Source organism: Streptomyces sp. NRRL S-495 (assembly GCF_000966955.1).
Taxonomy (GTDB): domain Bacteria; phylum Actinomycetota; class Actinomycetes; order Streptomycetales; family Streptomycetaceae; genus Kitasatospora; species Kitasatospora purpeofusca.
This window is the reverse complement of record NZ_JZWY01000020.1, coordinates 1-55,382: the sequence shown is the minus strand read 5'-3', so window position 1 is coordinate 55,382 and position 55,382 is coordinate 1. Positions and strand designations below refer to the sequence as shown.

The 55,382-nt window shown below is 73.6% G+C and carries 54 protein-coding genes and 1 pseudogene (1 of these 55 running past the window's edge); 36 read left to right on the top strand and 19 right to left on the bottom strand.

The window, feature by feature from the left end; all coding sequences use genetic code 11:
* Both VR45_RS01955 and VR45_RS01950 read right to left on the bottom strand, forming a co-directional pair.
* Positions 1 to 721, bottom strand: the 5' portion of a protein-coding gene (locus VR45_RS01955) for an acyl-CoA carboxylase subunit beta (RefSeq protein ID WP_045937913.1). 881 nt of this gene lie to the left of the window's left edge; 721 of the gene's 1,602 nt are visible here — the first part of the coding sequence; the start codon lies at positions 719 to 721; the stop codon falls past the left edge of the window.
* Between the two features lie 440 nt (positions 722 to 1,161).
* Positions 1,162 to 1,569, bottom strand: coding sequence for a PLD nuclease N-terminal domain-containing protein (locus tag VR45_RS01950; protein WP_045937892.1), 408 nt, complete (start codon positions 1,567 to 1,569; stop codon positions 1,162 to 1,164).
* A 131-nt stretch (positions 1,570 to 1,700) separates the two neighbouring features.
* Between VR45_RS01950 and VR45_RS01945 the strand changes: the two genes are divergently transcribed.
* Positions 1,701 to 3,158: a menaquinone biosynthesis decarboxylase gene (locus VR45_RS01945; protein WP_045937891.1), complete on the top strand. Its 1,458-nt coding sequence runs from the start codon at positions 1,701 to 1,703 to the stop codon at positions 3,156 to 3,158.
* On the top strand, positions 3,155 to 4,060 hold the full coding sequence (gene mqnP / locus VR45_RS01940; protein WP_045937890.1) for a menaquinone biosynthesis prenyltransferase MqnP: 906 nt from the start codon (positions 3,155 to 3,157) through the stop codon (positions 4,058 to 4,060). Before VR45_RS01945 ends, mqnP begins: the two co-directional genes overlap by 4 nt.
* Before the next feature lie 17 nt (positions 4,061 to 4,077).
* Here the strand turns inward: mqnP and VR45_RS01935 are convergent, their stop codons facing one another.
* A complete protein-coding gene (locus VR45_RS01935; protein ID WP_045937912.1) occupies positions 4,078 to 4,284 on the bottom strand; it encodes a DUF4287 domain-containing protein in 207 nt (68 codons plus the stop codon).
* A gap of 46 nt (positions 4,285 to 4,330) precedes the next feature.
* On the bottom strand, positions 4,331 to 4,951 hold the full coding sequence (locus VR45_RS01930) for a DUF998 domain-containing protein (RefSeq protein WP_045937911.1): 621 nt from the start codon (positions 4,949 to 4,951) through the stop codon (positions 4,331 to 4,333).
* A gap of 429 nt (positions 4,952 to 5,380) precedes the next feature.
* On the opposite strand from VR45_RS01930, the gene VR45_RS01925 reads away from it, so the two are divergent.
* The 3 genes from VR45_RS01925 (at position 5,381) to VR45_RS01915 (ending at position 9,193) form a co-directional block, all read left to right on the top strand.
* Entirely contained in the window at positions 5,381 to 7,903 is a 2,523-nt protein-coding gene (locus VR45_RS01925) for a collagenase (protein ID WP_052708775.1), read from the top strand.
* A 101-nt stretch (positions 7,904 to 8,004) separates the two neighbouring features.
* Positions 8,005 to 8,484 carry a diadenosine tetraphosphate hydrolase gene (locus VR45_RS01920; RefSeq protein ID WP_045937889.1) on the top strand — a complete coding sequence of 160 codons (480 nt, stop codon included), beginning with the start codon at positions 8,005 to 8,007 and terminating at the stop codon, positions 8,482 to 8,484.
* 85 nt (positions 8,485 to 8,569) lie between these two features.
* A complete protein-coding gene (locus VR45_RS01915; protein ID WP_045937888.1) occupies positions 8,570 to 9,193 on the top strand; it encodes a DJ-1/PfpI family protein in 624 nt (207 codons plus the stop codon).
* Between the two features lie 15 nt (positions 9,194 to 9,208).
* On the opposite strand, the gene VR45_RS01910 is transcribed toward VR45_RS01915, so the two are convergent.
* Together VR45_RS01910 and VR45_RS50420 are read right to left on the bottom strand one after the other, a co-directional pair.
* Positions 9,209 to 9,964, bottom strand: coding sequence for an alpha/beta hydrolase (locus VR45_RS01910; protein WP_045937887.1), 756 nt, complete (start codon positions 9,962 to 9,964; stop codon positions 9,209 to 9,211).
* Between the two features lie 41 nt (positions 9,965 to 10,005).
* A complete protein-coding gene (locus VR45_RS50420) occupies positions 10,006 to 11,136 on the bottom strand; it encodes a GNAT family N-acetyltransferase (RefSeq protein ID WP_353612654.1) in 1,131 nt (376 codons plus the stop codon).
* A gap of 90 nt (positions 11,137 to 11,226) precedes the next feature.
* On the opposite strand from VR45_RS50420, the gene VR45_RS01895 reads away from it, so the two are divergent.
* Positions 11,227 to 11,601, top strand: a complete 375-nt coding sequence (locus VR45_RS01895; RefSeq protein ID WP_045937886.1) for a VOC family protein — start codon at positions 11,227 to 11,229, stop codon at positions 11,599 to 11,601.
* Positions 11,602 to 11,663: 62 nt separating this feature from the next.
* On the opposite strand, the gene VR45_RS01890 is transcribed toward VR45_RS01895, so the two are convergent.
* The 5 genes from VR45_RS01890 to VR45_RS01870 form a co-directional block, all read right to left on the bottom strand.
* Positions 11,664 to 12,647: an ABC transporter permease subunit gene (locus VR45_RS01890; protein WP_045937885.1), complete on the bottom strand. Its 984-nt coding sequence runs from the start codon at positions 12,645 to 12,647 to the stop codon at positions 11,664 to 11,666.
* Positions 12,644 to 13,570: an ABC transporter ATP-binding protein gene (locus tag VR45_RS01885; RefSeq protein ID WP_045937884.1), complete on the bottom strand. Its 927-nt coding sequence runs from the start codon at positions 13,568 to 13,570 to the stop codon at positions 12,644 to 12,646. Before VR45_RS01885 ends, VR45_RS01890 begins: the two co-directional genes overlap by 4 nt.
* A 22-nt stretch (positions 13,571 to 13,592) precedes the next feature.
* On the bottom strand, positions 13,593 to 14,003 hold the full coding sequence (locus VR45_RS01880) for a GntR family transcriptional regulator (RefSeq protein WP_045937883.1): 411 nt from the start codon (positions 14,001 to 14,003) through the stop codon (positions 13,593 to 13,595).
* Between the two features lie 103 nt (positions 14,004 to 14,106).
* The gene (locus VR45_RS01875) at positions 14,107 to 14,823 is read right to left on the bottom strand and encodes an MOSC N-terminal beta barrel domain-containing protein (RefSeq protein ID WP_045937882.1); all 717 of its coding nucleotides are present in this window, start codon (positions 14,821 to 14,823) and stop codon (positions 14,107 to 14,109) included.
* A gap of 66 nt (positions 14,824 to 14,889) precedes the next feature.
* On the bottom strand, positions 14,890 to 15,633 hold the full coding sequence (locus VR45_RS01870; protein WP_045937881.1) for a cyclase family protein: 744 nt from the start codon (positions 15,631 to 15,633) through the stop codon (positions 14,890 to 14,892).
* Positions 15,634 to 15,687: 54 nt separating this feature from the next.
* Here VR45_RS01870 and VR45_RS01865 point away from each other — a divergent pair, with 54 nt between their 5' ends.
* From VR45_RS01865 to VR45_RS01840, 6 genes are all read left to right on the top strand, one after another.
* Positions 15,688 to 16,353: a UbiX family flavin prenyltransferase gene (locus tag VR45_RS01865; protein ID WP_045937880.1), complete on the top strand. Its 666-nt coding sequence runs from the start codon at positions 15,688 to 15,690 to the stop codon at positions 16,351 to 16,353.
* Positions 16,354 to 16,482: 129 nt separating this feature from the next.
* Positions 16,483 to 16,944 (top strand): Lrp/AsnC family transcriptional regulator, encoded by a 462-nt coding sequence (locus VR45_RS01860; RefSeq protein WP_030393837.1) that lies wholly within the window; start codon positions 16,483 to 16,485, stop codon positions 16,942 to 16,944.
* Positions 16,945 to 17,058: 114 nt separating this feature from the next.
* Entirely contained in the window at positions 17,059 to 18,021 is a 963-nt protein-coding gene (locus VR45_RS01855) for a threonine/serine dehydratase (protein WP_045937907.1), read from the top strand.
* 91 nt (positions 18,022 to 18,112) lie between these two features.
* A complete protein-coding gene (mqnE, locus tag VR45_RS01850) occupies positions 18,113 to 19,276 on the top strand; it encodes an aminofutalosine synthase MqnE (protein ID WP_045937879.1) in 1,164 nt (387 codons plus the stop codon).
* Between the two features lie 620 nt (positions 19,277 to 19,896).
* Positions 19,897 to 20,640: a L,D-transpeptidase family protein gene (locus VR45_RS48255; RefSeq protein WP_234325799.1), complete on the top strand. Its 744-nt coding sequence runs from the start codon at positions 19,897 to 19,899 to the stop codon at positions 20,638 to 20,640.
* 162 nt (positions 20,641 to 20,802) lie between these two features.
* Positions 20,803 to 21,747: a beta-ketoacyl-ACP synthase III gene (locus VR45_RS01840; RefSeq protein WP_045937878.1), complete on the top strand. Its 945-nt coding sequence runs from the start codon at positions 20,803 to 20,805 to the stop codon at positions 21,745 to 21,747.
* A 248-nt stretch (positions 21,748 to 21,995) separates the two neighbouring features.
* Here VR45_RS01840 and VR45_RS01835 read toward each other — a convergent pair whose 3' ends face one another.
* Entirely contained in the window at positions 21,996 to 22,643 is a 648-nt protein-coding gene (locus VR45_RS01835; protein ID WP_030393842.1) for a TetR family transcriptional regulator, read from the bottom strand.
* Between the two features lie 409 nt (positions 22,644 to 23,052).
* Between VR45_RS01835 and VR45_RS48250 the strand changes: the two genes are divergently transcribed.
* Together VR45_RS48250 and VR45_RS48245 are read left to right on the top strand one after the other, a co-directional pair.
* Entirely contained in the window at positions 23,053 to 24,270 is a 1,218-nt protein-coding gene (locus tag VR45_RS48250) for a serine/threonine-protein kinase (protein WP_234325795.1), read from the top strand.
* Between the two features lie 119 nt (positions 24,271 to 24,389).
* Positions 24,390 to 25,454, top strand: a complete 1,065-nt coding sequence (locus VR45_RS48245; protein ID WP_234325798.1) for a PQQ-binding-like beta-propeller repeat protein — start codon at positions 24,390 to 24,392, stop codon at positions 25,452 to 25,454.
* A gap of 52 nt (positions 25,455 to 25,506) precedes the next feature.
* On the opposite strand, the gene galE is transcribed toward VR45_RS48245, so the two are convergent.
* The gene (gene galE / locus VR45_RS01825) at positions 25,507 to 26,490 is read right to left on the bottom strand and encodes a UDP-glucose 4-epimerase GalE (protein WP_045937877.1); all 984 of its coding nucleotides are present in this window, start codon (positions 26,488 to 26,490) and stop codon (positions 25,507 to 25,509) included.
* Between the two features lie 232 nt (positions 26,491 to 26,722).
* Between galE and VR45_RS01820 the strand changes: the two genes are divergently transcribed.
* Positions 26,723 to 27,820 carry a trypsin-like peptidase domain-containing protein gene (locus VR45_RS01820; protein ID WP_045937905.1) on the top strand — a complete coding sequence of 366 codons (1,098 nt, stop codon included), beginning with the start codon at positions 26,723 to 26,725 and terminating at the stop codon, positions 27,818 to 27,820.
* 87 nt (positions 27,821 to 27,907) lie between these two features.
* On the opposite strand, the gene VR45_RS01815 is transcribed toward VR45_RS01820, so the two are convergent.
* A complete protein-coding gene (locus VR45_RS01815) occupies positions 27,908 to 29,044 on the bottom strand; it encodes a sensor domain-containing protein (RefSeq protein WP_045937904.1) in 1,137 nt (378 codons plus the stop codon).
* Positions 29,045 to 29,443: 399 nt separating this feature from the next.
* Here VR45_RS01815 and VR45_RS01810 point away from each other — a divergent pair, with 399 nt between their 5' ends.
* From VR45_RS01810 to htpX, 11 genes are all read left to right on the top strand, one after another.
* Positions 29,444 to 29,860: an NADH-quinone oxidoreductase subunit A gene (locus VR45_RS01810; RefSeq protein ID WP_045937876.1), complete on the top strand. Its 417-nt coding sequence runs from the start codon at positions 29,444 to 29,446 to the stop codon at positions 29,858 to 29,860.
* Positions 29,851 to 30,573, top strand: a complete 723-nt coding sequence (locus tag VR45_RS01805) for an NADH-quinone oxidoreductase subunit B (RefSeq protein ID WP_063772392.1) — start codon at positions 29,851 to 29,853, stop codon at positions 30,571 to 30,573. Before VR45_RS01810 ends, VR45_RS01805 begins: the two co-directional genes overlap by 10 nt.
* Positions 30,570 to 31,793: an NADH-quinone oxidoreductase subunit C gene (locus tag VR45_RS01800; protein ID WP_045937875.1), complete on the top strand. Its 1,224-nt coding sequence runs from the start codon at positions 30,570 to 30,572 to the stop codon at positions 31,791 to 31,793. The genes VR45_RS01805 and VR45_RS01800 overlap by 4 nt, the downstream gene beginning before the upstream one ends.
* Before the next feature lie 2 nt (positions 31,794 to 31,795).
* Complete coding sequence (gene nuoH, locus VR45_RS01795; RefSeq protein ID WP_045937902.1) at positions 31,796 to 32,749, top strand: NADH-quinone oxidoreductase subunit NuoH; 954 nt, start codon at positions 31,796 to 31,798, stop codon at positions 32,747 to 32,749.
* On the top strand, positions 32,746 to 33,303 hold the full coding sequence (locus VR45_RS01790; RefSeq protein WP_045937874.1) for an NADH-quinone oxidoreductase subunit I: 558 nt from the start codon (positions 32,746 to 32,748) through the stop codon (positions 33,301 to 33,303). The genes nuoH and VR45_RS01790 overlap by 4 nt, the downstream gene beginning before the upstream one ends.
* Positions 33,300 to 33,995 (top strand): NADH-quinone oxidoreductase subunit J, encoded by a 696-nt coding sequence (locus tag VR45_RS01785; protein ID WP_045937873.1) that lies wholly within the window; start codon positions 33,300 to 33,302, stop codon positions 33,993 to 33,995. Before VR45_RS01790 ends, VR45_RS01785 begins: the two co-directional genes overlap by 4 nt.
* Entirely contained in the window at positions 33,995 to 34,372 is a 378-nt protein-coding gene (gene nuoK / locus VR45_RS01780; protein ID WP_045937872.1) for an NADH-quinone oxidoreductase subunit NuoK, read from the top strand. Before VR45_RS01785 ends, nuoK begins: the two co-directional genes overlap by 1 nt.
* A complete protein-coding gene (locus VR45_RS01775) occupies positions 34,369 to 36,411 on the top strand; it encodes an NADH-quinone oxidoreductase subunit L (protein WP_045937871.1) in 2,043 nt (680 codons plus the stop codon). Before nuoK ends, VR45_RS01775 begins: the two co-directional genes overlap by 4 nt.
* Before the next feature lie 50 nt (positions 36,412 to 36,461).
* Positions 36,462 to 38,018 (top strand): NADH-quinone oxidoreductase subunit M, encoded by a 1,557-nt coding sequence (locus VR45_RS01770; RefSeq protein ID WP_045937870.1) that lies wholly within the window; start codon positions 36,462 to 36,464, stop codon positions 38,016 to 38,018.
* Between the two features lie 2 nt (positions 38,019 to 38,020).
* Entirely contained in the window at positions 38,021 to 39,655 is a 1,635-nt protein-coding gene (locus VR45_RS01765) for an NADH-quinone oxidoreductase subunit N (RefSeq protein ID WP_078896147.1), read from the top strand.
* A 152-nt stretch (positions 39,656 to 39,807) separates the two neighbouring features.
* Positions 39,808 to 40,668 (top strand): zinc metalloprotease HtpX, encoded by an 861-nt coding sequence (gene htpX, locus VR45_RS01760; protein ID WP_045937868.1) that lies wholly within the window; start codon positions 39,808 to 39,810, stop codon positions 40,666 to 40,668.
* Between the two features lie 39 nt (positions 40,669 to 40,707).
* Here the strand turns inward: htpX and VR45_RS01755 are convergent, their stop codons facing one another.
* Positions 40,708 to 42,177, bottom strand: a complete 1,470-nt coding sequence (locus tag VR45_RS01755) for a PLP-dependent aminotransferase family protein (protein ID WP_045937867.1) — start codon at positions 42,175 to 42,177, stop codon at positions 40,708 to 40,710.
* Here VR45_RS01755 and VR45_RS01750 point away from each other — a divergent pair.
* Positions 42,176 to 43,171, top strand: coding sequence for a DMT family transporter (locus VR45_RS01750; protein ID WP_078896146.1), 996 nt, complete (start codon positions 42,176 to 42,178; stop codon positions 43,169 to 43,171). The genes VR45_RS01755 and VR45_RS01750 overlap by 2 nt on opposite strands.
* 123 nt (positions 43,172 to 43,294) lie before the next feature.
* Here the strand turns inward: VR45_RS01750 and VR45_RS01745 are convergent, their stop codons facing one another.
* Positions 43,295 to 43,786: a hypothetical protein gene (locus VR45_RS01745; RefSeq protein WP_078896145.1), complete on the bottom strand. Its 492-nt coding sequence runs from the start codon at positions 43,784 to 43,786 to the stop codon at positions 43,295 to 43,297.
* Between the two features lie 294 nt (positions 43,787 to 44,080).
* On the opposite strand from VR45_RS01745, the gene ctaD reads away from it, so the two are divergent.
* The 5 genes and pseudogenes from ctaD to VR45_RS01720 all read left to right on the top strand — a co-directional run bounded on the left by ctaD (position 44,081) and on the right by VR45_RS01720 (position 47,910).
* A complete protein-coding gene (gene ctaD / locus VR45_RS01740) occupies positions 44,081 to 45,739 on the top strand; it encodes a cytochrome c oxidase subunit I (protein WP_234325797.1) in 1,659 nt (552 codons plus the stop codon).
* Positions 45,740 to 45,775: 36 nt separating this feature from the next.
* The gene (locus tag VR45_RS01735) at positions 45,776 to 46,216 is read left to right on the top strand and encodes a BlaI/MecI/CopY family transcriptional regulator (RefSeq protein WP_078896144.1); all 441 of its coding nucleotides are present in this window, start codon (positions 45,776 to 45,778) and stop codon (positions 46,214 to 46,216) included.
* Positions 46,217 to 46,226: 10 nt separating this feature from the next.
* Positions 46,227 to 47,163: pseudogene (locus VR45_RS01730) on the top strand (M48 family metalloprotease).
* 43 nt (positions 47,164 to 47,206) lie between these two features.
* Positions 47,207 to 47,395: a hypothetical protein gene (locus VR45_RS01725; protein WP_045937864.1), complete on the top strand. Its 189-nt coding sequence runs from the start codon at positions 47,207 to 47,209 to the stop codon at positions 47,393 to 47,395.
* A 113-nt stretch (positions 47,396 to 47,508) separates the two neighbouring features.
* Positions 47,509 to 47,910 (top strand): YccF domain-containing protein, encoded by a 402-nt coding sequence (locus VR45_RS01720; protein ID WP_045937863.1) that lies wholly within the window; start codon positions 47,509 to 47,511, stop codon positions 47,908 to 47,910.
* 87 nt (positions 47,911 to 47,997) lie between these two features.
* On the opposite strand, the gene VR45_RS01715 is transcribed toward VR45_RS01720, so the two are convergent.
* The gene (locus VR45_RS01715) at positions 47,998 to 48,666 is read right to left on the bottom strand and encodes an NAD(P)H-dependent oxidoreductase (RefSeq protein WP_045937862.1); all 669 of its coding nucleotides are present in this window, start codon (positions 48,664 to 48,666) and stop codon (positions 47,998 to 48,000) included.
* Between the two features lie 75 nt (positions 48,667 to 48,741).
* Here VR45_RS01715 and VR45_RS01710 point away from each other — a divergent pair, with 75 nt between their 5' ends.
* The gene (locus VR45_RS01710; RefSeq protein ID WP_045937861.1) at positions 48,742 to 49,611 is read left to right on the top strand and encodes a sigma-70 family RNA polymerase sigma factor; all 870 of its coding nucleotides are present in this window, start codon (positions 48,742 to 48,744) and stop codon (positions 49,609 to 49,611) included.
* Here the strand turns inward: VR45_RS01710 and VR45_RS01705 are convergent.
* Positions 49,608 to 50,624 carry an NADP-dependent oxidoreductase gene (locus VR45_RS01705; protein ID WP_045937860.1) on the bottom strand — a complete coding sequence of 339 codons (1,017 nt, stop codon included), beginning with the start codon at positions 50,622 to 50,624 and terminating at the stop codon, positions 49,608 to 49,610. The two genes, VR45_RS01710 and VR45_RS01705, sit on opposite strands and share 4 nt — an antisense overlap.
* Before the next feature lie 144 nt (positions 50,625 to 50,768).
* Here VR45_RS01705 and VR45_RS01700 point away from each other — a divergent pair, with 144 nt between their 5' ends.
* Positions 50,769 to 51,683, top strand: coding sequence for a LysR family transcriptional regulator (locus tag VR45_RS01700; RefSeq protein ID WP_045937859.1), 915 nt, complete (start codon positions 50,769 to 50,771; stop codon positions 51,681 to 51,683).
* Between the two features lie 59 nt (positions 51,684 to 51,742).
* Here VR45_RS01700 and VR45_RS01695 read toward each other — a convergent pair whose 3' ends face one another.
* Positions 51,743 to 53,662, bottom strand: coding sequence for an FtsX-like permease family protein (locus VR45_RS01695; protein ID WP_052708774.1), 1,920 nt, complete (start codon positions 53,660 to 53,662; stop codon positions 51,743 to 51,745).
* Positions 53,663 to 53,984: 322 nt separating this feature from the next.
* Between VR45_RS01695 and VR45_RS01690 the strand changes: the two genes are divergently transcribed.
* Positions 53,985 to 55,199 (top strand): sensor domain-containing protein, encoded by a 1,215-nt coding sequence (locus VR45_RS01690; protein ID WP_234325796.1) that lies wholly within the window; start codon positions 53,985 to 53,987, stop codon positions 55,197 to 55,199.
* Positions 55,190 to 55,382, top strand: a 193-nt coding sequence (locus tag VR45_RS01685; RefSeq protein ID WP_045937857.1) for a response regulator, incomplete at its 3' end; no start/stop codon positions are given. The genes VR45_RS01690 and VR45_RS01685, both read left to right, overlap by 10 nt.

Here is a 55,382-nt window from a genome sequence, read left to right as displayed (position 1 = left end):
CGGAGACGCCGGCGTGGACGTCGGCGCCGCCGAGCCCGTTCTGGCTGATCTTCTCGCCGGTGACGGCCTGGACGACGTCCGGGCCGGTGATGAACATCTGCGAGGTCTCGCGGACCATGAAGACGAAGTCGGTCAGGGCCGGGGAGTAGGCCGCGCCGCCGGCGCACGGGCCGAGCATCACGGAGATCTGCGGGATCACACCGGAGGCCCTGGTGTTGCGCTGGAAGATGCCGCCGTAGCCGGCGAGCGCGGTGACGCCCTCCTGGATACGGGCGCCGGCGCCGTCGTTGAGCGAGACCAGCGGGGCACCGGCCGCGATGGCCATGTCCATGATCTTGTGGATCTTCTGGGCGTGGGCCTCGCCGAGCGCGCCGCCGAAGATCCGGAAGTCGTGGGCGTAGGTGAAGACCGTCCGGCCGTGCACGGTGCCCCAGCCGACGACCACGCCGTCGGTGTGCGGCTTCTTCGCTTCCAGCCCGAAGCCGGTGGCGCGGTGCCGGCGCAGCGGCTCGACCTCGCGGAACGAGCCCTCGTCGAGCAGGAGGTCGATCCGCTCGCGGGCGGTCAGCTTGCCCTTGGCGTGCTGGGCCTCGGTGGCCTTCTCGCTGGGGCCCCGGCGGACCTGCTCGCGGAGTTCGTGCAGTTCCGCGACTCTTCCCCGGACGTCCGTGGGGATCTCAGGGACGTCGTCGTCGACCGGTGCCTGGTGCACAACCGTCATCTCGAACCACTCCAAAGGTGAGGGAACTGTCCGACAGCCAACGTCTGCGATGCCCCCGGCTGCGAATCACTTCTTCACTTATGACTGTACGAGGGGCCGCGCGCTGGTTTCGGCGTCGATTCCGTACAAGGTCGCGTCCGTTTAGATGTCAGGGCTGCACAGAAAGCGAAGCGTTTCAGCCCGTCCGGCCGGTAGCTGTTCGATTACCCCGAGCTGTCGTCCAGATGGCGGTCGGGTGAGCGTAACCTGAGGAAACATGCAGGTCACAGCTGTACCTGTCAAGGAGGGCCGGGTCTCCCGAGGGGGTGTCCGCGGGACGCCTGGTGCGGCGGTGAAGGCCGTGCCGGCGGGCCGGTGGTGTCCGACCAGTCGTAGGGATGCACCAAAAAGACCGCAGCCCACCCGGTGGATGCCGGGTGGGCTGTCCGAGCGACACGGGCTCAGCCGCGACGCCCTTCGTCCGGGTCGTCCTTGCCGCGCAGCTCGTTCTCGCGGCGGCGCAAATCCGCCTCCCACTGCTTGAGCATGTCCTCGTGCTCGTTGTTGTGCTTCTTCAACGAGGCGAGGAACTCCGGGTTGTCGTCAGGCGCCACCGGCCGGCCGTCGCGCCGGGGCGCGTACGCCGGGCCGTCGGCGTCCAGGCCGCCCGCCGGCGCGGTCCGCAGCGCCCCGCGCTGCTTGCCGGCCACCAGCCAGGCGATCGAGCCGACGAGCGGGAAGAGCAGCACGATGATCACCCAGACCACCTTGGGCAGGTGCTTCACCTCGTCCTCGGGGGTGGTCAGGCAGTCGATGAAGGCCCATACCCACAGGGCGAGCGGGAGTACGAAGGTCAGGATCCTCAGCACGGCGGCGGTCTCCCCCGGGTGACGTCGGTGGCGGGCGCGTTCTCGTGGCGGCGGGCCGGCCCGTCGACCGGTGCCGCTTCGAGGGGGCCCTTGACACAGGCCAGGCTAGCGGGTGGCGGATACTGGCAGGCATGGCATACGACGATCTCCGCTCGTTCCTGCGGGCCCTCGACCGCGAAGGCGACCTCAAGCGGATCAAGGCGGAGGTGGACCCCTATCTGGAGATCGGCGAGATCGTCGACCGGGTGCAGAAGGCCAAGGGCCCGGCCCTGCTGTTCGAGAACGTCAAGGGCTCGTCGATGCCGCTGGCGATGAACGTCTTCGGCACCGAGCGCCGGCTCTCCAAGGCGCTCGGCCTCAAGGGCCCGGAGGAGATCGCCGACCGGATCTCCGGTCTGCTGAAGCCGGAGCTGCCGCAGGGCTTCACCGGCTTCCGGGACGCCTTCGGCAAGCTGGCCTCGATGGCCCATGTGCCGCCGAAGAACGTGAAGTCCGGCGACGCGCCCGTGCACGAGGTGGTGCTCACCGGCGAGGACGTCAACCTGGACGAGCTGCCCGCGCTGTTCACCTGGCCGCTGGACGGCGGCTCCTTCTTCAATCTGGGCCTGACCCACACCAAGGACCCGGACAGCGGCATCCGCAACCTCGGTCTGTACCGGCTCCAGCGGCACGACCGCCGCACCATCGGCATGCACTGGCAGATCCACAAGGACAGCCGCAACCACGCCGCGGTGGCCGCCAAGCGCGGCGAGCGGCTGCCGGTCGCGATCGCCTTCGGCTGCCCGCCGGCCGTCACCTACGCGGCCACCGCGCCGCTGCCGGGCGACATCGACGAGTACCTGTTCGCCGGCTTCGTCGCGGGCGAGCGGGTGCGGATGGTGGACTGCAAGACCGTCCCGCTGCAGGTCCCGGCGGACGCCGAGGTGGTCCTGGAGGGCTGGCTGGAGCCGGGCGAGATGCTGCCCGAGGGGCCGTTCGGCGACCACACCGGCTTCTACACGCCGCAGGAGCCGTTCCCGGCGCTGACGATCGACTGCGTGACGATGCGCCGCCGCCCGATCCTGCAGTCCATCGTGGTCGGCCGGCCGCCGACGGAGGACGGCCCGCTGGGCAAGTTCACCGAGCGCTTCTTCCTGCCGCTGCTGAAGATCATCATCCCGGACATCGTCGACTACGACCTGCCCGAGGCCGGCGGCTTCCACAACTGCGTGATCGTCTCGATCGACAAGAAGTACCCGAAGCACGCCCAGAAGACCATGCACGCCATCTGGGGCGCGCACATGATGTCGCTGACCAAGCTGATCATCGTGGTGGACTCCGACTGCGACGTCCACGACTACCAGGAGGTCGCCTGGCGGGCCTTCGGCAATGTCGACTACAGCCGCGACCTCACCGTGGTCGAGGGCCCGGTCGACCACCTCGACCACGCCTCGTACCAGCAGTTCTGGGGCGGCAAGGCGGGTATCGACGCGACCCGCAAGCTGCCCGAGGAGGGCTACACCCGCGACGGCGGCTGGCCCGAGATGGTCTCCTCCGACCCGGAGACCGCCGCCCTGGTGAGCCGGCGCTGGAAGGAGTACGGCCTGTGAGCACCGCTGCCGCACTCCCCGAGGTCCCGCCCGGCAAGGTCAAGTCCTTCCTGCGGCTGGTGATGATCGAGCACTCGGTCTTCGCCCTGCCGTTCGCCTACATCGCGGCGCTGACGGCGATGTTCCGGGCGGACGAGCGGGTGCACTGGGGCGAGCTGTTCGTCGTCACGGTCTGCATGGTCGGGCTCCGGACCTTCGCCATGGCGGCGAACCGGATCATCGACCGGGAGATCGACGCCCGCAACCCGCGTACGGCCGGGCGCGAACTCGTCACCGGCGCGGTGTCCCTGAAGACCGCGTACGTCGGCTCGGCGGTCGCCCTGGTGGTCTTCCTGGGCGCGGCCGCGCTGCTGAACCCGCTCTGCCTCGCGCTGGCTCCGGTCGCCGTGGTGCCGATGGTGGTCTACCCGTACGGCAAGCGGTTCACCGACTTCCCGCAGGCGATCCTCGGCCTGGCCCAGGCGATGGGCCCGGTGGGCGCCTGGCTGGCCGTCACCGGCACCTGGTCCTGGGACGCGGTGGTGCTCGGCGCGGCCGTCGGCATCTGGATCGGCGGCTTCGACCTGATCTACGCCTGCCAGGACGTGGCCTCCGACCGGGCGGGCGGGGTGCGCTCGGTGCCGGCCCGGTTCGGCGTCCCGGCCGCGATCCGGGGCGCGCGCGGCTGCCATGTGCTCACCACGCTGCTGCTCGGCTGGTACGCGGTGCTCACCGACGCGGGTGCCGCGTTCTGGATCGGCCTGCTGGTGGTGGCCGGCGCCTTCGTCTACGAGCACACCATCGTGAAGCCGAACGACCTGTCCCGGCTGAACCGGGCGTTCTTCCAGACCAACGGCTTCGTCGGCATCTCGCTGTTCTTCTTCGCGCTGGTGGACCTGATGGTGCGCGGCCTCGGCATCTGAGGCCGCGCCCCGCGGGGCTACTTCCCGCCCTCGTCGAGCGTGTGCTTGACGAGGGCGTTCGCGTGCCCGTGGCCGATGCCGTGCTCGGCCTTGAGCCAGGCGACCAGTTCCATGTGCTTGGCCAACGGGGAGGCGCGGATCAGCTCCTGCCAGTGGGCGACCGGCTGCCCGTACTTCTTCTCGATGGCGGGGAAGTAGCTGGCGGGGCCGTTGGGGGTGGTCATGCGGTGCTCCTCGAAGTCCGTTCGGTCGTCCACTGATTGATGATCATTACGCATGGAGCCTGATCGCGACAGCGGTCAGCCAGAGCAGTCCGAGCGCGGCGGCCAGGGTGAACGCCAGCACGGTGGCGCCCGAGGCGGCGAACCCGAGCAGGACGGCGGCCGCGACCAGGCGCGAGGCGAGGGCCCAGGGCCCGCCCAGGTGGCGGGCGAGGACGAGGAAGGCAGCGCACAGGGCGAGGAAGCCGACCGTCCCGCCGACCAGGTGCACCAGGCCGTGCCCGCTCAGTTCGGTCACCCGGCCCTCGGGCGCCCCGACCGGGAACCCGGCCCCGGGGTCGGCGGCGAAGAACCCGTCGAGGACGAAGCTCGCCCCGAACACCCCGACCAGCCGGGGCGCCCAGGTGCTCCCCGGCAGGGCCCGGCGCAGTCCGACGGCGCCCGCGAGCAGCAGCGCGCCGGTGAGCAGGAACGCGGTCTGCTGGATCCACCCGAGCCCGCCGAGGCTCAACTGGCTGAGCGCGTTGCGGGTGAAGTCGAAGCCCTCCCGGGTCGACCCGCCGACCGCGCCGACGGCGAGGAAGAGGGGACCGGCGACCGCGCCGGCGGTCAGCAGCGGGCGGGCGGCGGCGGAAGCGGTGGCGGTCCTCGCGGTCATCGTGTTCGTCATGCTCATAGGACCGGCGACGGTGCGGAAACTCATCGGCGGCTCGGATGTGACCCGCGTCACTCGACATGCCGTGAATGGGTCGCGTACGTCAGGTCGGGGCCCTCTGTTCGCGGGTGCCGCGTGTGGGCGTCGTGTGTGGGTGCTGCGTGCAGGGGCGCAGATCGGCCAGACCGAACGGCCCGTCGGCCGGTGCGGCCGCCCGGCTCGTGTCCGGACGCCCCTTCGGTGCCTGCCTGCCGGTTCGTTCCGGCCGGAACCGTCGCAGGTCGGCCGCGTGGAGGGCGGGGCGGGCGGCAAGGTGGCTGAAAATCTCATGCAATATAACCTGTGACATTGTTCTGATCATCAGCCGATGACAGGATCCACGCCACATCTCCTTCCTTCAGTCCGACCCCAACTCGGGCTGCCCCCACTCACGAAGGATTCGGCGTGCTCCTGCGCACCAGACTCTCCATGCTCGCTGCCGGCGTCGTCGCCTGTTGCGCCACGGCCACCGCCGTGCTGCCGACCCAGGCGGCCTTCGCGGCGCCCCCCGTCGCCACCGCCGGTTCGGCCCCGGCCCCGGCGGTCCCGACCTCGTCCGGCCCGGTCGGCCTCACCGCCCCGACCGTGACGACGGGTTCCGAGGAACTCGCCGAGCCCGCCGCCGCGCTGCCCCCGGCGCTGATCGGCGCGACCCGCCTGAACGATCCGGCCGAGGCGAGCGCCCCCGCCGCGTTCAAGTCCCTCGCCGCGCAGAGCTGCACCCCGGCCGACTTCGCGGCCCGCACCGGGGCCGACCTGGTCGCGTTCATCAAGAGCTCGACCGTGGACTGCGTCAAGTCGCTGTACAGCAGCGGCAGTGCCGACCCCAGCATCTTCCAGCAGTCCCGGATGCTGTCCGTCGCGGCCGCCCTCAAGGGCCTCGCGGCCGGTTACAGCGGCGACAGCTCGACCGGCATCACCCAGCTGGTGAAGTACCTGCAGGTGGGCTACTACATCCAGTTCTACAACCCGGACCGGACCGGCCCGTACACCGGCGAGCTCACCACCGCCGTCACCTCCGCGCTGGACACGCTGTTCGCCGGCACCCGCTGGCGCGACGTCAGCGACAGCAACGGCAGCCTCCTCAAGGAGGTGGTGTGGCTCACCGACAGCGCCAACGTCCAGGCCCGCTACATCGGTGCCTACAAGCGGATCCTCGACGAGTACAACAACACCTACAACGCGTTCCCGCAGATGATCAGCGCGGTCAACTCGGTGCTGTACTACCCGCTCTGGGGCGGCTACCGGAACCAGGACTTCGTCCGGGCGCTCGCCGCCGACCCGGGCCTCGTCAACTCGCTGGCGGACTTCGCGATCAAGCACCGCGACCTGCTCAGCGGCCCCCACTCGGTGCTCGACACCAATGCGGGCAACGACCTGGCCCGGTTCGCCGGAACCAGCCCCGCCGCCGAGGCCGTGGCCAAGCCGCTGGTCAAGAAGGTGCTGGACTCCGCGCCGCTGCTCACGCCCTTCGGGTCGCTGTACGTGTACACGGCTGTCCAGGCCGCGTACTACAACAACGGCCAGTGCTCGTACTACGGCATCTGCAACCTGCCGGCCAAGCTCACCTCGGTGGTCCTGCCGAACCAGCTGGTCTGCGACAACCGCACCATCCAGGCCCAGGCCCTGTCGGCCGCCGAACTCGAGGCCGCCTGCACCAGCCTGCGCGGCGAGGACACGTTCTTCCACAGCGTGGTCAAGGACAACGGCCCGATCCCGAACCAGTACGCCAAGACCGTCACCCTCGGGATCTTCGCCAACAAGGCCGACTACACCACCTACTCGTGGGCGATCTACGGCAACTCGACCGACAACGGCGGCCAGACCGTCATGGACCCGACCAACCCCAACAGCCGGGCCGTGAACGTGATGTACCAGAAGGCCTGGAACACCAAGGACACCGCCCGGGTCTGGAACCTCAACCACGAGTACAGCCACTACCTCGACGGCATCTACGACATGAAGGGCAACTTCTCCACCCAGACCTCCGTCCCGGACATCTGGTGGGTCGAGGGCCTCGCCGAGTACATGTCGTACACCTACCGCGCCACCACCGACACCGACGCGATGGCGCAGGCCGCCCAGCACACCTACAAGCTCAGCACCCTCTTCCAGAACACCTACGCCAACTCGGACTCGACCCGGGTCTACCCGTGGGGCTACCTGGCCGTCCGCTACATGCTGGAGAAGCACCCGGCCGACGTGCAGGCCATGCTGGCGCGGTTCCGCGTCGCCGACTACACCGGCGGCTACGCGGTCTACAACAACCTCGGCACCTCCTACGACGCCGACTTCGACGCCTGGCTCACCGCCTGCGCCGCCGGTGCCTGCTACGCGGCCGGCCCGACCGCGCTGTTCGACACCACGGTGAACGGCGCCACCGTCAACGTGAGCGAGCGGTCCGTGCAGACCGGCCCGGGCCGGATCACCGCCTGGCACTGGACCTTCGGCGACGGCACCACCTCGGACGAGCGCAACCCGAGCCACACCTACGCGGTGGCCGGCTCCTACACCGTCGCCCTCACCGCGACCGACGACACCGGCCGGACCGCCGTCACCCCGACCACGGTCACCGTGACCGCCCCGGCCACCTCCCTGCTGGCCTGCGCCGACCAGCGCAACGACGCGATGGGCCAGAACTGCGCCCGGTCCGGCCGCGCCGCGACCGCCGGCAACTCCGACTTCCTGTACGTCTACCTGCCGGCCGGCACCAGCACGCTGAAGGTCTCCACCACCGGCGGCACCGGTACCGCGTACCTGTACTACAACGCGGACACCTGGGCGTCGCCGACGGCCTACACCGCCGCCTCGACGGCCGCCGGTGCCACCCAGTCCATCACCGTCACCAACCCGACGGCCGGCTACCGCTACCTCAGCCTGTACGCCGTCACCGACTTCAGCGGCGTCACCGTCACCACCCAGTTCTGACACCGCCTCGGATCCACGCGCCCGGCCGGGACCTCCCGGCCGGGCGTTCCGCGTCCGTGCGGGCCCGATCGCCCGCCGGCCGGGGTCGTTAGCATCGATCCATGATCGACAACGAGAACGACTGGAAGGCCGACCGGATCGGCAGCGCGCTGCGCGGGGAGAACCCCACCGTCGTCCGGCGGCTGGAGGCCGGGTTCGCGGTGATCGGGGACGTGCAGTTCCTGCCCGGGTACGCGATCCTGCTGACCGACGAGCCGGGCGTGCAGCGGCTCTCCGACCTGCCCCGGCCGCGTCGGCTCGCCTACCTGGAGGACCTCGACCGCCTCGGCGAGGCCGTCGAACGGGCCTGCCGCGCGGCCGATCCCGCGTTCCGGCGGGTCAACCTGGAGATCCTCGGCAACACCGACCCGATGCTGCACGCCCATGTCTGGCCCCGCTACGAGTGGGAGCCCGCCGACCTCGTCCGGCTGCCGGTCTGGCTCTACCCGCACGACCGCTGGACCGACCCGGCGCACGCCCTCACCCCCGCCCACGACCCGATCCGCGCGGCCATCGGCGCGGAGTTGGATGCGCTCCGGTAAAGGCCAGTGGTGCAGACCACTCGTTCTCGTGAATCCGCTGCCCAGGGGCGGTACGCGGACCCGACTCGCGTCTACGCTGCGGCACATGGACATCGTCATCCTGCTCTTCGACGACTTCGAGCCGCTGGACGCGATCGGCCCGTACCAGGTGCTCGGCCATCTGCCGGGCGCCACCGTGCGGTTCGTCTCGGCGGGGGAGAAGGGGGTCGTGGCCGACAGCATCGGCGGGATGCGGCTGGACGTGCCCACCGGCCGGGCGGACGTCGGGGCCTGTGACGTCCTGCTCGTCCCGGGCGGGCACGGCACCCGGCCGCTGATGACGGACGCCGCGCTCCTCGACTGGCTGCGCCGGACGCACGCGACCACCCGGTTCACCGCCTCGGTGTGCACCGGTGCGCTGCTGCTCGGGGCCGCCGGGCTGCTGGACGGCCTGGACGCCACCACCCACTGGGCGGCCGCCGGCGAACTCGCCGTCCACGGTGCCACCTACCTCCCCGAGCGGGTGGTGCGGCGGGGGCGGATCGTCACCGCCGCCGGGATCTCCGCCGGGATCGACATGGCGCTGCACCTCGCCGCCCTGCTCACCGACGAGACCACCGCCCGGGCGATCCAGCTGCACGCCGAGTACGACCCGCTGCCGCCGTTCGACAGCGGCTCCTGGGCGAAGGCCTCGCCCGCCGTCCGGGAGCGGATCCGGCAGCTCGGGTAGCCGGCCGCGGGTGCGCTACTCGCCGAGGAAGGCCTCCAGGGCGGCCGCCAGGGCGACCGGGGTCTCGTGCATGGGGTAGTGGCCGCTGCCGGGGAGCTCCGCCACCTCCGCGTTGGGGTAGTGGGCGAGGAAGGTGCCGCGCATCGCCTCGGCGGTCAGCAGCAGGTCGTGCTCGCCGACGAACACCCGGACCGGCACCGGGTTCCCGGCCACCCGGTCCACCAGGTCGGCGGTGGCCCAGTCACGGACGTAGCCGCCGAAGGCCTCCCGGGTGGACAGCTCCAGCGAGCGGTCCACCATCAGGTCGAGCCAGACCCGGCCGGCCCGCCGCCCGGTCACCAGGTCCAGGATCGCGTACCGCTTGGCGCGGTCCTCGGCGGCGCCGTAGAACAGCGTCTCGCCGTCCGCGTCCATCGGGTACGGACCGGCCGGAACGGGCGCCAGCCCGGCCAACTTCCGCACCCGCCCGGGCGCCTGGGCGAGCACCTGCTGGACGGCCTTGCCGCCCATCGAGTGCCCGACCAGCGAGAACTCCGGCCAGTCGAGCTGGTCGGCCAGCGCGAGCGCGTCGTCCGCGATCTCGGCCAGGGTGTACGCGCCGGCCACGTCCTTGCGGTCGCCGTAGCCCCGGTAGTCGAGGAAGGCGTAGCTGAAGGCGGAGCCGTCCAGGTAGTCCGGGAACGGGCCCCAGCCGGCGCTGGTGCCGAACCAGTCGTGCAGGACCAGGACCTTGTGGGCGCCGGTGCCGACCAGGCGGTGAGGGATCGTCATGCCGGTAGTGCTGCCCACCGGCCGGGCGGTCGAACCGCCGTTCAGAGGGCCCGGCGGTAGGTCATGACCTTCTCGCCGTCGACGCGCCGCTCGCCGACCTCGGTGAATCCGGTGCGGGCGAGCAGGGCGCGGGAGGCCTCGTTGTCCAGCGAGCTCACGGCGGTGAGCTCGCTCAACCCGTAGGAGGCGGAGGCCAGTCGGCAGACCTCCTCGACGGCTGCCCGGCCCAGGCCCTGCTGGGCGTCGGCCTCGGCGATCCGGTAGCCGATCTCGGCGCTGCCGCCGGCGACGCTCACCAGGTTCACCCGGCCGACGATCCGGCCCCAGCCGTTGACGAGGACGTGGAAGTGGCTGCGGCCGTAGGTCTGTTCGTCGAGCAGGGCCCGGTGCCGCTCGGCGAAGCCGTCGGGGGTGAAGTACTCGTCCCCGCGGTCGGGCACCGAGTAGCGGAAGAAGTCCCGGTTCTCCTGCTCGAACGCGAGCACGGCGCCCGCGTGTTCGGCCGTCAGGCGTTCCAGCGTGGGCTCGGGGGCGAGCCGCGGGGCCTCCAGGTGGTAGAGGCGCTGCCGCTCGGTCGTCGTGTGGCCGATCTCGTGGCCGATGTTCCAGAGCACGTCGCCCGACCGGACCAGGGCTCCCGTGGCCCGGCCGTACCCCTTGATGACGCCGCCGCGGCCGTCCGGGTCCGGGAAGGTGTGCGGTCGGCCGGCGCCGAGTTCGACCGAGTGGGCCGAGATCCGGCCGAGGATCTGCGAGCCGCTGCCGAGCAGGCTGTCGCCGGTGACCTCGACGCCGTCCATGAGCCGGACCTCGTCACCGATCTCGATGCTCTCGTGGGCCCCGGCGATGATCCGGGTGCCGCCGTCGCCGATCTGCGAGCGGGCGCCGATGGTGATGCTGCCCCCGTCGGCGGCGCTGATCCGGGTGCCGCCGTACAGCAGGTTGCCAGGGCCGAGTACGCAGCGGCTCTGCTCGTCGCACTCGACGACGACACCGGGGTGGAGCACATTGTCGGGTCCGAGCTTCACCTGCCGGGAGACGATCGCCGAGAACGGGTCGAGCACCGTGACCCCGTACTCGGCGAGGTCGAGCAGTTCGGCGGGAGTGAGCAGCCCGCGGTCGCGGCGCAGCCGGTCGAGGCGAGCGTGCACGGATTCGTCCGGAGTGGTCATCCGAGCATGGTTACGATCTTCGGTCGGCTTGTCCAGCACGGCCACCGGAGCCCGCGGCCGCCGACCCCGAACCCTTCCGAAGGAGCCCCGATGATCGGCCGGTTGCAGTGCCTCGTGCTCGACTGTCCGGACCCGGCCGTGCTGGCCCGGTTCTACGCCGGGCTGCTCGGCGGCGAGGTGGACCGCCCGGATCCGCGCTGGTCGCTGGGCGCGGACTGGTCCACCCTGCACACCCCCGACGGCCGGGTGCTCTGCTTCCAGCGGGTCGCCGGGTACCGCCCGCCCCGCTGGCCGGACCCGGAGCACCCGCAGCAGGCCCATCTGGACGTCGACGTGCCCGATCTCGCCACCGCCGACCCCGCCGTCCGGGCCCTCGGGGCGACCCTGCTCCAGGACGCCGGCGGGTGGCGGGTCTACGCCGATCCGGCCGGCCACCCGGTGTGCCTGCTCCCGGACCGCCGCTGATCGTGCTGTTGCGGCGGGCCGGGAAGGGGGCGGGCCGGCCCCGTGCCCGGCCCGCCCCGGTCTCAGGAGATCCGGCGGACCCGGCGGACGGCGACGGTGACCAGCAGGACGGTCAGGGCGAGGAAGATCCCGGTCTCGATCGACTGGAAGGTCCAGAAGCGGTCGGCCGGCTGGTACTCCTGCCAGTTGGTGAGCGGGGCGGGGCCGTAGTCCTGGGCGATCCGGGCCAGGCACCCGGCGCTGTCGCCGGTCTCGGGGGCGCAGCCGATCCGGCCGTCGGGGAGGACGAGGGCGCCGGTGCCGTTGCGGACGCCCTCCTGGTAGATCCAGGAGCCGGCGAAGCGGTTGGCCATCAGCGGGCTGTCGATCGCGTAGGTGAGCGTCCTGGCCGGCAGGAAGTGCGGGCGGGCGAACAGCTCGACCAGGGCGCGGACGGCGATGAACGCCGCGAGCGAGATGCCCATCGCGGGCAGCACCCGGCGGGCGAGGGTGCCGGCCAGGATGCCGAGCGCGACCGCGAACAGCGTGTACCCGATCGGCGCGATGCCCTGGACGTCGAAGACCAGGTAGCGGAAGCGGCCGAGGCCGTTGTCGGCGAGCGGCCGCAGCCACCAGGCGGCGCCGAGCGCGTAGCCGACGGACAGGACCAGGGTGACCGCGCCGACCAGGCCGAACTTGGTGAGGATCCAGCGCCGGCGGCTGATGCCCTGGGTCCAGACCAGCCGGTGGGTGCCGTTCTCGACCTCCCGGGCGACCAGCGGGGCGCCGAGGAAGACGCCGGCGAGGACCGGCAGCAGGACCAGGAGCACGGCCAGGTAGGCGGTCGAGTCGTACTTGTTCCGGAAGCGCTCGCTCAGCGCCTCGCAGCCGCCGTTGTCGACGAGTTCGGCGTGGCCCAGTGCGCGCAGGCAGGCGCCGAGGCCGGAGTCCTGGAAGGAGGAGCGCATGGCCAGGCCGGTGGGGACCAGGACGGCGGCGAGCGCGAGGAGCGCCGCGGCCGTCCACAGGGCCTGCTTGCGGTGCTGGCGCCAGGTCAGCCAGATCATGCGGCCACCTCCGAGGCGGTAGGACCGGCGGACGGGCCGGCGGTCGGGCCGGCGGTGGGGCCCGCCGAGGCACCGAGATGGGCGAGGACGAGGTCCTCCAGGGTGACCTCGTGCACGGTCCAGCGGCTCTCGTCGACCGGGCCGTCGGTGCGGACGAGCAGGGTGGACTGCCGTTCGGTGTGACTGGCCCGGACCACCTCGGCCACCCCGGGCACGGCGGCGCCGTCGGGGATCCGGGGGCCGACCAGCCGGCAGTGCGAGGCGAGCAGATCGTCCACCGGGGCGGAGAGCCGGACCTGCGAGGTGTGCAGCAGCACCAGGTGGTCGCAGACCCGTTCCAGGTCGTTCAGCAGATGGGAGGAGAGCAGGACGGTCGTGCCGTACTCGCCCACGGCACCCATCAGGGCCTGCATGAACTCGTGCCGGGCGAGCGGGTCCAGCGCCGCCACCGGCTCGTCGAGCAGGAGCAGCCGGGGCCGTTTGGCCAGCGCCAGCGCCAGTGCGACCTGGGCGCGCTGGCCGCCGGAGAGCCGGCCGACGCGCTTGTCCAGCGGGAGGCCGAGCCGGGTGAGCCGGTCGCGGGCGATCGAGTCGTCCCAGCCGCGGGGGTTGAGCCGCCGGCCCATGGTGATCAGCTCGGTGGCGGTGAAGTCGGGGTAGAGCGGGGTGTCCTGGGCGACGAAGCCGAGGTCGGCCCGGGCGTCGGGGTCCTCGCGCGGGTCCCGTCCGAAGACCCGGACCTGTCCGGTGTCGGGCCGGAGCAGGCCGACGGCGAGGTGGAGCAGGGTGGACTTGCCGGCGCCGTTGGGCCCGACCAGGGCGGCGATCCGCCCGGCCGGGAGCTCCAGCGAGCAGTCCTGGAGTGCCCAGGTCTGCCCGTAGCGCTTGCCCAACGCCTCGGTGTGCAGAGCGACTTCCGTCATGTTGTCTCCCCCAGGATGACGTTCAGGCCGGTGCGGCGCCGTCGGTGGGCGGCCGGTCCGGGGTGGCTCGCAGGGTGGTGTCGACGAGTGCGGTGATGTCCTCGCGGGTGAGTCCGGCGGCCTGCGCGCGGTGCAGCCAGGCCACCAACTCCGCCCGCAGTTCGGCCTGGTGGGCCAGGGCGGGTCCGGCCAGGGTGCGGACGAGGAACGTCCCCACGCCGGGCCGGCCCTCGGCGAGCCCTTCCAGCTCCAGCTCCCGGTAGGCCTTGAGCACGGTGTTGGGGTTGATCGCCAGCGCCTGGGCCACGTCGCGCACCTTGGGGAGCCGGTCCCCCGGTTGCGCGAGTCCGACCCGCAGCGCCTGCTTCACCTGCAGGACCAGCTGCATGTACGTGGCCACCCGTGAGCGGCCGTCGAGCACGAACTCGATCACCAGTTGTTCTCCTGTCTTACGACAGTAAGACAGGATAGGCGTACGTCAGTCAAGTGGCGAGACGGGGGTGTGAATTGACGGACGGTGGGGTGACGGTCGGCGGTCAGTCGATCGTCAGCGTGTCCCCGACGGTGAGGCGTCCCGGGGTGGCGACCTCGGCGAGGGCGTCGAGCCGGGTGTCGTGGGACCGGGCGATGGCCTTGAGGATCTCGGGGGCGTGCGGCAGGCCGGGCTGCGCGACGGTGACCATCGCGCAGCGTTCGCTGGCGCGGACGAAGGCGAGCCGGGCGCCCGAGCGGGCGCCGGTCCGGGCCTCCCGGCCGAACCAGGTGTCCTCGCTGAACGGCGGGGTGCCGGGCGGGGTGCGCAGCAGGATGTTCGGGCGGAAGCGGCGGATGTCGACCGCGGCGGTCGGCGCGGCCCGGGCGACCCAGTCCAGGGTGGCGGTGGTGAGCACGCTCACCGGGAGCTGGTCGAAGTGGGAGACGGCGTCCTCGCGGGCGAGTTCGACGTCCTCGCGCTGGAGGTAGGCGCGCAGGAAGGCGGTCGGGTCGGCGACCGGCTGCCCGAGCGGGTCGAACAGCTCGGGGCCGTCGAGCCGGTGGCCGAGCCGGGAGGAGAGGCGCAGCAGGCCGTCCATCCGCCGGAAGCGGCGGGTGTTCTTGCCGGAGCCGAACTTGCCCTGGCCGTCGCGCACGGCGTAGAGGCGGTCGCCCGCGAGCCCGCGGTCGTCCACCTCGACGGAGTCGAGCCGCTCGCCGCCGGTGGATTTCACGGGGTAGCGCCAGAGCTGCTCGACGACTCCGATGATCTCTGCCATGGCCGGACAGCGTACCGCCGCCCGCCAATGATGGTCTAGACCAAGTGCCCGAGTGCGGCGAGGGGTTCACCCCAATCGGGCCACCGCCCGGACCGGAGCCCCGTCCGCCGCGACCAGCCGGAGCGGGAAGAGCGACACCTCGACCGCCCGCCCCGCCTCCTGCGCCGCCAGCAGCGGCCGCAGATCGGTCAGGTTCTCGGCGATCACCCCGCCGCCCGGCGCCCCGAGCAGCACCCGGTGGGCCGCCAGCGTGGGCTCCTCGGCGGCCGGTTGGTCGTGCTCGTCGGTGAGGTCGGCGAGCAGCGCCGCCACCGCCGGGTCGCCCGGGCCGGGGTCGGGGGTGGGGTCGACGCTCAGCGCGTCCACCCCGACCGTGCGGACCCCGGCCGCCACGATCGCCTCGGCGGCCCGGGCGGTCAGGGACGGGTGGGCCAGATAGGCGTCGGTGCCCCAGTGCCGCGCCCACCCGGTGGCGAGCAGCAGGACGGTGCCCTCGCCGGCCAGCTCCAGGGCGGGCGCGAGCTGCTCGGCGGTGACCTCGGCGCGCGGCTCCAGACCGCGCAGGTCGGCCACCACGGCCGGGCCGGTGAACCGCTCCAGCGGCAGGCCGTCCAGCGTCGGCCAGGTGACGTCGACGTGGTACGGCGCGTCGACATGGGTGCCGGACTGCGAGCCGAGGTGCACGGCGAGCACGTTCACCCCGGCGGTGGCGGTGGTGAGGGCGGGCTCCAGGAGGACGGCCGGATCGCCGGGGTAGACCGGCATCGCGGTGGTCACCTGGTGGGTCAGGTCGACGAGGGTCGGGGCCATGCGGCCATCCTCCCAGGGCGGGCCGGGGCGGGGTGGGGATAGAAAGGAAGCACTATGGAAAAGCCTGAGCAGCCCGTGCGCCGCCCCTGGATCGTCGGGGTCTCCGGCGCGTCCGGCACCCCGTACGCCGCGTCCGTGATCCGAGCCCTCCTCGCCGCCGGCGAGTCCGTCGACCTGGTGGTCAGCCGCGCGGCCCGGCTGACGATCCTCGACGAGACCGGTATCGCCTTCCGGGACGCGCACTGGCGCGCGGACCTGGCGTTGTGGCTGGGGACGGCGGCGGACGCCCTGGAGGACGTCCGGTACTGGCCGGCCGGGGACTTCGCGGCCGGTCCGTCCAGCGGCTCCTACCCGGCGAAGGGGATGCTGGTGGTGCCCGCGACCACCGGCGCGGTGGCCGGGATCGCGTTGGGCCTCAGCAAGGACCTGCTCCAGCGTGTGGCCAGCGTCACCCTCAAGGAGCGGCGTCCGCTGGTCGTCTGCGTCCGGGAGGCACCACTCAACGGGGTGACGTTGAAGCACTTGGTGGAGCTGGACGCGCAGGGCGCGGTGGTACTGCCCGCCTCGCCCGGGTTCTACGCCGGCGGCTCCACCGTCCGGGAGCTGGTCGACTTCGTCGCCGGACGGGTCCTGGACGCCGTCGGCGTGCCCCACACGCTGTACCGGCGCTGGGAGGGTGAGTTGGGCGGGGCGGCGCGCGCGGCGGAGCGTCCGGCCTGAGGGGGAGTGAGGAGCCGCAGGACGGGAGAGTATGTTCTCTGCGATATCCGGGTTGGTGCGAGCACGGCGCCTTTGAATCCGGATAATGATCTGTGGGTCTGGTGAGGTTCGGAAGGACGCGGACGGTATATGGACACGGTGGACAGACAGCTCATCCAGGCGCTCCGGGAGAACGGCCGCGCGTCCTACGCCGAGCTGGGCCGGCTGGTCGGCCTCTCCGGCCCGAGCGTCACGGACCGGATCAACCGCCTGGAGCAGGCCGGTGTGATCACCGGCTACCGCGCGACGGTCAACCCGGCCTCGCTCGGCTTCGGCGTGACGGCCCTGATCGGCCTCCAGCTGACCGACGCGGCGGACCACGAGGACGTCGCGTTCCGGCTGAAGGACCTGGGCGAGGTCGAGGACTGCTGGTTCATCGCCGGTGACGACTCGTACATGCTCAAGGTCCGGGTGCCGGACGTCGAGGGCCTGGAGTCGGTGGTGAAGCGGATTTCGGGCACGAAGGGTGTGGCCCGGACCCGGACCACCGTCGTACTCTCCACCAAGTGGGAGAGCCGGGTCAGCGAGCTGCCGTTCGCCGACGGCGAGTGACCGCCGCGGGGAGCGGCGTTCGCGGCGAGTAGCTGCCGCGGCGAGTAGTCGCCGCGGCGGGTGACCGCCGCGGGGCGGACCGGACGAACGAGAGCGCACGGGGGAGTGGTGGACATGGCACTGGTCGGTCTGGAGGAGCTGCGCGCGGCCCGTCGGCGGATCGAGGGGGTCGCGGTGCGCACCCCGCTGGTCCCCGCGCCCTGGGCGGCGGACGGCGAGCGCCGGCTCTGGCTGAAGCCGGAGAACCTCCAGCCGACCGGGGCGTTCAAGACCCGGGGCGCGTACAACCGGCTCGCGGCGCTGAGCGAGGACGAGCGCGCCCGCGGCGTGGTCGCCCAGTCCAGCGGCAACCACGCGCAGGCGGTGGCGTACGCCGCGCAGCTGCTCGGGATCAAGGCCGTGATCGTGATGCCGGACACCTCGCCGGCGGTCAAGATCGAGGCCACCCGGTCGTTCGGCGCCGAGGTGCTGGTGGTGTCGCCGGAGCAGCGGGACGTGGTGCCCGGCGAACTGGCCGAGCAGCACGGCTATGTCTGGGTGCCCCCGTACGACGATCCGTTCATCATCGCGGGGCAGGGCACGGTCGGCCTGGAGATCGCCGACGACGCTCCGGCGGAGCTGGACACCGTGCTCGTCCCGGTCAGCGGCGGCGGACTGATCGGCGGCACGGCCGCCGCGCTCAAGCTGACCCGCCCCGGGATCCGGGTGATCGGCGTCGAGCCCGAGCTGGCCGCCGACGCCCGGGCCAGCCTGCGGGCCGGCGAGCGGATCAGCTGGCCGGTCGCCGACACCTACCGGACCATCGCCGACGGTCTGCGCACCCCTTCGGTGGGCGTGCTGCCGTACGAGCACATCACCGCCTACGTGGACGACATCGTCACCGTCACCGAGGACGAGATCCGCTCCACCGTCGCACTGCTGGCCCGGCGCGGGCGGATCGTCGCCGAGCCGTCCGGCGCGGTCGCCCCGGCCGCGTACTTCCACCGGGCCGCCGAGACCGGCGGGCAGGCCGTAGCGGCCGTCGTGAGCGGCGGCAACATCGAGCCCGCGCTGCTCGCGGAACTCCTGGCCGGCTGACCCGCGCGGGGCGGCTGCCCGCGAGTCGCCGCGGGTGGGGGCGTACGCTCGTTCCGGCAACGATTCGAAGTCGGAGGAGGCGGGGCACCGCATGGACGCAGGGCTCAAGCGCGAGCTGGAGGCGAAGGTCTACGCGGGGGAGCGGCTGACCCGGGAGGACGGGATCGCGCTCTACGAGAGCGACGACCTGGCCTGGCTGGGCGGGCTCGCCCACCACGTGCGCACGGTGAAGAACGGCGATGTCGTCCACTTCAATGTCAACCGCCACCTCAACATGACCAACGTGTGCAGCGCCTCCTGCTCGTACTGCTCGTTCCAGCGCAAGCCGGGCGAGAAGGACGCGTACACGATGCGCATCGAGGAGGCCGTCCGCCTCGCCAAGGCGATGGAGGTGGACTCCCTCACCGAGCTGCACATCGTCAACGGCCTCCACCCCACCCTGCCGTGGCGCTACTACCCGCGCTCGCTGCGGGAGCTCAAGGCCGCGCTGCCGAACGTCTCGCTCAAGGCCTTCACCGCCACCGAGATCCACTGGTTCGAGCGGATCAGCGGCCTGCCCGCCGACGAGATCCTGGACGAGCTGATCGACGCCGGTCTGGAGTCGTTGACCGGCGGCGGCGCGGAGATCTTCGACTGGGAGGTCCGCCAGCACATCGTCGACCACGACACCCACTGGGAGGACTGGTCGCGGATCCACCGGCTCGCCCACAGCAAGGGCCTCAAGACCCCGGCCACCATGCTGTACGGCCACATCGAGGAGCCCCGCCACCGGGTGGACCACGTGCTGCGGCTGCGCGAGCTCCAGGACGAGACCGGCGGCTTCCAGGTCTTCATCCCGCTGCGCTTCCAGCACGACTTCCACGACTCCAAGGACGGCGTCGTGCGCAACAAGCTGATGGCGCGCGCCGAGATGGCCACCGGAGCCGAGGCGCTGAAGACCTTCGCGGTCTCCCGGCTGCTCTTCGACAACGTGCCGCACGTCAAGGTCTTCTGGGTGATGCACGGCGTCACCACCGCCCAGCTGGCGCTCAGCCACGGCGCGGACGACATGGACGGCTCGGTGGTCGAGTACAAGATCACCCATGACGCGGACAACTTCGGCACCCCGAACAAGCTGGGCCGCGAGGACCTGCTCGGCCTGATCCGGGACGCCGGCTTCCGCCCGGTCGAGCGCAACACCCGCTACGAGGTCATCCGCGAGTACGACGGCCCCGACCTGGCCCGCCGGGAGACCCCGCAGGCGATGCGCCTCTGACGCACGCTCCGCCGCCCGGGCCCCCGCGGCCCGGGCGGCGCGCCTTCTTCACCGGGCCCGCACAGCCCCCGGGTTTCCCAACGCGGCCTCCGTTTGGCAGGATCGGCCACATGTCCGGTCACCGTCGCACCTCCCCGTACCCGTCGTACGAGCCGGTGCACGAGGTGCCGCAGCCCTCGTACGGCGAGCACCAGCAGGAATACGGAACCGTGTACGAGGGCCAGGACCCCGGGTACGGCTACCGGAGTCTCGCCGACCACGATGTCTACGACCGGCCCTTCCAGGCGCACGCCGCCGAGCCGGCCTTCCCGGCGGACCAGCAGCCGGTGTACGACGGATATGCCCATCAGGGCGTCCAGCAGGGCTCCCACCAGGACGGCTACGGCTACGGCTACGCGGACGAGTACCGGCCCGAGCCGCAGGACCCGGCGCCGCCGGTGGTGCCGCTGCCGCAGCAGCGGAGCGCCGCCGCCGCGCCCGGCCCGCGCGCGGCCGCCCGGGGCCACCGCCGCAAGCCCAGGAAGAAGCGCACCGGCCGCGCCGTCACCGCCGGCACCGCCCTGCTGCTGGCGGCCGCCGCCGGCTGGTACACCGTCGGCGAGGATGCCGCCAAGCCCGGTGTGACCAGTGCCGACGGCCCCGGCGCCGAGGGCGTCGCCGCGCAGCCCGCGGCCGACCAGCCCTCGCCGACCGCCGCCCCGGCCGCCCGGGCCGCCGACGCCCGGCAGACCGAGACCCCCGCCGCCGACCGCAGCGAGCGCACCGACGGCTCGGTGGCCGCCATCCCGGGCCTCGGCGCCTCCTTCGCCGGCCGGATACCCGCCGACACCACCCAGGTGGTGCTGGCCTCCGGCGAGGGCAAGGACACCAACCGGAGCGCCGTCACGCTGTGGACCCGCACCGGTGAGGGCCGCTGGGTGGCCGGCGAGACCTGGCAGGGCCACAACGCCTTCAAGGGCTGGACCACCGACCACAACGAGGGCGACCTGCGCAGCCCGATCGGCGTCTTCTCGCTCACCGACGCCGGCGGCCGCAAGGCCGACCCGGGCAGCAAGCTCCCGTACGACCGGGACTCGAACTTCGTGGTCTCCGGCCGGGGCTTCGCCGGCGAGCAGCTGGCCGGCTCCTTCGACTACGTGGTCGCGATCGACTACAACCGGGTGCCCGGCAACTCCCCGCTGGACCCGCGCCGCCCCAACGGCTCGACCAAGGGCGGCGGGATCTGGATCCACGTCGACCACGGGGGTCCGACGCACGGCTGCGTCTCGGTGCCGGAGGACAAAATGGCGGAGTTGATCCGTACCCTCGACCCGGCCGCCCGTCCGGTGATCGTGATGGGGGACGCCGGCTCGCTGGCGGCCTGAGCGGCCCGGACCGGGCGGTCGTTCGTCCACGACTGTCTTTGCGCGTCCGATCGGGACCCGCCTGCCGCAACGGTCCTTGTCGGCCTCCTACAGCATCCCGGCGCGGATCCTGTAGCCGGTCGCGCCCGACTGACCAGCGGGTAACCGGGTTGAGTGGGCAGTATGACCGGTTCGCGCATCGTGGCACTCGGCCACTACCAGCCCCCCAAGGTCCTCACCAACGACGACCTGTCGAAGCTGGTCGACACCGACGACGAGTGGATCCGCAGCCGCGTCGGCATCCGGACGCGGCACATCGCGGAGGACGAGACCGTCGTCGACCTCGCCACCGAGGCGGCCCAGAAGGCCCTGGCGAACAGCGGCCGCTCGGCCGCCGAGGTCGACCTGGTCGTGGTGGCCACCTGCACCGCGGTGGAGCGCAGCCCCAACACGGCCGCCGCCGTCGCCGCCCGGCTCGGGATCCGCTCCCCGGCCGCCTACGACATCAACACGGTCTGCTCGGGCTTCTCCTACGCGCTGGCCACCGCGGACCACGCGATCCGGGCCGGGGCGGCCACCAAGGCCCTGGTGATCGGCGCGGAGCGGATGTCGGACACCCTCGACTGGACCGACCGGTCCACCTGCGTGATCTTCGGTGACGGCGCCGGCGCGGCGCTGGTCGAGGCCCAGGAGGAGGGCGCCGAGCCCGGCATCGGCCCGGTGGTCTGGGGCTCGGAGCCCGAGCGGGGCGACGCCGTGGTGATCACCGGCTGGGACCCGGTGATCAGCCAGCAGGGCCAGTCGGTGTTCCGCTGGGCGACCACGCAGATCGCCCCGCTGGCCCGGCAGGCCTGCGAGCGGGCCGGGATCGACCCGTCCGAGCTCAAGGGCTTCGTGCCGCACCAGGCCAATCTGCGCATCATCGACGCGATCGCGTCCCGGCTGGGGGTCACCGACGCGGTGGTCGCCCGGGACGTGGTGGACTCCGGCAACACCTCGGCGGCCTCGGTGCCGCTGGCCTTCTCCAAGCTGGTCGAGCGCGGGGAGCTGTCGCCCGGCGACCCGGTGCTCCTGTTCGGCTTCGGCGGCGGCCTCGCCTACGCCGGCCAGGTCGTCCGCTGCCCGTGACGCCCTCGCCCGACCCTGCCCGGGCCCCTCGGGGCGCCCGTGGGCCGCTGTAGGCCCCGCAGGGGCCCCAGGGCGGCACGACATGCCTGTGGGCGGTCACCCTCGCGAGGGTGACCGCCCACAGGCATGTCGTGGCGCGCAGCGGACCGCCGGCGGACCTCCCCCGAGGACACGGCCGCCGTCCGTCGTACCCCGGACAGGAGGCCGGGGCGCGCGCGAAGCGGAAGGGTGGGTCGTAGCGGATCGGTCTACTTGGGCGCCTTCTTGCCGGTGACGCCCAGGTACACCAGGGGAGCGAGGTTGGGCTTGAGGTCCTTGACCTTGACGCCCCAGGAAGTGAAGGCCTTCTGGTGCTCGGCCGCGGAGGCGAGCAGCGAGACCAGTGACCCGGCCACGGCGGCCGGATCCAGTGATTTGTCTGCCTGGCCCTTCGCCTGGAGTTCCTTGACGGCTTCCGCGAGTGGCTTGGCGACCGCGTTGAGGACGGTCATGCGGATCTTGAAGAACCGCTTGTCCCCTTCCGCGGCACCGAGCGTGACCACTCGGAGAATGGCGTCGTTCTTGCGCCAGAAGGCGAGGAATCCGTCGACCAGTTCTTCCGAAGTGGTCGTGCCGGACTTCCCTGCCCAGGACTTTCCGGCCACCAGCTCTTTGAGCGTGTCGGCGTCCTTGGCCATTTCCTCGGCGATTTCGAGGACAGCGCCCTCGACATCCGGGAAGTACTGGTAGAAGGTCGCGGGGGAGGTACCCGCCATACGGGCGACGTCGATGACCTTGACGTCCCGATAGGGCGACGTGCTGAGCATCTCGCGGAGGCAGTCGAGCAGCTTCTGCCGCGTCTCCTGTCCGCGTCGCCCGGCGACGCGACCGTCGACGGTGCGAACTTGTCCTGTCATGCCGTCAGCTTACCGTGGCCCGATCTTGGCGCGATTCGGTGATGTGACAATTACTCCGCCCGGGGGTTGGTATAGGGGCTCCAGGGCCTTCGGACGGATATTCACGGGCCTCCGGAGGGCGTCATGACGCCCCCCCGTGCACCGATGACGCCACAGGGTGACGACCCCTTCGCTGAGGGGTTATCGAGTAACGGAGCGTGACGAAGTAACCGGGGGTGTGAGTCGCCCCTCACGGTGGCTCCGGGCGTGTCGGGCGCAAGCCCGGGCCGGAGCAGACGTCAGGATCCGGCCGTTCCGGAGTCGCTGACCGGGCCGTGGCCCCACCCGCGGGCCGGACAGGGCTCTGGGCGGGGGAGGTTGGTGATGGGCCGGGCGGCATTGGAGAATCGGGTCCGGCACCACGCGGTGGGTGCTCGGCACCACGCGGGCGGTGCTCAATACGGGGAGGTGGCAGCGGGTGGACCAGCTGACGGCGCACGATCCGAGGCGGATCGGGCCCTTCGAGGTGCTGGGGCGGCTCGGGGCGGGGGGAATGGGCCTGGTCTATCTGGCGCGGTCCGCGTCCGGCCGGCGGGTGGCCATCAAGACCGTCCGGGGGGAGCTGGCCGAGGACGAGCTGTTCCGGGTCCGGTTCGCGCGGGAGATCGCGGCCGCCAAGACGGTCGGCGGTTTCTACACCGCGGCCGTGGTCGACGCCGACGCGGACGCCCGGGTGCCCTGGCTGGCCACCGCGTACGTGCCGGCGCCGTCCCTGGAGGACCTGGTCACCGACTGCGGGCCGCTGCCGGTCGGGGCGGTGCGCTGGCTGGTCGCCGGCATCGCCGAGGCGCTGCAGTCCATCCACGCCGCCGGGCTGGTGCACCGCGACCTCAAGCCGTCCAACGTCCTGGTGGTCGAGGACGGCCCCCGGGTGATCGACTTCGGTATCGCCGCCGGGGTCTCCAGCACCCGGCTCACCATGACCAATGTCGCGGTCGGCACCCCGGCGTACATGTCGCCGGAGCAGGCCAGGGACAGCCGCGGCGTCACCGGCGCCAGCGACGTCTTCTCGCTCGGCTCGCTGCTGGTCTTCTGTGCCACCGGCCATCCGCCCTACCGGGGCGCCAACCCGGTGGAGACGGTGTTCCAGCTGCTGCGCGAGCAGCCCGACCTCTCCGGCCTGCCGGCCGAGCTGGTCGACCTGGTGCGGGCCTGCATGCGGCCGGCCCCCGAGCACCGGCCGACCCCGGAGCAGATCCAGGTCGAGCTGGCCCCGCACCTGTTCTCCCGGGACGACGCCTCCGGCGAGGCCGGGGACTGGCTGCCGCCCAACGCGCTCGGCAGCCCCCGGTGGTGCGGCCGCCGGTCGTCCCGCCGCAGCAGGTGCCGCCGCAGCCGGTCCCGCCGCACCACCAGCACCAGGTCGGCCACGGGTCGGCGGCGCACTCCGTCCTGCCGGCGGTGGACGACCCGCGCACCCGGCAGGTGGCCGGGCACGCGCCGCCGTCCGCCGGTCCGGTGCACAGCGCGCCGCCCGGTCCGGACACCGAGGCCGCCACCGAGAAGATCTCCGCCCCCAGCCGCCACCGCCGGCCGGCCGGCGAGGACGAGGCGGAGGTCCGGCTGCCCGGGGCCTCGGTCCGGATAGGACCCGGCCCGCGCGCCGAACAGACCGGCCCGGGTGCGCCGCCCGCCGAGACGGACTGGGTCCGCCGGATCACCCCGCCCCCGGCCCGCGCCGCCCGCTGGCGCCCCTGGCGGTTCCGGATGTCCAACGACGTCTGGGGCACCCCCGTGGTCGCCGACGGCACCCTGTTCGTCTCCAGCTTCGAGGTGCACGCCCTGGACATCGCGTCCGGGCAGCGCCGCTACAAGACCCGGGACGTCGCCTGGGCCCTGGCCGTGGACGCCGGGCGGGTGCACGCGGCCGACGGCCCCCACCTCTACACGGTCGACGTCGCGGACGGCACCGAGCGCTGGCGGCACTCGCTGGACGGCTGGGTGTACGCGCTGGACGCGGCCGACGGCGTGCTCTGCTGCGGTGTCCGGGGCGGCGGCGTCCAGCTGCGCTCGGCGGTCACCGGTGCCGAGCTGTGGCGGGCCGACGACGCCCAGCAGGACTACGAGAACCCGCAGTCGGGGCCCGCCCTGGTGGCCGGTTCGGCCTACTACTACGGCGGCGGCCGGCTGCGCTGCGTGGATCCGCGCGGCTCCGGCCTGCGCTGGTCGGTCCCGGTCGGCGAGGACGTGCCGTCCCGCCCGGTCGAGCGGGCCGGCGTGCTCTACGTGACGGCCGGAACCAGGGTGTACGCGCTGGACGCGGCGAGCGGTGCCGAGCGCTGGCGGTTCGAGGCCCCGGTGGTGCTGTTCACCCCGCCGGCGCTGGACGCCGACGCGGTCTACGTGGCCGACTACCTGGGCACCGTGTACGCGCTGGACGCCGCCACCGGCCGGGACCGCTGGCGCGCGGCCACCGGCACCCGGCAGGGCGCCGAGCCGGTGGTGGTGGGCGACGGCATGGTGCTGGTCGGCAGCGGCGAGGTGCTGTACGCCCTCGAGGCGGCCGGCGGCCGGGAGCGCTGGCGCTACACGGCGCGGGGCGAGATCGTCGGCTCCCCGGCGGTCGCCGACGGGCTGGTCCACCTCGGCAGCCGGGACCACTCGCTGCACACCCTGGACCTGGCCAGCGGTCAGCTGCGCTGGGAACTCGGCACCAAGGGCGAGCTGACCGGCTCGCCGGTCGCGGTCGGCGGCAAGGTGTTCGTCGGCAGCAAGGACCGCTGCGTGTACGCGCTGGACGCCTTCTACGGCACGGCGGTGCCCTCGCACTGACCCGGACGCGGCGGGGGCCAGGGCCTCCGCCGCGCCCGCGGTCGGGTGCGGACTACTTGCGGGCCTCCGGGTGGCGGCTGCACCAGCCCTCCCAGGCCGAGGCGACCATGTCCTCGACCTCGTGCCGGGCGGTCCAGTCCAGCTCGCGGTGGATCAGGTCGGCCGAGGCCACCACCCGGGCCGGGTCGCCGGCGCGGCGGGGGGTGATCTCCGGCGTGGTGTCGTAGCCGGTGACCTTGCCGATCACGTCCAGCATCTCCCGCACGCTGACGCCCTCGCCGCGGCCGATGTTGAGCACCAGGGAGGTCTCCCCGGCCGGGTCGGCGGCCAGTCGCTTCGCCGCGGCCACGTGCGCCGAGGCGATGTCGGAGACGTGGATGAAGTCGCGGACGCAGGTGCCGTCCGGCGTCGGGTAGTCGTCGCCGAACACCAGCGGGGCCCGGCCGGCGGTGAGCCGCTCGAAGACCATCGGGATCAGGTTGAAGACGCCGGCGTCGGAGAGCTCCGGGGAGGCGGCGCCGGCCACGTTGAAGTAGCGCAGCGCGACGGTGGACATGCCGTGGGCCTTGCCGGCCGCGGCGACCAGCCACTCGCCGGCCAGCTTGGTCTCGCCGTAGGGGCTCATCGGCGCGCACGGGGTCGACTCGGTGACCAGGTCGACGTCCGGCATGCCGTAGACGGCGGCGGAGGAGGAGAACAGGAAGCGCTTGACGCCGCCCTCGGCCGCGGCCTCCAGCACGGTCTGGAGGCCGATCATGTTCTCCCGGTAGTACAGGAAGGGCTGCTCGACCGACTCGCCGACCTGCTTCTTGGCGGCGAAGTGGAGCACGCCCTCCACCCCGTGGTCGCGGATGGCCGCGTCCAGCGCGGTCCGGTCCAGGGTCGACCCCTCGACCAGGACGACCTCCTTCGGCAGCCGGGCCCGGTCACCGGTGCTCAGGTCGTCCAGTACGGCCACGCGCTCGCCCGCGTCGAGGAGCTGCTGCACGACGTGCCCGCCGATGTATCCGGCACCGCCGGTGATCAACCAAGTCATGGCCGAATCCTAGGGTGTGCGGGTTTCGTACCGGTGCCGCGGGCGAGTCGGAGCCAGGCATTCGGACATTTCGGTGAAATGCTGACAAAGATCTCTGCGCCCTGTCCGATCGGCCCCGTGCGGCCGTGTGCCGAGGAATCCGGAGGCGTCACCGGTGAACCGCAAGAAGGAGCCCACCCGTCCGATTCCGGCCGGACCGCGCCCGACCGGGCCGAAGGCCTTCGACCGGAGGGTGCTCGCGCCCGCCGCCGTCGCGGTGCTGACCGCGCTCGTGGCGGCCGGGTGCAGCAGCGGCTCGTCCTCGTCGTCCTCCTCCTCGTTCACCTCCTCGGGGGCGGCCGGGTCCGCGACCCCCTCCGCCCGGGCCTCCGGCAGCGCCGCCGCCCAGCCGGGCGGCGGCAACCAGCTCCAGTCCGACTACCAGAAGGTGATCAAGGACGTCCTGCCCTCGGTGGTGCAGATCACCACCGCGACCGGCCTCGGCTCCGGGATCGTCTACGACGACAAGGGCGACATCGTCACCAACGCCCACGTGGTCGGCACCGCCACCAGCTTCACGGTCACCCTGGCCGGCAGCACCAAGCCGCTGGACGCCACCCTGGTCGCCGGCTACCCGGACTCCGACCTCGCGGTGATCCGGCTGAGCAACCCGCCGGGCGGACTCAGGCCGGCCGCCTTCGGGGACTCCACCAAGGTCGAGCTGGGCCAGATCACCCTCGCCATGGGCAGCCCGCTCGGACTCTCCAGCAGTGTCACCCAGGGCATCGTCTCGGCCACCGGCCGGACCGTCGCCGAGCCGCGCACCGAGGGCTCGCCGGGCGCCGTGATCGGCAACATGGTGCAGACCTCGGCCGCCATCAACCCCGGCAACAGCGGCGGCGCCCTGGTCAACCTGGACAGTCAGGTGATCGGGATCAACACGCTCGCCGCCACCGAGCCGGAGGCCAACGGCGCCGCCGCCCCCGGCATCGGCTTCGCCATCCCGGCGTCCACCGTGACCAGCATCGCCGATCAGCTGATCAAGGACGGCAAGGTCACCAACTCCGGCCGGGCCGCGCTCGGCATCACCGCCCGGACCTACTTCGACCAGAACTACCGCCCGGCCGGTGCCGTCGTGGTCGCCGTCGTGGACGGCGGTCCGGCCGCCTCGGCCGGCCTCCAGCCCGGGGACGTGATCACCAGGATCGGGGACACCCCGGTCGACTCGCTGAACTCGCTCACCACCGCCCTGGCCTCGCTCGCGCCGGGAAGCAAGGTCACCGTGACCTACAGCCGGGACGGCAGGAGCACCACCGCCGAGGTCACCCTCGGCACCCTGGCGACGCCCTAGCGCGCGCCTCCAGCCCCCGGACGGCCGGGCGCCCCGCACACCGCGCAAGGGTTCGCGGGGCGCCCGCCGTCCGGGCCCAGGGAGCCGTCAGCGACGGGCGGCGCGGGTGTGCCAGGGGAGCTCGACCGTCACCGAGGTCGGGCCGCCCTCCGGGCTCTCCACCAGGAACACCCCGTCCACCGCCCGCACCCGCTCGGCCAGCCCGGCCAGGCCGCTGCCCGGGTAGGGGGCCGCGCCGCCCTTGCCGTTGTCCTGGACCAGCAGCATCAGCTGGTCGCCGGCCCGCCAGACGTCCACGGTGGCGGAGCGGGCGCCGGAGTGCTTCGAGATATTGGTCAGCAGCTCGCTCACGGTGAAGTAGGCGATGCCCTCCACCGCGGAGTCCGGCCGGCCGGTGCCGCCGTCCGGGGCCTTCAGGTCGACGTGCACCTTGACCCCCTCCGGCACCGTGCAGCGTGCGGCCACCGAGGAGAGCGCCGCGTCCAGGCCGCGGTCGGTCAGCACCGCCGGGTGGATGCCCCGGGCGAGGTCCCGCAGCTCCTGGAGGGCCAGCTTCACCTCGCCGTGGGCGTTGTCCACCATCTTCGCGGCGGCGGCCACGTCCTGCGGGGTCTCGGGCTCCCGCAGCCGCTCCTTGGCCATGCCGAGGTCCATCGCCAGCGCCACCAGCCGGGCCTGGGCGCCGTCGTGCAGGTCGCGCTCGATCCGGCGCAGGTCGGCGGCGGCGGTGTCGACGACGGTGCCGCGGTCGTCCTCCAGTTCGCGTACCCGCTCGGAGAGCGCGCCCGGGGTGAGCAGGACCTCGACCAGCATCCGGTCCACCGCCGACTCGGCGCGGACCACCCAGGGCAGGGCCGGCCAGCCGATCAGGACGAAGACCAGGGTCACGGCGAAGCTCAGGATCCCCCACGGCAGCATCAGCACGTGGTAGAGCGCCGAGCGCCAGGAGAGCGAGTCGGTCAGGTGGGCGATCGCGAAGCCGGTGACGCCCGGCCGGCGCGGCACCGGCTCCGGCTCGTGCACCCCGGAGCCGTACAGGGCCCGGGCCCGGCCGCGGGCGAAGCCGCCCATCCCCCGGCAGCCGGCCAGGCCGGCGGCGAGCAGCGGCAGCCCGATCACGGTGACGGACAGGGCGAGGCCGACCGACAGGGTCACGATCGTGAAGACGAAGCCCGCGATGCCGAGCGGCAGGTTCAGCAGCAGCTGCCCGACCTGCCGCCACATCCGCGCGCCGTACAGCGGGGTGCGTCCGGCGGGCGGCGTCTGCGCGCCGGTGTCCCCGGCGTGGCGGTCCTTTGGCTTCATCTCGGTCTTCCGTCCCTCTCGGTCGAGCTGAGCCCCTAGCTTCGCCGGTCGGGGGCGGGCGGGGCCATGGGGGTGATCCGTCTCCCCGGCCGGGGGTTATCCCCACCCCGGTTCCGGGCGCCCGGGTGACGGCGGGGTGACCGCCACGTGTCGCCGGATGTCCACCGGCCGTCCATCGGATGTCTTGCGGACCGGGCAGGATGCCGGGCACGGGGGCGGTGCACTTAGACTCACGCACTGGCGATGGTTATGAGCGTGTAAAGGAACGTCGTAGAACCGCCCCGAGGGCGGGTTCCGCGGCCGATGTGGAGGCGAGGCATGGTGGGGCAGCAGGCGGCTGCGGTCGCGGCCGACCCGGCGGCCGGCAGCGGCTACTTCGACGCGTACGCCGCGATGGGCCTGCTCGCCGTCGTCGGCGTGCTCTTCGTGACGGTGGCGTTCACCGCCAACCGGCTGCTCCGGCCGGTGGTGTACTCGCCGGAGAAGCTCCTCGCCTACGAGTGCGGCGTGGACCCGGTGGGGGAGGACTGGGCACACACCCAGGTCCGCTACTACGTCTACGCCTTCCTGTACGTGATCTTCGCGGTCGACGCGATCTACCTGTTCCCGTGGGCGACCGTCTTCGCCTCCGCCGGGTACGGCGCCGGGACGCTGGTCGAGATGTTCGTCTTCATCGGCTTCCTCGCGGTCGGCCTGCTCTACGCCTGGAAGAAGGGCGTTCTCGAATGGACGTGACGCACAGCCACTCGCAGGGGCACTCGCACGGGCACGGCGCCGCCGGCGGTCCGGTTCCGCTGGGCGTGCCGGACCCTTCCAGCCCCGGTGCCGCCGCGGAGCGGCGCATCGGCCCGCTGGCCCGGCTCGCGCCGGACCCGGTCAAGGTGGTGCTCAACTGGGGGCGGCGCTACAGCCTCTGGTGCTTCAACTTCGGCCTCGCCTGCTGCGCGATCGAGTTCATCGCGGCGTCGATGGCCAAGCACGACTTCATCCGGATGGGTGTCATTCCGTTCGCGCCGGGTCCCCGGCAGGCCGATCTGATGATCGTCTCGGGGACGGTGACCGACAAGATGGCGCCCGCCGTGAAGCGCCTCTACGAGCAGATGCCCGAGCCGAAGTACGTCATCTCCTTCGGCGCCTGCTCCAACTCCGGCGGCCCGTACTGGGACTCCTACTCCGTCACCAAGGGCGTCGACCAGATCATCCCGGTCGACGTCTACGTGCCCGGCTGCCCGCCGCGGCCCGAAGCGCTGCTCCAGGGCATCCTCAAGCTCCAGGAGAAGATCGCCGCCGAGTCGCTGCCCGGCCGCTACACCGCGCCCGCCGCGGCGCTGCGGCGTCCGCCGGTGCCCGGGCCCGAGGCCGCCGCGAGCAGCGGGGGCGATGCCGGCACCGGCACCGGTACCGGTACGACCGGAGGCGCCGGCACCGTCGAGGGAGGGGTCTCGTGACCACGGCCGAGCAGTACGCGGCGTCGGTCGGGGAGTGGGCGACCGGCGCCGAGGCATACGGGCTGATCACCGTCGACGTGCCCGCCGAGCACTGGATCGAGGCGCTCACCGCGGCCCGGGACACCCTCGGCCTGACCTTCTTCGACTGGCTCAGCGCCGTCGACGAGCTCGCCGAGGGCTTCTCGGTGGTCGCCCACCTCGCCGCCGTCGACGCCCCCGGGGTGCGCCACCTGGCGGTGCGCACCCGGGTGCCGCGCGCCGGTGCCGCGCTGCCGACCGCCGTCGCCGTGTACGCCGGGGCCGCCTGGCACGAGCGCGAGACGCACGAGATGTTCGGCATCGACTTCCCCGGGCACCCCCACCTGGTCACCCTGCTGCTGCCGGACGGCTTCGAGGGGCACCCGCTGCGCAAGGAGTTCGTGCTCGCGGCGCGGGTCGCCAAGGCCTGGCCGGGCGCCAAGGAGCCGGGCGAGTCCGAGGGCGACGGGCCGGCGCGGCGCAAGATGCAGCCGGCCGGGGTGCCGGACCCGAACGAGTGGGGGCCGCTCAAGGGCACCCTGCCGCCGGTGGCCGAGCGTCCCGCCCGGGGTGCCAGGGCCGCCGGCGCGGCCCGGACGCCGCGGGCCGCCGCGGGCGCGGCCGGTGCCGCCGGTGCGGCGGGTGCCGAGGGCGTGGCCGGGGCTGAAGGCACGGCCGGGGCCGAGGGCGCTGCCGCGGTGCGGGCGGACCGTCCGCGCCGGACCAGGACGGTCTCCGACGGGTCGGCGAGCCAGGCGGCCGCCGCTCCGGCCCCGGGGGCCGCTGCCGAGGGGGCCGCGGTCGAGGGCGCTGCCGTCGAAGGTGCCGCTGTTGAAGGTGCTGCCGTCGAGGGTGCCGCTGTTGAAGGTGCCGCCGCGCCGCCGGTGCGGGCGGACCGTCCGCGTCGGACCAGGTCGGTGTCCGACGGCTCGGTGAGCCAGGCGGAGGCCGGTGCGGACGCCGCTGCCCCGGAGTCCGGCCCCGCGCGGACCGCGCCGTCCCGGACCCGGTCCTCCGACGCGCCCTGGCACAACCCGGTGCCGGCCCACGACGGGCCGAAGGACGAGCCGAACGGGCCTTCGGACGGGACGGCCGAGTCCTCGGACGGGCCCGCGGAGTCCTCGGACGGCCCCGCCGCCGGGGAGCGGAAGACGACTGAGCCGCCGGCCGAGTCGGCCGGCCAGGACGGAGACGGCGCGTGAACCTGTTCGACACGGTGCTGCGCTGCGTCGCCACGCTGGTCGTCTTCCTCACCCTCCCCCTGGTCATCGGCCAGACCGAGCACAAGGTGATGGCGCACATGCAGGGCCGGCTCGGCCCGATGTACGCCGGCGGCTTCCACGGCTGGGCGCAGCTGATCGCGGACGGGGTGAAGTTCGCGCAGAAGGAGGACATCGTCCCGGCCGGGGCCGACCGCCGGATCTTCCAGCTGGCCCCCGCCGTCTCGCTGCTGCCGTACCTCTTCGTGCTGCTGGCGATCCCGGTCGGCCCGGACGGCTTCGTCGGGCAGGCGATCGACGCCGGCCTGTTCTTCGTGCTGGCCGTCATGGGTGTCGGCGTGATCGGCAAGCTGATGGCCGGCTGGGCCTCGGCCAACAAGTTCTCGCTGCTCGGCGGTCTGCGCACGGCCGCGCAGCTGATGTCCTACGAGCTGCCGATGGTGCTCGCCGCGGCCTCGGTGGCGATGGCCGCCGGGACGCTCTCGCTGCCCGGGATCGTGGACGCCTGGGAGTGGTACTGGATCCCGTGGCAGATCATCGGCGCCTTCGTGTTCTTCACGGCCGGTCTGGCCGAGCTGCAGCGACCGCCGTTCGACATGCCGGTCGCCGATTCGGAGATCATCTTCGGCGCGTACACCGAGTACACCGGTCTGCGCTTCGCGCTGTTCCTGCTCTCCGAGTACGTGGGCATCCTGGTGGTCTCCGCGCTGACCGCGGTGCTGTTCCTCGGCGGCTGGCACGGCCCGCTGCCGGACCAGCTCGGCTGGCTGTGGACCCTGCTGAAGACCTTCGCGCTGGCCTTCGTGGTGATCTGGCTGCGGGTCACCTACCCCCGGCTGCGCGAGGACCAGCTGATGCGCTTCGCGTGGACGGTGCTGATCCCGCTCGCCCTCGTCCAGCTGGCCCTCACCGGCATCATCAAGGTGGCGATCTCATGAGTTTCCCCGGTGCGGGCCTGGCCAAGGGCCTGGCCGTCACGCTGCGGACGATGACGAGGAAGACCGTCACCGCGCAGTACCCCGACACGCAGCCCGCGCTCCCGCCCCGTTCGCGCGGGGTGATCGCGCTGCTGGAGGAGAACTGCACGGTCTGCATGCTCTGCGCCCGTGAGTGCCCGGACTGGTGCATCTACATCGACTCCCACAAGGAGACGCTGCCGGCCGCCGACCCGAACGCGCGCGCCCGCACCCGCAATGTGCTGGACCGGTTCGCCATCGACTTCTCGCTCTGCATGTACTGCGGGATCTGCATCGAGGTGTGCCCGTTCGACGCGCTGTTCTGGTCGCCCGAGTTCGAGTACGCGGAGACCGACATCCTGGAACTGACCCATGAGCGGGACCGGCTCCGGGAGTGGATGTGGACGGTGCCGGTGCCGCCGGCGCTGGACCCGGCGGCCGAGGAGCCCAAGGAGATCGCCGCCGCGCGGAAGGCCGCCGACAAGCTCGCGGCGGCTGCCGCCGCGGCTCTCGAACAGGGGGGTGACGCGCAGTGAGCGCTGCCGCCCTGCTCGCCGCGACCGGGCCGCTGGACCCGGCCGCGCGCTCCTTCCTCTCCCCGACCGGGGTGGAGATCGTCTTCCTGCTGGTCGGCATCGCCGTGCTCGGCTCGGCCGTGGTCGCCGTGACCACCAAGCAGCTGGTGCACGCCGCGCTGTGGCTGGTCGCCGCGCTCGGCGGGCTGGCGGTGGAGTTCCTGCTGCTCACCGCCGAGTTCATCGCCTGGGTGCAGGTGCTGATCTACCTCGGCTCGGTGGTCGTGCTGGTGCTGTTCGGACTGATGCTCACCAAGGCGCCGATCGGGCGCTCGCCGGACGCCGACTCGAACAACCGCTGGGTCGCCCTGGTGGTCGCGCTGGCCTCGGCCGGGACCCTGGTGACGCTGGTCGTGGACGCCTTCCGGACGTCCTGGATCGACCTCGGCGCGGGCGGCGGCTCGGCCGCGGTGACCGGCGCCAGCCTGTTCCGCACCTGGGTGCTGCCCTTCGAGGCGCTCTCGGTGCTGCTGCTGGCCGCGCTGGTCGGCGCCATCGTGCTGTCGCGCGGCGCGGGCCGGCGGGTCCCGGCGCCCCGGTCCGGGCGGATCCGGGCCGGCCGTCCGGTGGGCTCCAACGGGACGGTCGCCCAGCGGGCGGCCGCCGCGCCCCCGGCCGAGGCCCCCGAGACCGCTCCGGCGGAGGAGAGCTGATGCACCTCGCCTACCCCGTCGTCCTCGCCGCGCTGCTGTTCAGCGTCGGCGTCTACGGCGTCCTCGCCCGGCGCAATGTGATCCTGGTGCTGATGTCCGTCGAGCTGATGCTCAACGCCGTCAACCTCAACCTGGTCGCCTTCGACGCCTGGCTGCGTGACTCGCTGCACGCCGGCCAGGCGCTGACCCTGTTCACCATCACGATCGCCGCCGCCGAGATCGGGCTCGGGCTCGCCATCGTGCTGCTGCTCTTCCGGGCCCGGGGCACGGCGGACATCGACCGGGTCACCGAGCTCGGCGACCCGGCCGAATCCACCGCCGTCGTCGACGAGGCACCGGTCGGGACCGAGGCGCTGAAGGGCCGGGCCGCCGCATGAACCTCGCCCTTCCCGTCCTCGTCCCCGCCCTGCCCGCGCTCGGCGCGGCCGCCACCCTGGCCGTCGGCCGCCGCTCCCCGGGCCTGGCCCGGCCGCTGGCGATCGTGCCGGTCGCGGTCTCGGCCGTGCTCGCCCTGGTGGTCGCGATCCAGCTCGGCACCGGCCAGGTGATGGACGCCGCCACCCGGCTCACCCCGACCGGCGGCCCGGAGATCTCGCTCTCGATCCACCTGGACGGCTACAGCTCGCTGATCTCGGTGCTGGTCGGCCTGGTCGCCACCTGCGTCCAGGTCTACTCGACCGCCTACCTCAAGGACGATCCGCGCTACCCCTCGTACGCGGCGCTGGTCTCGCTGTTCACCGCGGCGATGTTCCTGGTCGTGTACTCCGGCGACCTGATCGTGCTGCTGGTCGGCTGGGAGGTCATGGGCATCTGCTCGTACTTCCTGATCGGCCACCACTGGGAGACCGAGGACGCCCGCTCCGCCTCGCTGAAGGCCTTCCTGGTCACCAAGCTGGGCGATGTGCCGTTCCTGTTCGGCATCTTCCTGCTCGGCGCCGACGCCGGCAGCTTCCGGATCGAGGACGTGCTGCAGGCCGCCGGCGACGGGCGGCTCGGCCACCCGACGCTGATCGCGCTGCTCCTGCTGGCCGGGGTGGCGGGCAAGAGCGCGCAGTTCCCGCTGCACACCTGGCTCCCGGACGCGATGGCCGGTCCGACGCCGGTCTCCGCCCTGATCCACGCCGCCACCATGGTCGCCGCCGGCATCTACCTGGTGGCCAGGCTGCTGCCGGTCTTCCTGCTGTCCGGGGCGGCCCTGGTGGTCCTGGCGGTGATGGCCGCCGTGACGATGATCGGCTCGGCGCTCTGCGCGCTGGCCCAGGACGACCTCAAGCGGGTGCTCGCCTACTCGACCGTCGGCCAGCTCGGCTACATGGCCGGCGCGCTGGCCAGCGGCGACCGCGAGGCCTCGGTCTTCCACCTGGTCAGCCACGGCGCGTTCAAGGCGCTGCTGTTCCTCGCCGCCGGTGTGGTGATCCACGCCGCGCACACCAACTCGATCTCCGCGATGTCCAGGATCCCCGGGCTGCGCAAGCGCGTCCCGGACGCCTACTGGACGATGGCCATCGCGCTGATCGCCCTGATCGGCCTGCCGCCGTTCTCCGGCTTCTTCAGCAAGGAGGCGGTGCTGACCGCCGCCGAGCACGCCGCCAACGGCGAGGCACTGACCAACGGCCTCGGCCCGGCCTCGGCGGTGCCGCAGGCGGCCGGCTGGATCGTGCTGATCTCGGCCGGGCTCACCGCGCTGCTCACGGCGGCGTACGCGGCCAGGCTCTTCCTGGTGACCTTCCACAGCCCGGCGGGCGCGGCGGCCCCCGCCACGGCCGGAGCCCCGGCGGTCGCCGACCACGAGCCCGACGCGCCGTACTCGCCCGAGCCGGACGAGGCCGACCCGGCCGTCGCCGAACCGCCCGCGATGCGCTGGCCGCTGTGGGTGCTGGCCGTCCCGACCATGGGCTTCGGCATCGCCGGCCTGCGCTCGGACTGGCTGCCCGCGCTGCTGGACGGCGGCTCGCTGAAGCCCTCCGCGGTCACCGCCGTCACTGGCACCGGCCTGGCCGTGGTCGGTGTGCTGCTGGCCTACGGCGCCTGGCGCTCGGCCACCGCCCGGGTCACCGAGGGCCTGCCCGCCCCGGCGGAGCCCGGCCGGGTGCCCGAGCAGGCCGGAGCCCCGGCCGCCGAGGTGATCGTCGCCGATCCCGGGCGCGCCCTGCTGGGCCCGCTGTTCGGCCCGGCCCGGCACGGCTTCGGCGTCGACCGGCTCTACAGCGCGCTGTTCGTCCGCCCGGTCGAGGCCGCCGCCCGGCTCGTCCGCTTCCTCGACCGCGAGGTCGTGGAGACGTACGTGCGCGGCAGCGGCGCCGGGGCCGATCTGCTCGGCCGGGTCGTCCGGCTGGCGCAGACCGGCAACGCGCAGACCTACCTCAGCGCGCTGCTCGCCGGCGTCGTCCTGCTGGCCGTCCTGGTGGCGGTGTAGCCGATGCCGTACCTCCCGTCCTCGCCCGTGGTTGTCACTAGGAGCGCCCGATGAACGCGGTCCTCATCGCCCTCCTGGTGCTGCCGCTGCTCGGTGCCGCGCTCACCCTGGCCCCGGTGTTCGGCCCGGACCCGGCCGCCGCCGACCGGCGCGCGCTGCGCTTCGGCACGGTGCTGACCGGCGCCGTCCTGCTGCTCACCGTCGCCCTGGCGGCCGGCTTCGACCACGACGAGCCGGCCCGGATGCAGGCCACCACCGATGTGGCCTGGATCCCGGCCATCGGGGTGCGCCTCCACCTCGGTGTGGACGGCGTCTCGCTGCCGCTGCTGGTGCTGACCTCGCTGCTCACCTTCCTCTGCGCGCTGTACTCGGAGCGGCGGCTGCCGTCCGGGGCGGGCGTGCCCTCGGCCCGGTCCTTCGTCGGGCTGTTCCTCCTCCTCGAAGTGGGCATGCTGGCCACCTTCGCGGTGCTGGACCTGGTGCTCTTCTTCCTGGCCTTCGAGATCGTGCTGATCCCGATGTACTTCCTGATCGCCCGCTGGGGGAGCGGCGCGAAGGTGCCGGCCGCGAACCGGTTCATCCTGTACACGCTGCTCGGTTCGGCCGTGATGCTGCTCGGCTTCCTGCTGGTCGGCCTCAAGGCGGGCACCTTCGACATGCAGGCCCTCGCCGCCGCCCACGGCTCCGGCCTGAGCCACTCCACCCAGGTGATCGCCGCGCTGGCGATCATGATCGGGCTCGCGGTCAAGGCCCCCGCCTGGCCGCTGCACAGCTGGCTCCCGGACGCGCACACGGCCGCCCCGACGGTGGGCTCCGTCCTGCTCGCCGGCGTGCTGCTGAAGATGGGCACCTACGGCCTGGTCCGCGTCCTCCTCCCGGTCGTCCCGGACGGCACCACGACGCTCGCCCCCTACCTGGGCGCGTTCGCCGCCGTCGGCATCGTCTACGGCTCGCTGGCCTGCCTCGCCCTTTCCCGGACCGGGGCCAAGGGCGACCTCAAGCGCCTGATCGCCTACTCCTCCGTCGGCCACATGGGCTTCGTCCTGCTGGGCATCGCCTCCCTCACCCCGGTGGGGGTCAACGGCGCGCTGTTCGCCAACATCGCGCACGGTCTGATCACCGGCCTGCTGTTCTTCGTGGTCGGGGCGCTCAAGGACCGCTACGGCACGGCGGACCTCGACACCCTGGCCGGCGCCACCGGCGGCGCCCTCTACGGGCGGGCGCCCCGGCTCGGCGCGCTGCTCGCCTTCGCCGCCGTCGCCAGCCTCGGCCTGCCGGGCCTGGCCGGCTTCTGGGGCGAGCTGCTCACGATGTTCGGCGCGTTCGACCCGGCCGAGGGCCTCTCGCGCCCCGCGTTCGTCACCTACATGGTCCTGGCCGGTCTCGGTACCCTCCTCACCGCCGCCTATCTGCTGATCGTGGTCAGGCGCGTCTGCATGGGCGACCCGAAGCAGCCCGCGCCGGTGGCCGAACTCGCCGACATCCGCCCCTACGAGGCCGTCAGCTGGACGCCGCTGGCCGCCCTCACCCTGCTCGCCGGCCTCTGGCCCGCGCTCCTGCTCGGCCTCTCCGACCCCGCGGTCAAGCACCTGCTCGGGGGTGGCTGACCATGCTCGGCACCGCACTCGGATCTCACTCCACGGGGCAGACCACTGTGACCTCCCTCGCCGTCGCCAACCCGGGCAGCCTGATCCAGTCCGTGGACTGGGTGGCGATCGCGCCCCCGCTGATCGCCGCGCTGGGCGCCCTCGCCGTGCTGGTCACCGACCTCTTCCTGCCCGCGCAGCACAAGCGCTGGCTGGGCCGGCTCACCGCCGCCGCACTCGCCCTGGCCATCGTCTCGCTCCTCCCGCTCACCGGTGGGTCACCCCGAGCCACCTTCTGTGCGCAGAACGTAACAGGAGCCACTGACAACGCAGGCTGCTCCTACGTCGCCGACCACTTCGCCCTGGTCTTCCAGCTGCTCGCACTCGGCGGCGCGCTGATCGCCGCCCTGCTGTCCGCCCACACGGTGGAGCGCGAGGAGCTGCCCGGCGGCGAGTACTGGTTCCTGCTGCTCTCCAGCGCCACCGGCGCCGCGCTGCTGCCCGCCTCCCGCGACCTCGCCACCCTGGTGATCGCCCTGGAGGTGGCCTCGCTGCCCGCCTTCGCCCTGGTCGCGCTGCGCCGGGACGGCCGGGGCGCCGAGGCGGCGCTCAAGTTCTTCCTGTCCTCCGTCACCGCGACCGCCGTGATGCTGCTCGGCATCGGCTTCGTCTACGCGGCGAGCGGCAGCCTGCACCTGGGCGCCGTCGCCACCGGGCTGGAGCACGCCCCCGCGCAGCTGAAGCCGCTGGCCGAGGCGGGAGCCGTGCTCACGCTGGCCGGCTTCGCCTTCAAGGTCGCCGCCGTGCCGTTCCACTTCTGGGTGCCGGACACCTACACCGGCGCCCCGCTGCCGGTGGCCGGCTACCTCTCGGTGGTCGGCAAGGCGGCCGGGCTGGCCGGACTGGCGCTGGTCACCACCATCGCCTTCCGCCCGTACGCGCACACCTGGGGCCTGGTGCTCGCGGTGCTGGCCGCCGTCACCATGACGGTCGGCAACGCGGGCGCGCTGCGCCAGCGCTTCGACACCCGCTACAGCGCGGTCCGGCTGCTCGCCTGGTCCTCGGTGGGCCAGGCCGGCTACCTGCTGGTGCCGCTGGCCGCGGCCGGCTACGCGCCCACCACGACCGACCCGCTGGGCGCCACCGCCGCGTACGCGCTGATCTACGGTGTGGTCAACCTGGGCGCCTTCGGTGTGGTGGCGGCGGTCGGCCGCCGTTCCGAGGCCGGGGTGGACGACTTCCGCGGGCTGTTCGCCCGGCGCCGCTGGACGGCGCTGGCGCTGGCGTTCTTCCTGCTCTGCCTGGCCGGGCTGCCGCCGGGCGTGATCGGCCTGTTCGGCAAGGTCGTGGTGTTCCGCGCCGCCGTCGACGCCGGGCTGGGCTGGCTGGCCGTGGTGATGGCCGTCAATGTGGTCGTCGCGCTGTACTACTACCTGCGCTGGACCACCGTGCTGTTCGCCCCGGCCCCGGAGCCGGAGGTCGCCGCAGAGGTCAATGCCGGGGCGGGGGACCGCGCGGCCGCGGCCGCCGGAACGGCCCCCGAGCGGCGCCTGCCGGTGTCGCTGACCGCCACCCTGGGCCTCACCGCCTCCGTCGCGGTGGTGCTCTCGGTGGCCCCGCAGCTGGTGCTCCAGGTGGTCGGCGGTTCGCTGTTCTGAACCCCGCCCGGCGGGTGCGCCGGTGCGGGGTCCCGTCCCCCGGTCGGGTGTCACGCCGGTCACAAGGGAACAAGGCCCCGGCCCCCACCCGTTGACCGGGCAGGAGGGACGAGGCAGAAAGGGCTTCCCCACGCACCATTGGAGGGCCACCCGTGCATCGCCGGCACAACGGACTGAGGACCGCCGCCCTGCTCGGGGGCCTCTCGGCGCTGATCCTGGTGATCGGCTCCTTCTTCGGCCGTACGGGCTTCGTGATCGCCCTGCTGGTCGCCCTCGGCACCAACGCCTACGCCTACTGGAACAGCGACAAGCTCGCCCTGCGCGCCATGCGGGCCCGCCCGGTGAGCGAGATCGAGGCGCCGCGGCTGTACCGGATCGTCCGGGAGCTCTCCACCTCGGCGCGCCAGCCGATGCCCCGGCTCTACATCTCGCCGACCCCGGCGCCGAACGCCTTCGCCACCGGCCGCAACCCGCGCAACGCGGCGGTCTGCTGCACCGACGGCATCCTGCAGCTGCTCGACGAGCGCGAGCTGCGCGGTGTCCTCGGCCACGAGCTGAGCCACGTCTACAACCGGGACATCCTGATCTCCTCGGTGGCCGGCGCGCTCGCCTCGGTGGTGATGTTCCTGGTGAACTTCGCCTGGCTGATCCCGTTCGGCCGGGGTGACGACGACGACGGCCCGGGCCTGTTCGGGCTGCTCGCGATCATGATCCTCGGCCCGGTCGCCGCCTCGCTGATCCAGCTGGCGGTCAGCCGCTCCCGGGAGTACCAGGCCGACGCCGACGGGGCCCGGATCACCGGCGACCCGCTGGCCCTGGCGAGCGCGCTGCGCAAGCTGGACGCGGGCACCCGGCAGCTGCCGCTGCCGCCGGAGCCGCAGATCCAGACTGCCAGCCACATGATGATCGCCAGCCCGTTCCGGCCGGGCGAGGCCGGTACGAAGCTGTTCTCGACCCATCCGCCGATGGCCGAGCGGATCGCCCGGCTGGAGCGGATGGCCGGCCACCGGTAGCGGCACCGGTAGCGGCGCCGGGAGGGTCCGCGGCCGCCGTCAGCCCGTCGTGACCTCGTCCAGTACCGCCCGGAGCCGGTGGACGCCCTCCACCACCTGGGCGGAGGTCTCGGCGGCGGCGTAGCTGAGCCGCAGATGGGCGGCCGGCGGTTCGGCGGCGTGGTACGGGCGGCCGGGGGTCACCTGGACGCCGGCCCGCATGGCGGCGGCGGTGAGCACACCGTCGTCGACGCCCTCGGGGAGCCGCAGCCACAGGTGGTAGCCGCCGGGGCGGTAGCTGCCGAGCACGCCCGGCAGCTCGCGGTGCAGGGCGGCGACGGCGGCGGTGCGGCGGTTGCGCAGCTCGGTGCCGAGTGCGCGCAGGTGACGGGCCCAGCCCGGGTCGGCGACGAGTTCCAGCGTCGCCTCCTGGAGCGGCCGGGGCACGAAGAAGCTGTCCACCACCTGGGTGGCCCGCAGCCGGGCGAGGGCCGGGCCGCGCGCGGTGAGGGCGCCGACCCGCAGATTGGGCGAGGCGGCCTTGGTGAGCGAACGCAGGTGCACCACCACCCCGTCGCGGTCGTCGGCGGCGAGCGGCCGGGGCAGGGCGGGGGCGTCCGCGTGGACCAGCAGCCGGGAGAAGTCGTCCTCGACGACGAAGGCCCCGGCCGCCCGGGCGATCCGGAGTACCTCGGCCCGGCGTTCGGGGGAGAGCACCGCGCCGGTCGGGTTCTGGAACAGCGGCTGGCAGACGAAGACCCGCGCCCTGGTGGCCTCGAAGGCGTCCGCCAGCAGGTCGGTGCGGACGCCGTCGGCGTCGACCGGCACCGGGACGGGCCGCAGCCCCGCCGCCCGGACGACCGCCAGGATCCCCGGGTAGGTCGGAGACTCCACCAGGACCGGTGAGCCGGGCGCGGCGAGGGAGCGCATCGCCACGGTGAGGCCGCTCTGCCCGCCGGAGGTGAGCAGGACGTCCCCGGTGGCGATCGGCCCGTCGTGGCCGCCGATGTCGCGGGCGAACCAGCCGCGCAGCTCGGTGAGGCCGTCGGTGGGCGGGCGCTCCCAGGCGCCGGGGCGGCGTCCGGCCCGGGCCAGCGCGGCGGCGAGCAGCCGTTCGGGCAGCAGTGAGGCGTGCGGGTAGCCGCTGTTGAGGTCGATGACGTCGGGCGGCGGCACGCGCAGGGTGGCGAACAGCGGGGCGGCCAGCAGGTCGCGCGGTCCGGTGTCGCTGCTGAGGGCGATCTCCTGCCAGGAGAGGTCGCCGGGGCGGGCGGTACCGGCCGGGGCCCTGCGGGCGCCGGTCGCGGGGCCGGTCGTGAAGGCGGCCGCGCGGAACACCCCGGCGCCCGGGCGGGAGATCACGAGCCCCTCGGCGGAGAGGACGGCGATGGCGCGGGAGACCGTACCGGGGCTGACCTGGTGGCGTTCCATCAGGGCCCGGCTCGACGGCAGCTTCCGTCCTTCCGGGTAGCGCTCGACTTCCCGTCGCAGACTGTCGGCGAGTTCGGTCACACTGCTACGCTCATTCATGAGAGCACAAGATAGCGCTACCCTCCGTTCGGCGATAGCGGACCGGCCCGCTACGGCGCAGACGACGGCCCCGGCGACCGCAGGGGCGACCGCAGTGGCCGCGGCGCCGAAGGCCGCACCCGGTCCCGGTGGCTCCGCCGGTACCGCGCAGGCCGCCCTGGGTGTCCTCTGCTTCTCCTTCAGCTTCCCCGCCACCGCCTGGGCGCTGACCGGCTTCGGCCCCTGGACCGCGACCGGCCTGCGCGGCCTGCTCGCCGGGGTGCTCGCCGCGCTCTGCCTGGCGGCGGCCCGCGTCCCGCTGCCCGAGCGCCGGCACTGGCCCGGCCTGCTGGTGGTCTCGGCGGGCTGCGTCCTCGGCTTCCCGCTGCTCACCACGCTGGCCCTGCGCACCTCCTCGACCGCCCACTCGGCGGTCGTCATCGGTGTGCTGCCGCTGGCCACCGCGGCCATCGCCGCGCTGCGGGCCGGCCGCTCCGGTGCCCGGCCGTCCCGGCTGTTCTGGGGCGCGGCACTGGCCGGGGCGGTGGCCGTGCTCGGTTTCACCCTGCTGCAGAGCCACGGGCGGCCGGGTCTCGCCGACCTGTACCTGTTCGCGGCGCTGCTGATCTGCGCGGCCGGGTACGCGGAGGGCGGGCGGATCTCCCGGGAGCTGCCCGGCTGGCAGGTGATCGGCTGGGCGGTGGTCGCGGCGCTGCCGGTCACCGCGCTGACCACGGCGCTGGCGCTGCCCGCCGAGCCGGTGGAGTTCGGCGGGAAGGCGCTGGCCGGGCTGGCGTACACGGCGGTGGTGTCGCAGTTCGGCGGGTTCGTGGTCTGGTACCGGGGGATGGCGGCGATCGGCGTGCCGAGGGCGAGTCAGCTCCAGCTGGCGCAGCCGCTGCTGACGCTGATCTGGTCGGTGCTGCTGCTCGGCGAGGTGCTGCCGGCGGCCGCGCCGGTGACGGCGGTGGTGGTGCTGCTCTGCATCGCGCTCACCCAGCGGGCGCGGGTCTGACCTGCGGCCCGTCCGGGGTGGGGCCCGTCCCGGCGCGTGCCCGTGGACGGCGACCGGCCGTCGCCGGCGCGCCCGGGGGGCGTGCCGACGACGGCCGGTCCTCGGTCGGACGGCGGGTCCGCGTCAGGCGCGGTCCTGGGCGTTGGTGCACAGCGCCCAGATGATGAACACGTCCAGGGCGAGCACGACCACCGACCAGATGGGGTAGTAGGGCAGCGAGAGGAAGCTCTCGATCCCGCCCAGCACCACCAGGCCGATACCGACGTACTGCGCCCAGACGGCGCCTCTGACCACGAAGAAGCCGGTCACCGCGATCAGCGCGCCGATGATCAGATGGATCCAGCCCCAGCCGGTGAGGCTGAACTGGAACACGTAGTTGCGGGTGGTGACGAAGACGTCGTCCTCGGCGATCGCCATGATGCCCCGGGTCACGTCGAGCACGCCGTTCATCATCATCAGCACACCGGCGAAGAGCACCCCGCCGGTCACCCAGCCGCTGGCGCCGTGCCTTGGCGGCGGCGTGGCCGGGCCGGCCGGTCGGGCTCCCTGTCCGGGGGGTGGCGTCGCGCCCGACGGCGGGGGTGTCGGCGGGGTCGGCGGCGTGGTGCTGCTCATGGGACCTCCTCGAATCCGGGTCCTCGGGCTCCGGGCCGGAGCGCCCCGGTCCAGGGCTCGCCGACCGGAACTCACTCGAACGGATGTCCGGGGTTCGACCGTCCGCCCGTAGCCGCCGCCCGGCAACCGGACCGCACCTGTTCGGGTGACCCGCCCCGCGCGCCCCCGGCCGCCCCGGCGGTCCGACCGGTACTGCTGGTCCGACCCCTGCCCCGGACCTGGAAGGCGCGGCACGTGACTCTTCTGCCGAAGGAACCCGTGGAGCAGCCCCCACGCCGTTCGCGCGCCCCACGGCTGGAACGGCACCGCGCCGCCGCCCGCCGCCGGCGCGGCCGGGCCCTGGTCGGCTGGCTGACCACCACCGACCACAAACGGATCGGCACCCTCTACCTCACCACCTCCTTCGCGTTCTTCCTGCTCGGCGGGCTGATGGCGATGCTGATGCGGATCGAGCTGGCCCGCCCCGGGCTGCAACTGCTCTCCAACGAGCAGTTCAACCAGCTCTTCACCATGCACGGCACGATCATGCTGCTGATGTTCGCGACCCCGCTGTTCGCCGGGTTCGCCAACTGGATCATGCCGCTGCAGCTCGGCGCCCCCGACGTCGCCTTCCCCCGGCTGAACGCGCTCGCCTACTGGCTCTACCTGTTCGGCTCGCTGATCGCCGTCTTCGGCTTCCTCACCCCGGACGGCGCGGCCGACTTCGGCTGGTTCGCCTACGCGCCGCTCAACAGCGCCGAGTACAGCCCCGGCATCGGCGCCGACCTGTGGATCATGGGCCTGGCCTTCTCCGGCTTCGGCACCATCCTCGGCTCGGTCAACTTCGTCACCACGATCATCTGCTTCCGCGCACCCGGGATGACGATGTTCCGGATGCCGATCTTCGTCTGGAACATCCTGCTCACCGCCGTCCTGGTGCTCTTCGCCTTCCCGGTCCTGGCGGCCGCGTTGCTCTGCCTGGAGTCCGACCGGCGGTTCGGCTCCCACGCCTTCGACGCGGCCAACGGCGGGGCGCTGCTCTGGCAGCACCTGTTCTGGTTCTTCGGACACCCGGAGGTCTACGTCATCGCGCTGCCGTTCTTCGGCATCGTCACCGAGATCATCCCGGTGTTCAGCCGCAAACCGGTCTTCGGCTACAGCGGCCTGATCGCCGCGACCATCGCCATCACCGGCCTGTCGATCACCGTCTGGGCGCACCACATGTTCGTCACCGGACAGGTGCTGCTGCCGTTCTTCGCGGTCATGACGATGCTGATCGCGGTGCCCACCGGGGTGAAGTTCTTCAATTGGATCGGGACCATGTGGCGGGGCTCGCTCAGCTTCGAGGCCCCGATGCTGTGGACGGTCGGCTTCCTGGTCACCTTCCTCTTCGGCGGCCTCACCGGAGTGCTGCTGGCCGCGCCGCCGATCGACTTCCACGTCTCCGACTCGTACTTCGTCGTCGCGCACTTCCACTACGTGGTGTTCGGGACGGTGGTCTTCGCGATGTTCGCCGGCTTCCACTTCTGGTGGCCCAAGTTCACCGGCCGGATGCTCGACGAGCGGCTCGGGCGGATCCACTTCTGGACGCTGTTCATCGGCTTCCACACCACCTTCCTGGTGCAGCACTGGCTCGGCGCGGAGGGCATGCCCCGCCGCTACGCCGACTACCTCGCCAGCGACGGCTTCACCACCCTCAACACCGTCTCCAGCATCGGCTCCTTCCTGCTCGGCATCTCCACCCTGCCGTTCCTGTACAACGTCTGGCACACCGCCCGGTACGGGCAGCGGGTCACCGCCGACGACCCGTGGGGCTACGGCCGCTCGCTGGAATGGGCCACCTCCTGCCCGCCGCCCCGGCACAACTTCACCACCCTGCCCCGGATCCGCTCCGAATCCCCGGCCTTCGACCTGCACCACCCGGAGATCGCCGCACTCGACCGGCAGCAGAACGTCCGCGAACCACAGCGCTGATTCCGGGCTCCACGCCCTCTCGTTAGGATGACCGGCATGGCAGAGGACACCGCGGACACCGCAGAGGACACCAACGCCCCGGTGGCCGGCGACCCGCGGGCCCGGCGGCGCGGTCAGGGCGAACTGGAGGCCCAGGTACTGGCGGTGCTCCAGCACGCGCCCGGCCCCGCCACCGCCGGCTGGGTCCAGGAACGCCTCGACGGCGACCTCGCCTACACCACTGTGATGACGATCCTCTCCCGGCTGCACGCCAAGGGCGCCGTCAGCCGGACCCGCTCCGGCCGCTCCTACCTCTGGCAGGCCTCCTCGGACGCCGCCGGCCTCGCCGCCCTGCGGATGCGCCGCGTCCTGGACGGCGAACCCGACCGGGACGCCGTGCTCGCCAGCTTCGTCACCGCCCTGCTCCCGCACGACGAGGAACTGCTGCGCACCCTGCTCGACAGCGCCATCGCCCCGGCCCCCGACCGCGAAGGCTGACCTCCTCACCGTGGGTTTCTTCGTCTTCCTCCCGCTCGTGCTGCCGCTGACGGCGCTGCCCATCGCCCGTCTCACCGAGCAGCACCTCCACCCGCGCGGCGCCGCCCGGCTGCTCACCGGGTTCAGCATCGTGATGGCGCTGTGCAGCGCGGTCAGCCTCGGCCTGATCGGCGTCGTCGGCACCGCGCAGCTCCCCGGCAACCCGCTGCCCGACAGCTGGTCCGACCCCGAGGTCAGGGACGCCCTGCCCTACCACGAGACGGTCGGCACGGCGGCGCTGCTCGTGCTCGCCGTCGTCCTGCTCGCGGTGGGCCGCACCCTGGTCCGGCACCTGCGGATCCGCGCCCGCGCCCGGCGCGCCCTCGGCCGCGCCCTGCCCGCCGCCTCCGACGTCGCCCTGCTCCCCGACCCGGCCCCGTACGCCTACGCGCTGCCCGGCTCGCCGCGCTCGCCCGGGCGGGTGGTCGTCTCCACCGGCATGCTCGACGGCCTGGCCGAGGACGAGCGCGCCGCGCTGCTCGCGCACGAACGCGCCCACCTCACCCACCGGCACCACCGCCACCTGTTGGCCACCCAGCTGGCCGGCTGCGTCAACCCGTTCCTGCGGCCGCTCCAGCGGGCCGTCGCCTACAGCGCGGAGCGCTGGGCCGACGAGGAGTCCGCGCAGGCCGGTCACCGCCCGCGCCGTCGCCCGGGCCGCCCTCGCCTCGCGCACGGCCCCCGCCGCCTACACGGTGTTCCCCGCCTTCGCGGCCCCCGGCCCCGTCCCCCGCCGGGTCGCCGCCCTCCTCGGCCCCGTCCCCACCGCCCGCAACTGGCCCCCCGCCCGCACCCCCGCCGGCCTCGCCGCCCTGGTCGCCGCCCTCGGCACCGCCGCCTCCGCCCTCTCCGCCCTCAACGCCGCCGTCGCCCTCCTCCTCATCCTCAAGGCCGTCACCCCGCTCTGAACCCGGTGGCGCCCGGGCCGGCCCCCGGTCTACCGTCCGGCCCATGGCCAAACGTCGCTACGTGGCCCGGGGCGTCCCCGGGGGCTACCGGATATGGGACAACAAAGCCGGCCGCTGGTGGGGCGACCACTACGAGCTCTGCCCCGACGCACTCCTCGCCGAGCTCAACGGCGGTGCCGACCCGGCCCGCCTCACCGCCCTCCTCCGGGACCACCGTGCGCGGAAGCGCTGACCGTCCCGCACCCTGAGTTGTCCCTGAGGTGCGGTCCCCGGGCGCGTAGACACGCAGCTCAGCGGGCATCGGGGTCGTAGGGGGCAGTCGTCGCGCGTGAGAGGGTGCCGGACATGAAGGTGATCGACTTCGTTCTCAACGTGATCTGGCTGATCTTCTGCGGCATCTGGATGGCGATCGGGTACGTGATCGCCGGCGTCATCTGCTGCATCCTGATCATCACCATTCCCTTCGGCATCGCGTCGTTCCGGCTGGCCGGGTTCGTGATCTGGCCGTTCGGGCGGAAGGCCGTGGAGCGGCCGGACGCCGGGGCGCCCTCGTGCGTCGGGAATGTGATCTGGCTGGTGTGCGCGGGGTGGTGGCTGGCGCTGATGCATCTGATCACCAGCATTCCGCTGTTCCTCTCGATCATCGGCATCCCGTTCGGGTGGGCGAATCTCAAGCTCATCCCGGTGTCGCTGACGCCGCTGGGGCGGGAGATCGTGCCGACGGACGAGCCGTGGGGCGGGCGGTAGCGGACGGAACGGAAAGGGCCGGCGGGAGTTCCCGCCGGCCCTTTCGTGGTTGAGGCGCGGGTTCACACGCAGGGTTCAGGCGCGGGTTCAGGCGCCGGCGAGGGCGGTCAGGGTGGTGCGGGCGGTGCCGAGGGAGGTGGTGGCGAGGTCGCGGTAGGGGGTGAGGGCGGGGATGTCGGTGGCGCGGGTGAGTTCGGCGTGGACGAAGCGGAGGTGGGCGTCCGGGATGCCGAGGTGTTCGGTGAACCAGGCGCGCAGGTACGGGGTCTGGAAGTCGAAGGGTTCGCGCGGGGTGCCGGGGCCGTAGCCGCCGCCGCGGGCGGTGACCACGACGACGCGGGTGGCGGTGAGGCGGCCGGTGTGGGCGCCGGGGAAGGTGATCCGGTCGATCCAGGCCTTGAGGGCGGCGGGGACGGTGAAGTTGTACATCGGGACGCCCAGCAGCAGGGTGTCGGCGGCGTGCAGCTCGGTGATCAGGGGGTGGGTGAGGGACCACTCGTGCTGTTCGTCGGGGGTGGTCGCGAGGGTGTGGACGTCGGGCAGCCGGACGGGGACGGCCTGGCGTTCGACGCGGATGCCGAGGGAGGCGTAGCCGGGGCCGACGAACGGTACCGGGTCGGTGGCGAGGTCGCGGTGGCGGTAGTCGGCGTCCGGGTGGCGGGCCTGCCAGGTGCGGGCGAAGCGGGCGGTCAGACGGCGGCTGACGGACCGGTCGAGCGGGCTGGCGCTGGAGTCGAGGTGGAGCAAGGCGGGCATGGGAGGGCTCCTGGTCACCTTCGGGGAGTGGGCATCGTCAATCCCGTGACGAGGGCGCGGACGGAAAGGTGACCGATGGACGGGCGCGAGGAGCTGGCGGTGCGGTTCGAGGCCGAGCGGGGGCGGCTGGGGGCGGTGGCGCGGCGCATGCTCGGGTCGACGGCGGAGGCCGAGGACGCCGTGCAGGAGGCCTGGCTGCGGCTGGAACGGGTGGACGCGGCGCAGCTGGAGAACCTGCCGGGGTGGCTGACCACGGTGGTGTCGCGGATCTGCCTGGACGTGCTGCGGGGGAGGCGGACGGAGGCGGTGGTGGTCGAGGAGGTGGTGGACGGCCCGGAGGCGGAGGCGGAGCTGGTCGAGGAGGTGGGCCGGGCGATGCTGGTGGTGCTGGACCGGCTGGGCCCGGCGGAGCGGGTCGCCTTCGTGCTGCACGACGGCTTCGCGGTGCCGTTCGAGCAGATCGGGCCGATCGTCGGGCGGAACACGGCGGCCGCGAAGAAGCTGGCGAGCCGGGCCCGGCAGCGGGTCCGGGGTGCGGGGGAGGTGTCGGGCCCGGGGGAGGCGTCGGGGTCGGCGCGGCGGGAGGTGGTGGAGGCGTTCCTGGCCGCCGCGCGCGGGGGCGACCTGGACGCGCTGCTCGCCGTGCTCGCTCCGGACGTGGTGCGCCGGGCCGACCCGGCTGCCCTGCCCGCCGGGCGGCCGGTGCTGCTGCGCGGCGCCGAGGCGGTGGCCCGGGAGACGCGGGTGATCGGGCGGCGGGCGCGGTTCGCGGTGCCGGTGCTGGTGGACGGCGAGCTCTGCGCGGCGATCGCGCCGGGCGGACGGCTGCGGCTGCTGCTGCGGTTCGAGGTCGCGGACGGCCGGGTGGCCGGGTTCGAGGTGGTCGCGGACCCGGCGCGGCTGGCGGCGCTGGAACTCTCGGTGCCCGGCCGGGATGCGCTTTAGCGCGGCTCGTCGGCGAGCTGGACGATCATCTTGCCGGTGTTGGCGCCCTTGAGCATGCCGAGGAAGGCGTCGACGACGTGCTCGAAGCCCCGGACGACCGTCTCGTCCGAGCGGACGGCGCCGGAGCGCAGGTGCGGGACGAGGAAGTCGTACAGCTCGGGACGGGCGTCGAGGTGGTTCCGGACCAGGAAGCCCTCCAGCCGCAGGCTCTTGCCGACCACGTCGAAGAGGTTGCGCGGCGCGGGGGGCGGCGCCTGGAGGCTGTTGTACTGGGCGACCGCCCCGCACCAGGCGATCCGGCCGCCGTCGCGCAGGGCGTCGATGGCGGCCTCCAGGTGGTCGCCGCCGACGTTGTCGAGGTAGACGTGCAGGCCGTCCGGGGCGGCTTCGCGCAGCCGGTCGGCGATCGGCGCCTCGTGGTAGTCGAAGGCGGCGTCGAAGCCGAGGTGCTCGGTGAGGTGGCGGACCTTGGCGGCGGAGCCCGCGCTGCCGACGATCCGGCCGGCGCCGAGCAACCGGGCGATCCGGCCGGCGGCGGTGCCGACGCCGCCCGCGGCCGCCGAGACGAAGAGCGTCTCCTCGGGCCGCAGTCGGGCGATCCGGGTCAGGCCGACCCAGGCGGACAGCCCGGTGCCGCCGAGGATGCCCAGGTGGGCGCTGAGCGGGACGCCAGCGAAGTCGGGCAGGACGGTGGCCTCGTCCGGGGTGACCACGGAGAGGGTGCGCCAGGCCCGGCGGTGGTGGACGAGGGTGCCGACCGGCAGCGCGGGCGTCCGGGACTCGACGACCCGGCCCAGGGTGCGGCCCTCCAGCGGGGCGTGCAGCCGCCAGCCGCCGGTCTCCTCCATCTCCTCGCGCATGTACGGGTCGACGGACTGGTGGATGTTCTCGACCAGGGCCTCGCCGGTGGCGAGCGGCGGGACGGTCTCGTCGAGGAAGGCGAAGTTGTCGGCGGTGGGCTCGCCGGCCGGGCGGGAGACGAGGTGGACGACGCGGGCGGTGGGGCGGGACACGGGGGCTCCAGGGGTGCGAACGGGGCGGTGCGAACGGGCGGTGATGATCACCGTAGGGAGCCGGCGGGCGGCCGGGCAGGGGCCGCCGTCGATGGATGGGCCGGTTCCATGAACGGAATCGATGGATCCGGTAGCGTCGCCGGTATGACCGATCTCGCCCCGCACGAACTGCGCGTCCTGGTCGCCGTGGCCGAGGAACAGGGCTTCACGGCCGCCGCCGCGCGCCTGGACAGCAGCCAGTCCGCCGTCTCGCACGCCGTGCGCGCCTGCGAACGGAAGCTCGGCGCGGTGCTCTTCGAGCGCGGGCGCCACGGCGCGCGCCCGACCGAGGCCGGGGAGCGGGCGGTCGCGTACGCCCGACGGATCCTGCGGCTGCTGGCGGTGATGGGCCCGGAGGTGCGGGCGACCGGTGCGGGCGACCGGGCCGGGGAGGTCACCGGGACGCTGCGGATCGCCGCGTTCCGCAGCGTCGCCGCCCATCTGCTGCCGCCGGTCCTGGCCCGGCTGACCGCCCGCCACCCGGGGCTGACGCCGCGGGTGCGGATCGTCCGCGAGATCGGCCGGGGCACCGCCGGGGAGGTCGCGGACGGCCGGGCCGACCTCGGTCTGGCGACCCTCGACCCCGCCGCGCCGCCGCCCGTCCCCGGTCTGGTCGCGGCCCGGCTGTTCGAGGAGACCTACGCGCTCGCGCACCCGGCCGGGCACCCGGCGCCGCGCGGGCTCCCGCTGGTCGACTGGGACGAGAACTGCGGCTCCTACACCCGGGACTGGTGGGGCCGGCAGGACTGGATCCCGCCCTCGACCATCGACGTCGAGGACGACACGGTGGCCGTCTCCCTGGTCTCCCAGGGCCTGGGGATGGCGATCATGCCCCGGACCGCCCTGCTCGGCGCTCCGCCCGGGCTGGCCGTCACCGACCTCGGCCCGACCCCGCCGAGCCGGTACGTCGGGTACGTGACGACGCCGGAGCTCGCGGGCACGGCGGCGGTGCGGGCGTTGATCCGGGAGCTGCGGGAACTGCGCGGCCGGGAACTGCCCGAGGGGCTGGCGGCGGCCTGAGGCTGCGCGAGCGGCCCGGGACGGTGGCCCGAGACGGCGGCCCCGAGGCGGCGTCCGGCTCAGCGGGCGGCGGCGTCGACCGGCCCGCGTCGCAGCGCCCACGCCGCGGCCGGGGCGGCGCAGACGGCGGCGAGCAGCAGCGCGCCGACCGCCACCGCGCCGACCGGCTGCCACGGGGCGACGAACGGGGCGGGCACCCGGAGCACGGCGAGCGCGGCCCGCAGGGAGCCGAGTTGGACGGCGGTGAGCACGCCGCCGAGGACGGCGCCGACCGCTGCCACCAGCACCGCCTCGGCGGTCACCAGCCGCACCACCTGGGCCCGGGTCGCGCCGGCCAGCCGGAGCAGGGCGAGCTCGCGGCGGCGGTCGGCGGTGGCCATCAGCAGGGTGTTGGCGAGCGCGATGCCGGTGTAGCCGACGACCGGGACGAGGAGGAACAGGAGCCGCAGCCTGGTGGTCCGGCGGTCGGGGGCGGCCGCGGCGAGCCACTCCTCGCGGGTGGACACGGTGGCGTCGTACGGCCGGACAGCCGCTCGGACGGCGGCGCGGACATCGGCCGCCGCCGTCGCGGGGCCGGGCGAGAGGCGCAGGTCGACACGGTCGGGGCGGGCGCCCGGGGCGTTGGCGGCGGTCACGTACAGGCCGTTGTCGGCGAGCCCGTCGCGCAGCACGGCGGCCACCCGCAGGGTCGTCCGGCTGCCGTCGGCGCGGACCACCGGGACCGGCTCGCCGACCGTGGTGTGCCCCCATTCGGCGGGCAGGACGAGGGAGCCGTCGTCGAGTGCGGCCGTCGAGCCGGCCAGCAGGGGCAGCCGGGACAGCGCCGCCAGCCCGGCCGGATCGGTGACCGCCCGGGCCTCGGAGCGGACGGCCACGCCGTCCGGTTCGACGACCGAGAGGGCGGTCGGGCCGGTGGCGGAGAGCGCGGCCACGCCGGGGACGGCGCGCAGCGCCGCGAGCAGCGGGCCGACCGGACCGGCGGCCGGGACGACGACCAGGTCGGCGCCGGTGCGGGCGTGTTCCTCGGCGGTCCGGGCGGCGCCCACCGTGTCCAGCGCTCCCGCCAGCGAACCGGTCAGGGCCACCGCGACCAGCACGGGGGCGGCCACCGCACCCGTCCGGCGGAGCGCGGCGACGGCGTTGGCGCGCACCAGCCGGCCGGCGTACCCGGTGAGACGGGCGGGAAGGGTGCGGCCGAGCACCCGGACCAGCGGTGGGGCGAGCAGCGGGGAGAGCAGGCCGGCCGAGGCGATCAGCCACATCGGCCGGGTGGTCCAGGTCTTGCGGTGCAGCAGGTCGGCGGGGTCGGTGACGAGCGCGGCGACGGCCAGGGCGGCGGCGGTGAGCAGCAGGCCGAGGCCGATGAGGAGCCGTCCGGCGGTCAGGACGCCGGTGTCGAGGTCGGCCGCGCGCAGGGCGTCCAGCGGTCCGGTCCGGCCGGCCCGGCGGGCGGCCGCGAAGACGCCGGCGAGGGCGACCAGCAGCCCGGTGCCGAACGCGGTGGGCAGCGGCCACCAGGCGGGGACGACGGCGAGGCCGGGCGGGACCAGGCCGGCCCCGGACAGCCACCGGAGCAGCGCGGGAGCGGCGAGCCGGCCGAGCAGACAGCCGGTGGCGGAGGCGGCGGCGCCGAGCAGCAGCGCCTCGGCGAGCACGGTGCGGCGGACCTGCGCGCGGGTGGCGCCGGCGAGGCGGAGCAGACCGAGTTCGCGGCGGCGCTGGGCGACCGCGAAGGAGTAGGTGGAGGCGACGACGAACGCCGAGACGAACGCGCTCACCCCGGCGGCGGTGCCCAGCGCCGCGACCGCCGCGGTCAGGTCGGCCCCGCCGGCGGAGCCGGTCGCGCGGGTGGGGTCCGTCGCGGCGGCGAGGCCGAGCAGCATGGCGGCGGTCGTCGCGACGCCGAGGGCGAGCGCGAGGAAGGCACCGAGCAGTGACACCCGGCGGGCCCGCAGGGACTTGAGTGCGATCCGCAGCATTCTCATGGCGTCCAGCGAACCGCCGCGGGGTGGGGCGGGTCAGCAGGGCCAAGGCCACTCCGCGAGGTGGGGCCAGCCCTACCCCCGCAGGGAGCGCGCGGGAAGTCGGCCCCGTCGACCTCCGTGCGGAAGGTGGCCCTGGCCCTACCGACGGCCGCCGGGCCGGAACCCTAGGGTGGGTGCGACGGCCGGGGCGGGGAGGGGTTCGATGGGCGGCGGGTGGTGGGAACCGGTGCTGCGACCGGGGTTCCCTCGGTCGGCGGAGTGGTGGCGCGAGTGGGCGCGGTGGCGGGCGGTGGCGCCGTGGCGGGCAGCCGGGTACCTGCTGGCGACCGGACTGACCGGACTGCTGCTCTGCGCCGGGCTGCTGGTCTCGGCGGCGGTCGGCGGCGTGCTGGCGGCGCTGCTGGTCGGCCTGCCGCTGCTGGCGGCACTCGCCCTGGTCGGCCTGCCGGTCGCGGCCTGGGAGCGCCGGCTCGTCCGGTTCCTGGACGGCCGCCGGGTGCCGGACCCGCACCGCGTCCCCGACCGCCCGGGCCTGGCGGCCTGGCTGCGGCTGCGCTACCGGGAGCGGGCGACCTGGCGCGAGCTGGGCTTCACCCTGCTCTCCGCCTTCGTGCTCTGGCCGGTCGACCTGGCGGTGGTCGGCGGCGCCCTCGCCGTCCCCGGCTGCCTGCTGGCCGCCGCGCCGCTGCTGCTGCTCGACGGCGAGCAGGTGAAGGTGCTGAAGCTCTGGGAGGTCCACTCGCTCGGGACGGCGGGCCTGTGCGGGCTGGCCGGTCTCGCCCTGCTGCCGCTCCTCGGCCGCCCGCTGGCGCTGGTGGCGGCCGCCCGGGCGGGACTGGTCCGGCGGCTGCTCGGGCCCGGCCGGGAGGAGCGGCGGATCGGTGAACTCGTCCGCTCCCGCGCCCGGCTGGTGGACGCCTTCGAGGCGGAGCGGCGCCGGATCGAACGGGACCTGCACGACGGCGCCCAGCAGCGCCTGGTGGCCCTGCGGATGACGCTCGGCCTCGCCCGTCTGGACGCCCCGGCGGACGGCCCGCTGGCCGCCCGGCTCACCGAGGCGCACCGGGAGGCCGGTGAGGTGCTCGCCGAACTGCGGGAGCTGATCAACGGCATCCACCCCCGGGTGCTCACCGACCGGGGTCTGCCGGAAGCCTGCGCGGACGCCGCCGACCGCTCGCCGGTGCCGGTCAGCACCCGCTTCGCGCTGCCCGGCCGGTTCCCCGCGCCGGTCGAGTCGGCCGGCTGGTTCGCCGTCACCGAGGCCCTCGCCAACGTCGCCAAGCACAGCGGCGCGGGCACGGCGAGCGTCGAGGGCCGGTACGCGGACGGGCGGTTGACCATCGAGGTGGCCGACGACGGCTGCGGCGGCGCCGACCCCGGGCGCGGCACCGGACTGACGGGGCTGGCCGACCGGGTCGCGGTCGTGGACGGCACACTGACGGTGAGCAGTCCGCCCGGCGGACCGACGCTGGTGCGGGTGGAGATCCCCTGCACCCCGGCCGACGGAGGGGAACCGGCCCGATGGACCTGAGGATCGTGATCGCGGAGGACGGCGTCCTGCTCCGGGAGGGGATGGTCGGCCTGCTGGCCCGGTTCGGGCACCGGGTGGTGGCCGCTGTCGGCGACGCCGGGGCGTTGCGCGCGGCGGTCGAGGAACACGAGCCGGACCTCGTCGTCACCGACGTCCGGATGCCGCCGGGGCAGAGCGACGAGG

Coding starts and splice junctions, on each gene's coding strand:
- VR45_RS01945 (WP_045937891.1), top strand. CDS start 1,701: ATGGCATACGACGATCTCCGCTCGTTCCTGCGGGCCCTCGACCGCGAA.
- VR45_RS01935 (WP_045937912.1), bottom strand. CDS start 4,284: ATGACCACCCCCAACGGCCCCGCCAGCTACTTCCCCGCCATCGAGAAG.
- VR45_RS01930 (WP_045937911.1), bottom strand. CDS start 4,951: ATGACGAACACGATGACCGCGAGGACCGCCACCGCTTCCGCCGCCGCC.
- VR45_RS01920 (WP_045937889.1), top strand. CDS start 8,005: ATGATCGACAACGAGAACGACTGGAAGGCCGACCGGATCGGCAGCGCG.
- VR45_RS01915 (WP_045937888.1), top strand. CDS start 8,570: ATGGACATCGTCATCCTGCTCTTCGACGACTTCGAGCCGCTGGACGCG.
- VR45_RS01910 (WP_045937887.1), bottom strand. CDS start 9,964: ATGACGATCCCTCACCGCCTGGTCGGCACCGGCGCCCACAAGGTCCTG.
- VR45_RS50420 (WP_353612654.1), bottom strand. CDS start 11,136: ATGACCACTCCGGACGAATCCGTGCACGCTCGCCTCGACCGGCTGCGC.
- VR45_RS01895 (WP_045937886.1), top strand. CDS start 11,227: ATGATCGGCCGGTTGCAGTGCCTCGTGCTCGACTGTCCGGACCCGGCC.
- VR45_RS01890 (WP_045937885.1), bottom strand. CDS start 12,647: ATGATCTGGCTGACCTGGCGCCAGCACCGCAAGCAGGCCCTGTGGACG.
- VR45_RS01885 (WP_045937884.1), bottom strand. CDS start 13,570: ATGACGGAAGTCGCTCTGCACACCGAGGCGTTGGGCAAGCGCTACGGG.
- VR45_RS01875 (WP_045937882.1), bottom strand. CDS start 14,823: ATGGCAGAGATCATCGGAGTCGTCGAGCAGCTCTGGCGCTACCCCGTG.
- VR45_RS01870 (WP_045937881.1), bottom strand. CDS start 15,633: ATGGCCCCGACCCTCGTCGACCTGACCCACCAGGTGACCACCGCGATG.
- VR45_RS01865 (WP_045937880.1), top strand. CDS start 15,688: ATGGAAAAGCCTGAGCAGCCCGTGCGCCGCCCCTGGATCGTCGGGGTC.
- VR45_RS01860 (WP_030393837.1), top strand. CDS start 16,483: ATGGACACGGTGGACAGACAGCTCATCCAGGCGCTCCGGGAGAACGGC.
- VR45_RS01855 (WP_045937907.1), top strand. CDS start 17,059: ATGGCACTGGTCGGTCTGGAGGAGCTGCGCGCGGCCCGTCGGCGGATC.
- mqnE (WP_045937879.1), top strand. CDS start 18,113: ATGGACGCAGGGCTCAAGCGCGAGCTGGAGGCGAAGGTCTACGCGGGG.
- VR45_RS01840 (WP_045937878.1), top strand. CDS start 20,803: ATGACCGGTTCGCGCATCGTGGCACTCGGCCACTACCAGCCCCCCAAG.
- VR45_RS01835 (WP_030393842.1), bottom strand. CDS start 22,643: ATGACAGGACAAGTTCGCACCGTCGACGGTCGCGTCGCCGGGCGACGC.
- VR45_RS48245 (WP_234325798.1), top strand. CDS start 24,390: ATGTCCAACGACGTCTGGGGCACCCCCGTGGTCGCCGACGGCACCCTG.
- galE (WP_045937877.1), bottom strand. CDS start 26,490: ATGACTTGGTTGATCACCGGCGGTGCCGGATACATCGGCGGGCACGTC.
- VR45_RS01815 (WP_045937904.1), bottom strand. CDS start 29,044: ATGTGGCGGCAGGTCGGGCAGCTGCTGCTGAACCTGCCGCTCGGCATC.
- VR45_RS01810 (WP_045937876.1), top strand. CDS start 29,444: ATGGTGGGGCAGCAGGCGGCTGCGGTCGCGGCCGACCCGGCGGCCGGC.
- VR45_RS01805 (WP_063772392.1), top strand. CDS start 29,851: ATGGACGTGACGCACAGCCACTCGCAGGGGCACTCGCACGGGCACGGC.
- VR45_RS01790 (WP_045937874.1), top strand. CDS start 32,746: ATGAGTTTCCCCGGTGCGGGCCTGGCCAAGGGCCTGGCCGTCACGCTG.
- nuoK (WP_045937872.1), top strand. CDS start 33,995: ATGCACCTCGCCTACCCCGTCGTCCTCGCCGCGCTGCTGTTCAGCGTC.
- VR45_RS01775 (WP_045937871.1), top strand. CDS start 34,369: ATGAACCTCGCCCTTCCCGTCCTCGTCCCCGCCCTGCCCGCGCTCGGC.
- VR45_RS01770 (WP_045937870.1), top strand. CDS start 36,462: ATGAACGCGGTCCTCATCGCCCTCCTGGTGCTGCCGCTGCTCGGTGCC.
- VR45_RS01765 (WP_078896147.1), top strand. CDS start 38,021: ATGCTCGGCACCGCACTCGGATCTCACTCCACGGGGCAGACCACTGTG.
- VR45_RS01750 (WP_078896146.1), top strand. CDS start 42,176: ATGAGAGCACAAGATAGCGCTACCCTCCGTTCGGCGATAGCGGACCGG.
- VR45_RS01755 (WP_045937867.1), bottom strand. CDS start 42,177: ATGAATGAGCGTAGCAGTGTGACCGAACTCGCCGACAGTCTGCGACGG.
- VR45_RS01745 (WP_078896145.1), bottom strand. CDS start 43,786: ATGAGCAGCACCACGCCGCCGACCCCGCCGACACCCCCGCCGTCGGGC.
- VR45_RS01735 (WP_078896144.1), top strand. CDS start 45,776: ATGGCAGAGGACACCGCGGACACCGCAGAGGACACCAACGCCCCGGTG.
- VR45_RS01725 (WP_045937864.1), top strand. CDS start 47,207: ATGGCCAAACGTCGCTACGTGGCCCGGGGCGTCCCCGGGGGCTACCGG.
- VR45_RS01720 (WP_045937863.1), top strand. CDS start 47,509: ATGAAGGTGATCGACTTCGTTCTCAACGTGATCTGGCTGATCTTCTGC.
- VR45_RS01715 (WP_045937862.1), bottom strand. CDS start 48,666: ATGCCCGCCTTGCTCCACCTCGACTCCAGCGCCAGCCCGCTCGACCGG.
- VR45_RS01710 (WP_045937861.1), top strand. CDS start 48,742: ATGGACGGGCGCGAGGAGCTGGCGGTGCGGTTCGAGGCCGAGCGGGGG.
- VR45_RS01700 (WP_045937859.1), top strand. CDS start 50,769: ATGACCGATCTCGCCCCGCACGAACTGCGCGTCCTGGTCGCCGTGGCC.
- VR45_RS01695 (WP_052708774.1), bottom strand. CDS start 53,662: ATGCTGCGGATCGCACTCAAGTCCCTGCGGGCCCGCCGGGTGTCACTG.